The sequence below is a fragment of the Scardovia wiggsiae genome (genome assembly GCF_051045985.1).
Lineage (GTDB): Bacteria > Actinomycetota > Actinomycetes > Actinomycetales > Bifidobacteriaceae > Scardovia > Scardovia wiggsiae.
Genome location: NZ_CP157350.1, coordinates 403,701 through 460,269, shown reverse-complemented (window position 1 = coordinate 460,269; position 56,569 = coordinate 403,701). Strand labels below are relative to the sequence as shown.

At 49.6% G+C, this 56,569-nt stretch carries 66 protein-coding genes, 1 tRNA gene and 1 pseudogene (2 of these 68 only partly in view); 34 read left to right on the top strand and 34 right to left on the bottom strand.

Annotated features, from left to right (window positions below):
• The 10 genes and pseudogenes from mobQ to ABKA16_RS01900 all read right to left on the bottom strand — a co-directional run.
• Positions 1-29, bottom strand: a pseudogene (gene mobQ, locus ABKA16_RS01945) (MobQ family relaxase); it reaches 376 nt to the left of the window's first position.
• Between the two features lie 245 nt (positions 30-274).
• Entirely contained in the window at positions 275-592 is a 318-nt protein-coding gene (locus tag ABKA16_RS01940; protein ID WP_380999384.1) for a DUF3847 domain-containing protein, read from the bottom strand.
• Between the two features lie 149 nt (positions 593-741).
• Positions 742-1,113, bottom strand: a complete 372-nt coding sequence (locus tag ABKA16_RS01935) for an EXLDI protein (RefSeq protein ID WP_006525995.1) — start codon at positions 1,111-1,113, stop codon at positions 742-744.
• Positions 1,114-1,207: 94 nt separating this feature from the next.
• Positions 1,208-1,396: a hypothetical protein gene (locus ABKA16_RS01930; protein WP_380999385.1), complete on the bottom strand. Its 189-nt coding sequence runs from the start codon at positions 1,394-1,396 to the stop codon at positions 1,208-1,210.
• 80 nt (positions 1,397-1,476) lie between these two features.
• Entirely contained in the window at positions 1,477-2,676 is a 1,200-nt protein-coding gene (locus ABKA16_RS01925; protein WP_434156725.1) for a DUF4368 domain-containing protein, read from the bottom strand.
• Positions 2,594-3,316: a recombinase family protein gene (locus tag ABKA16_RS01920; RefSeq protein ID WP_434156698.1), complete on the bottom strand. Its 723-nt coding sequence runs from the start codon at positions 3,314-3,316 to the stop codon at positions 2,594-2,596. Before ABKA16_RS01920 ends, ABKA16_RS01925 begins: the two co-directional genes overlap by 83 nt.
• 66 nt (positions 3,317-3,382) lie before the next feature.
• Positions 3,383-3,631 (bottom strand): hypothetical protein, encoded by a 249-nt coding sequence (locus ABKA16_RS01915; RefSeq protein WP_380999387.1) that lies wholly within the window; start codon positions 3,629-3,631, stop codon positions 3,383-3,385.
• Between the two features lie 73 nt (positions 3,632-3,704).
• A complete protein-coding gene (locus ABKA16_RS01910) occupies positions 3,705-4,916 on the bottom strand; it encodes a hydroxymethylglutaryl-CoA synthase (RefSeq protein WP_380999388.1) in 1,212 nt (403 codons plus the stop codon).
• Positions 4,916-6,667, bottom strand: coding sequence for a hydroxymethylglutaryl-CoA reductase (locus ABKA16_RS01905; protein ID WP_380999389.1), 1,752 nt, complete (start codon positions 6,665-6,667; stop codon positions 4,916-4,918). Before ABKA16_RS01905 ends, ABKA16_RS01910 begins: the two co-directional genes overlap by 1 nt.
• Positions 6,667-8,046, bottom strand: a complete 1,380-nt coding sequence (locus ABKA16_RS01900) for a thiolase family protein (protein ID WP_380999390.1) — start codon at positions 8,044-8,046, stop codon at positions 6,667-6,669. Before ABKA16_RS01900 ends, ABKA16_RS01905 begins: the two co-directional genes overlap by 1 nt.
• 208 nt (positions 8,047-8,254) lie before the next feature.
• Between ABKA16_RS01900 and ABKA16_RS01895 the strand changes: the two genes are divergently transcribed.
• Entirely contained in the window at positions 8,255-9,307 is a 1,053-nt protein-coding gene (locus tag ABKA16_RS01895; RefSeq protein ID WP_380999391.1) for an aldo/keto reductase, read from the top strand.
• Positions 9,308-9,327: 20 nt separating this feature from the next.
• Here ABKA16_RS01895 and ABKA16_RS01890 read toward each other — a convergent pair whose 3' ends face one another.
• The 5 genes from ABKA16_RS01890 to ABKA16_RS01870 form a co-directional block, all read right to left on the bottom strand.
• Positions 9,328-10,638, bottom strand: a complete 1,311-nt coding sequence (locus ABKA16_RS01890) for an NAD(P)H-dependent oxidoreductase (RefSeq protein WP_380999393.1) — start codon at positions 10,636-10,638, stop codon at positions 9,328-9,330.
• 115 nt (positions 10,639-10,753) lie between these two features.
• Complete coding sequence (locus ABKA16_RS01885) at positions 10,754-11,422, bottom strand: NADPH-dependent FMN reductase (protein ID WP_380999395.1); 669 nt, start codon at positions 11,420-11,422, stop codon at positions 10,754-10,756.
• Between the two features lie 102 nt (positions 11,423-11,524).
• Positions 11,525-12,520, bottom strand: coding sequence for an FAD:protein FMN transferase (locus ABKA16_RS01880; protein WP_380999397.1), 996 nt, complete (start codon positions 12,518-12,520; stop codon positions 11,525-11,527).
• A gap of 30 nt (positions 12,521-12,550) precedes the next feature.
• Positions 12,551-12,682: a hypothetical protein gene (locus ABKA16_RS01875; protein WP_380999398.1), complete on the bottom strand. Its 132-nt coding sequence runs from the start codon at positions 12,680-12,682 to the stop codon at positions 12,551-12,553.
• An 891-nt stretch (positions 12,683-13,573) separates the two neighbouring features.
• On the bottom strand, positions 13,574-15,820 hold the full coding sequence (locus ABKA16_RS01870) for a hypothetical protein (RefSeq protein ID WP_380999400.1): 2,247 nt from the start codon (positions 15,818-15,820) through the stop codon (positions 13,574-13,576).
• Between the two features lie 813 nt (positions 15,821-16,633).
• Between ABKA16_RS01870 and ABKA16_RS01865 the strand changes: the two genes are divergently transcribed.
• Positions 16,634-17,755: a GmrSD restriction endonuclease domain-containing protein gene (locus tag ABKA16_RS01865; RefSeq protein WP_380999401.1), complete on the top strand. Its 1,122-nt coding sequence runs from the start codon at positions 16,634-16,636 to the stop codon at positions 17,753-17,755.
• 244 nt (positions 17,756-17,999) lie between these two features.
• On the opposite strand, the gene ABKA16_RS01860 is transcribed toward ABKA16_RS01865, so the two are convergent.
• Complete coding sequence (locus ABKA16_RS01860) at positions 18,000-18,830, bottom strand: alpha/beta fold hydrolase (RefSeq protein WP_434156697.1); 831 nt, start codon at positions 18,828-18,830, stop codon at positions 18,000-18,002.
• Positions 18,831-19,041: 211 nt separating this feature from the next.
• Here ABKA16_RS01860 and serS point away from each other — a divergent pair, with 211 nt between their 5' ends.
• The 3 genes from serS to ABKA16_RS01845 all read left to right on the top strand — a co-directional run bounded on the left by serS (position 19,042) and on the right by ABKA16_RS01845 (position 22,088).
• Positions 19,042-20,328 (top strand): serine--tRNA ligase, encoded by a 1,287-nt coding sequence (gene serS, locus ABKA16_RS01855; protein WP_380999405.1) that lies wholly within the window; start codon positions 19,042-19,044, stop codon positions 20,326-20,328.
• A 114-nt stretch (positions 20,329-20,442) separates the two neighbouring features.
• Positions 20,443-20,525: transfer RNA gene (locus ABKA16_RS01850), tRNA-Ser, on the top strand.
• 204 nt (positions 20,526-20,729) lie between these two features.
• The gene (locus ABKA16_RS01845; RefSeq protein ID WP_380999407.1) at positions 20,730-22,088 is read left to right on the top strand and encodes a tyrosine-type recombinase/integrase; all 1,359 of its coding nucleotides are present in this window, start codon (positions 20,730-20,732) and stop codon (positions 22,086-22,088) included.
• Here ABKA16_RS01845 and ABKA16_RS01840 read toward each other — a convergent pair.
• Both ABKA16_RS01840 and ABKA16_RS01835 read right to left on the bottom strand, forming a co-directional pair.
• Positions 22,077-22,421, bottom strand: coding sequence for a hypothetical protein (locus ABKA16_RS01840; RefSeq protein ID WP_380999409.1), 345 nt, complete (start codon positions 22,419-22,421; stop codon positions 22,077-22,079). The genes ABKA16_RS01845 and ABKA16_RS01840 overlap by 12 nt on opposite strands.
• Before the next feature lie 11 nt (positions 22,422-22,432).
• Positions 22,433-22,795, bottom strand: a complete 363-nt coding sequence (locus ABKA16_RS01835; protein ID WP_434156696.1) for an ImmA/IrrE family metallo-endopeptidase — start codon at positions 22,793-22,795, stop codon at positions 22,433-22,435.
• Positions 22,796-22,993: 198 nt separating this feature from the next.
• Between ABKA16_RS01835 and ABKA16_RS01830 the strand changes: the two genes are divergently transcribed.
• Positions 22,994-23,500: a DUF4236 domain-containing protein gene (locus ABKA16_RS01830; protein WP_380999412.1), complete on the top strand. Its 507-nt coding sequence runs from the start codon at positions 22,994-22,996 to the stop codon at positions 23,498-23,500.
• A 1,027-nt stretch (positions 23,501-24,527) separates the two neighbouring features.
• Here ABKA16_RS01830 and ABKA16_RS01825 read toward each other — a convergent pair.
• The 16 genes from ABKA16_RS01825 to ABKA16_RS01750 form a co-directional block, all read right to left on the bottom strand.
• Positions 24,528-24,773, bottom strand: coding sequence for a hypothetical protein (locus tag ABKA16_RS01825; protein WP_380999413.1), 246 nt, complete (start codon positions 24,771-24,773; stop codon positions 24,528-24,530).
• A gap of 150 nt (positions 24,774-24,923) precedes the next feature.
• A complete protein-coding gene (locus ABKA16_RS01820; RefSeq protein ID WP_380999415.1) occupies positions 24,924-25,172 on the bottom strand; it encodes a hypothetical protein in 249 nt (82 codons plus the stop codon).
• Positions 25,173-25,182: 10 nt separating this feature from the next.
• Entirely contained in the window at positions 25,183-25,440 is a 258-nt protein-coding gene (locus ABKA16_RS01815) for a hypothetical protein (protein ID WP_380999416.1), read from the bottom strand.
• Between the two features lie 34 nt (positions 25,441-25,474).
• Complete coding sequence (locus ABKA16_RS01810; RefSeq protein ID WP_380999418.1) at positions 25,475-25,897, bottom strand: hypothetical protein; 423 nt, start codon at positions 25,895-25,897, stop codon at positions 25,475-25,477.
• A complete protein-coding gene (locus tag ABKA16_RS01805) occupies positions 25,897-28,242 on the bottom strand; it encodes a bifunctional DNA primase/polymerase (RefSeq protein WP_380999419.1) in 2,346 nt (781 codons plus the stop codon). Before ABKA16_RS01805 ends, ABKA16_RS01810 begins: the two co-directional genes overlap by 1 nt.
• A gap of 186 nt (positions 28,243-28,428) precedes the next feature.
• Positions 28,429-29,259, bottom strand: a complete 831-nt coding sequence (locus ABKA16_RS01800) for a hypothetical protein (protein WP_380999421.1) — start codon at positions 29,257-29,259, stop codon at positions 28,429-28,431.
• A 20-nt stretch (positions 29,260-29,279) separates the two neighbouring features.
• Positions 29,280-30,236 (bottom strand): hypothetical protein, encoded by a 957-nt coding sequence (locus ABKA16_RS01795; protein WP_434156695.1) that lies wholly within the window; start codon positions 30,234-30,236, stop codon positions 29,280-29,282.
• Positions 30,233-30,568 (bottom strand): hypothetical protein, encoded by a 336-nt coding sequence (locus ABKA16_RS01790; RefSeq protein ID WP_380999424.1) that lies wholly within the window; start codon positions 30,566-30,568, stop codon positions 30,233-30,235. The genes ABKA16_RS01795 and ABKA16_RS01790 overlap by 4 nt, the downstream gene beginning before the upstream one ends.
• Positions 30,558-30,983, bottom strand: a complete 426-nt coding sequence (locus ABKA16_RS01785) for a hypothetical protein (protein ID WP_380999426.1) — start codon at positions 30,981-30,983, stop codon at positions 30,558-30,560. Before ABKA16_RS01785 ends, ABKA16_RS01790 begins: the two co-directional genes overlap by 11 nt.
• 48 nt (positions 30,984-31,031) lie before the next feature.
• The gene (locus tag ABKA16_RS01780; RefSeq protein WP_380999427.1) at positions 31,032-31,499 is read right to left on the bottom strand and encodes a RusA family crossover junction endodeoxyribonuclease; all 468 of its coding nucleotides are present in this window, start codon (positions 31,497-31,499) and stop codon (positions 31,032-31,034) included.
• A complete protein-coding gene (locus ABKA16_RS01775) occupies positions 31,499-31,723 on the bottom strand; it encodes a hypothetical protein (RefSeq protein WP_380999429.1) in 225 nt (74 codons plus the stop codon). The genes ABKA16_RS01780 and ABKA16_RS01775 overlap by 1 nt, the downstream gene beginning before the upstream one ends.
• Positions 31,720-31,908: a hypothetical protein gene (locus ABKA16_RS01770; RefSeq protein WP_380999430.1), complete on the bottom strand. Its 189-nt coding sequence runs from the start codon at positions 31,906-31,908 to the stop codon at positions 31,720-31,722. Before ABKA16_RS01770 ends, ABKA16_RS01775 begins: the two co-directional genes overlap by 4 nt.
• A 308-nt stretch (positions 31,909-32,216) precedes the next feature.
• Positions 32,217-32,387 carry a hypothetical protein gene (locus ABKA16_RS01765; protein ID WP_380999432.1) on the bottom strand — a complete coding sequence of 57 codons (171 nt, stop codon included), beginning with the start codon at positions 32,385-32,387 and terminating at the stop codon, positions 32,217-32,219.
• Between the two features lie 2 nt (positions 32,388-32,389).
• The gene (locus ABKA16_RS01760; RefSeq protein ID WP_380999434.1) at positions 32,390-32,602 is read right to left on the bottom strand and encodes a hypothetical protein; all 213 of its coding nucleotides are present in this window, start codon (positions 32,600-32,602) and stop codon (positions 32,390-32,392) included.
• Positions 32,602-32,772 carry a helix-turn-helix domain-containing protein gene (locus ABKA16_RS01755; RefSeq protein ID WP_434156723.1) on the bottom strand — a complete coding sequence of 57 codons (171 nt, stop codon included), beginning with the start codon at positions 32,770-32,772 and terminating at the stop codon, positions 32,602-32,604. The genes ABKA16_RS01760 and ABKA16_RS01755 overlap by 1 nt, the downstream gene beginning before the upstream one ends.
• Before the next feature lie 123 nt (positions 32,773-32,895).
• Entirely contained in the window at positions 32,896-33,132 is a 237-nt protein-coding gene (locus ABKA16_RS01750; RefSeq protein ID WP_380999435.1) for a hypothetical protein, read from the bottom strand.
• A 336-nt stretch (positions 33,133-33,468) separates the two neighbouring features.
• Here ABKA16_RS01750 and ABKA16_RS01745 point away from each other — a divergent pair, with 336 nt between their 5' ends.
• From ABKA16_RS01745 to ABKA16_RS01610, 28 genes are all read left to right on the top strand, one after another.
• On the top strand, positions 33,469-33,870 hold the full coding sequence (locus ABKA16_RS01745) for a hypothetical protein (protein WP_380999436.1): 402 nt from the start codon (positions 33,469-33,471) through the stop codon (positions 33,868-33,870).
• A gap of 689 nt (positions 33,871-34,559) precedes the next feature.
• Positions 34,560-34,931 carry an HNH endonuclease gene (locus ABKA16_RS01740; RefSeq protein WP_434156693.1) on the top strand — a complete coding sequence of 124 codons (372 nt, stop codon included), beginning with the start codon at positions 34,560-34,562 and terminating at the stop codon, positions 34,929-34,931.
• 124 nt (positions 34,932-35,055) lie between these two features.
• The gene (locus ABKA16_RS01735) at positions 35,056-35,508 is read left to right on the top strand and encodes a P27 family phage terminase small subunit (protein WP_298592570.1); all 453 of its coding nucleotides are present in this window, start codon (positions 35,056-35,058) and stop codon (positions 35,506-35,508) included.
• Entirely contained in the window at positions 35,465-37,210 is a 1,746-nt protein-coding gene (locus ABKA16_RS01730) for a terminase large subunit (protein ID WP_380999438.1), read from the top strand. The genes ABKA16_RS01735 and ABKA16_RS01730 overlap by 44 nt, the downstream gene beginning before the upstream one ends.
• A gap of 23 nt (positions 37,211-37,233) precedes the next feature.
• A complete protein-coding gene (locus ABKA16_RS01725; protein WP_380999440.1) occupies positions 37,234-37,422 on the top strand; it encodes a hypothetical protein in 189 nt (62 codons plus the stop codon).
• The gene (locus tag ABKA16_RS01720) at positions 37,415-39,412 is read left to right on the top strand and encodes a phage portal protein (RefSeq protein ID WP_380999442.1); all 1,998 of its coding nucleotides are present in this window, start codon (positions 37,415-37,417) and stop codon (positions 39,410-39,412) included. The genes ABKA16_RS01725 and ABKA16_RS01720 overlap by 8 nt, the downstream gene beginning before the upstream one ends.
• A 96-nt stretch (positions 39,413-39,508) precedes the next feature.
• Positions 39,509-40,309, top strand: a complete 801-nt coding sequence (locus ABKA16_RS01715) for an HK97 family phage prohead protease (RefSeq protein WP_298592566.1) — start codon at positions 39,509-39,511, stop codon at positions 40,307-40,309.
• Complete coding sequence (locus ABKA16_RS01710; RefSeq protein WP_380999443.1) at positions 40,309-41,532, top strand: phage major capsid protein; 1,224 nt, start codon at positions 40,309-40,311, stop codon at positions 41,530-41,532. The genes ABKA16_RS01715 and ABKA16_RS01710 overlap by 1 nt, the downstream gene beginning before the upstream one ends.
• Before the next feature lie 18 nt (positions 41,533-41,550).
• Positions 41,551-41,766, top strand: coding sequence for a hypothetical protein (locus ABKA16_RS01705; RefSeq protein WP_380999445.1), 216 nt, complete (start codon positions 41,551-41,553; stop codon positions 41,764-41,766).
• Positions 41,767-41,784: 18 nt separating this feature from the next.
• The gene (locus ABKA16_RS01700; RefSeq protein WP_380999446.1) at positions 41,785-42,330 is read left to right on the top strand and encodes a hypothetical protein; all 546 of its coding nucleotides are present in this window, start codon (positions 41,785-41,787) and stop codon (positions 42,328-42,330) included.
• Entirely contained in the window at positions 42,327-42,665 is a 339-nt protein-coding gene (locus ABKA16_RS01695; RefSeq protein WP_380999447.1) for a hypothetical protein, read from the top strand. The genes ABKA16_RS01700 and ABKA16_RS01695 overlap by 4 nt, the downstream gene beginning before the upstream one ends.
• Positions 42,658-42,921 (top strand): hypothetical protein, encoded by a 264-nt coding sequence (locus tag ABKA16_RS01690; protein WP_380999448.1) that lies wholly within the window; start codon positions 42,658-42,660, stop codon positions 42,919-42,921. Before ABKA16_RS01695 ends, ABKA16_RS01690 begins: the two co-directional genes overlap by 8 nt.
• Positions 42,918-43,331: a hypothetical protein gene (locus ABKA16_RS01685; protein ID WP_380999450.1), complete on the top strand. Its 414-nt coding sequence runs from the start codon at positions 42,918-42,920 to the stop codon at positions 43,329-43,331. The genes ABKA16_RS01690 and ABKA16_RS01685 overlap by 4 nt, the downstream gene beginning before the upstream one ends.
• A gap of 57 nt (positions 43,332-43,388) precedes the next feature.
• Complete coding sequence (locus ABKA16_RS01680; RefSeq protein ID WP_380999452.1) at positions 43,389-43,967, top strand: hypothetical protein; 579 nt, start codon at positions 43,389-43,391, stop codon at positions 43,965-43,967.
• Positions 43,968-44,081: 114 nt separating this feature from the next.
• Positions 44,082-44,426: a hypothetical protein gene (locus ABKA16_RS01675; RefSeq protein ID WP_380999454.1), complete on the top strand. Its 345-nt coding sequence runs from the start codon at positions 44,082-44,084 to the stop codon at positions 44,424-44,426.
• Positions 44,427-44,515: 89 nt separating this feature from the next.
• Positions 44,516-44,761: a hypothetical protein gene (locus ABKA16_RS01670; protein ID WP_380999455.1), complete on the top strand. Its 246-nt coding sequence runs from the start codon at positions 44,516-44,518 to the stop codon at positions 44,759-44,761.
• Positions 44,762-44,790: 29 nt separating this feature from the next.
• Positions 44,791-46,695, top strand: coding sequence for a phage tail protein (locus ABKA16_RS01665; RefSeq protein ID WP_380999457.1), 1,905 nt, complete (start codon positions 44,791-44,793; stop codon positions 46,693-46,695).
• A gap of 11 nt (positions 46,696-46,706) precedes the next feature.
• Positions 46,707-47,579, top strand: coding sequence for a phage distal tail protein (locus ABKA16_RS01660; protein WP_380999459.1), 873 nt, complete (start codon positions 46,707-46,709; stop codon positions 47,577-47,579).
• Entirely contained in the window at positions 47,576-48,664 is a 1,089-nt protein-coding gene (locus ABKA16_RS01655; RefSeq protein WP_380999460.1) for a hypothetical protein, read from the top strand. The genes ABKA16_RS01660 and ABKA16_RS01655 overlap by 4 nt, the downstream gene beginning before the upstream one ends.
• A gap of 209 nt (positions 48,665-48,873) precedes the next feature.
• Positions 48,874-49,179 (top strand): hypothetical protein, encoded by a 306-nt coding sequence (locus tag ABKA16_RS01650; RefSeq protein ID WP_434156692.1) that lies wholly within the window; start codon positions 48,874-48,876, stop codon positions 49,177-49,179.
• A 12-nt stretch (positions 49,180-49,191) separates the two neighbouring features.
• A complete protein-coding gene (locus ABKA16_RS01645; protein WP_380999465.1) occupies positions 49,192-50,136 on the top strand; it encodes a hypothetical protein in 945 nt (314 codons plus the stop codon).
• Between the two features lie 12 nt (positions 50,137-50,148).
• Complete coding sequence (locus ABKA16_RS01640) at positions 50,149-50,649, top strand: hypothetical protein (RefSeq protein WP_380999467.1); 501 nt, start codon at positions 50,149-50,151, stop codon at positions 50,647-50,649.
• Positions 50,646-51,569 carry a peptidoglycan recognition protein family protein gene (locus ABKA16_RS01635; protein ID WP_380999468.1) on the top strand — a complete coding sequence of 308 codons (924 nt, stop codon included), beginning with the start codon at positions 50,646-50,648 and terminating at the stop codon, positions 51,567-51,569. Before ABKA16_RS01640 ends, ABKA16_RS01635 begins: the two co-directional genes overlap by 4 nt.
• A gap of 19 nt (positions 51,570-51,588) precedes the next feature.
• On the top strand, positions 51,589-51,891 hold the full coding sequence (locus ABKA16_RS01630; protein ID WP_380999470.1) for a hypothetical protein: 303 nt from the start codon (positions 51,589-51,591) through the stop codon (positions 51,889-51,891).
• Positions 51,892-52,496: 605 nt separating this feature from the next.
• Entirely contained in the window at positions 52,497-53,786 is a 1,290-nt protein-coding gene (locus ABKA16_RS01625; RefSeq protein ID WP_380999472.1) for a diacylglycerol/lipid kinase family protein, read from the top strand.
• A gap of 73 nt (positions 53,787-53,859) precedes the next feature.
• On the top strand, positions 53,860-55,536 hold the full coding sequence (gene pgm / locus ABKA16_RS01620; protein WP_380999474.1) for a phosphoglucomutase (alpha-D-glucose-1,6-bisphosphate-dependent): 1,677 nt from the start codon (positions 53,860-53,862) through the stop codon (positions 55,534-55,536).
• Positions 55,537-55,737: 201 nt separating this feature from the next.
• Complete coding sequence (locus ABKA16_RS01615; protein WP_029246359.1) at positions 55,738-56,307, top strand: NAD-dependent epimerase/dehydratase family protein; 570 nt, start codon at positions 55,738-55,740, stop codon at positions 56,305-56,307.
• A 4-nt stretch (positions 56,308-56,311) separates the two neighbouring features.
• Positions 56,312-56,569, top strand: partial view of an SRPBCC family protein gene (locus tag ABKA16_RS01610; protein ID WP_007147545.1) — the 5' portion only. It continues 195 nt past the right edge of the window; the window shows 258 of its 453 coding nt (coding positions 1-258); it begins with the start codon at positions 56,312-56,314; its stop codon lies beyond the right edge, outside the window.

Genomic DNA, 56,569 nt, shown 5'->3' with positions numbered 1-56,569 from the left:
ATCTTTATGCTAAGATGATATATCGCCATAAGAGAAAACCTCCTTTCCACTTTTCGATATGGTTATGGTGGCGATAGATAAGACTTCCTAAAAAAATCGGATAGCTTTTTATCCGATTTCTTTTGGGAAGTACACAAGGGGTAGGAAATTTATTTCCGTAGGGGAATGTAGTTCCCCTGTATCAGCGTAAGCTGATATGCCCTCTGCTAAGAGCCTTCGGAGAACGCACGCACCTGTTAAGGTGTATATGTGCGCCCTTGTAAACAAGGGACTATTACTGTATCTCCGTCTCCTCATATTCTTTTTCTGTATTTTCAACTTCTGTTTCTTCTCTGCTTTCTATGATCTTTTGTATTTTTATATTGGCTTCTTCTTTACGAATTAAAGATGTGATTAGCTGATAAAATTCATCTTTGGTTAAATCCTTGCTTTCTATAAAGATACTTTCAAAGACTGCTCCTTTTTCATATATCCTTTTATCTCTCTTTTTTCTTTCTTCCTGTTTCTGCTGACTGATGAGCTTTTTCCTTTTGTTTTGTAACTGCTTGATTTCTTCATCTGCCATTAAGATTTTTTCTTCTATGTTTTTCATTTTCTCATTTCCTTTCTTTTTATTTTTGAGCAAAGAAAAAACAGTAAACCGATTTGATTTACTGTTTCCATGCCATTCTTTATTTAGTTGTTAGTTATGAAAATTAGGAATTTCATGTACTTGAGAATGATTCAATCTTCATAACATAATCAAATATCTAATATCTCAATAATTTCTCCATTCTGCTGTTTTAATTCAATTTTCCGAATGATTTCTTCTCCCAAATATTTAATAAAGTCACTTAATTCTGATGAAACTTCAAATATAATATTGTGTTTACTATCATTCTCTGGATTAAATGTTGAATTATAATTTCCTCCACTTGACCAATAATTCCAATTTACATCCGTTCTTTCGTAATAAACATAATTCTGTTTTTTTGTAACATATACCCTTTTGTTAATCAATATCTTTTCATCTTCAGACCTAAAAATATCAGAATATAATTTTAACCCCTCAAATTGCTTATATTCTTTAATTTTATTATTTGAAACATTAAGCTTTATTTCTTTATAATCCATAATCTTTCCTCTTTAAACTTGCTGCCTATACTGGAGAATATTATAGCATTTTTAAGGCATTTTTTCTACTGCCTGATTTCCTACTCACTCACTACTATTTCCCCTTAGAATTTATTACCTTAAACAGTTTATCTTGAAAAGTTTCCTTGCTCTTTTTGTCAAAATATATCTCTATTACAAATGTCTTTCCATTTATCTTTTTACTAAGAATACCATCAGGCTTTTGATGTTGTTGTTCTTCTGCCTGTATTTCTTTAATATCCGTGTTTTCATTTTCTGCCATTTAGTTCCTCCTTTCGACTTGCACAAAAAAAGATTTCCTGTGATTAGGAAACCTCTTTTGCGATTGGTTGATATTTCGTATTAGGTCATTGCTTGTAGTTTCTTTTTTGCTCTGTATTCTCTTGCTTTTAATTTTTCATACTCTCGGCACTTTTCAAGATTTTTGGCTCTGTATTTTTTAGAATACTCTCTATGATAGGCTCGTGATTTTTCTTTCTTTGCTTCTTCTATTTCTTCCCTCATCTGTAGCATTTCCTGTTCTGTCGGCTCTATCTGTTTTGTAAGTTCATTTTCAAATTTTCCGATATAATTAAAATAAACCTCTATTCTTTGAACAACATATTTTGCTCTTTTTACATCTCTTTCATGGACTACGATTTTACTGATAAACTCATTGATAATGGTAGGAGTAAGTTCTTCAAAGTTGGAATAGCTTTCTGCAAGTCTGATAAATCTCTTTGCCCTTTGGTTTGCATTTTCACATTCAGATAAGCGTTCTTTGATTTCTTCTTTTTCTGCTTTTAAGGTGTAATATTCTTCTGCATACTTTCTTGATAACTGTTCATAGCGTTCTGTATCCATATTTCCAAGTGCATTATCTTCATAGAGCTTATTCATCACTCTTTCTATCTGTTCCATTCGGTCTGTGATTTGTGGCATACGCTTTTGGTTCTTCTTGACTTCTTCGGTTTGCTCTTTATACAGACTATCTTTCACGAGTTTTTCAAACTCTACTTTATTTTCTAAAGAATACTGTGCTATCTTTCGTAATACTTCGGCGATATTTTCCATAACCTCATCAACATCAATACGATGTGGGGAGTTACATTTGGGGTGCTTTGCTTTCCCTTTGGCATATTCACTGCAATAGGTTACATTCTGTACTCTTCCATTTTTGTGTATGGTGCGAATGTGCATTTTTGTTCCGCAATCTTTACAGTACATCAAGCCTGAAAGTGCGTGAATTTCTCCATCTCCATTTGGTCTTTTTACAGGTGCATTTTTTAACATACGCTCTACATTTTCAAAGGTAATTCTATCTATAATCGGCTCATGAACATTTTCTGTTATTTGCCATTTGCTTTTATCTACATAGTAGTTTCTCTTATCCCTGTAATGCTTTTCGGTCTTGAAATTGACTACATCGCCACAATACTCTTGTCTTTTCAGTATGCGTGTGAGGGTTGCTTTGTTCCAGTTATATCTGTTTTCTTCGTTTAGGGGTCTGCTTTTGGCTGTTCCTCTGTCTTGCTGTTTCATATAAAAGGTTGGGGTTAGTATCTCTTTTTCTTTCAGATAAACAGCTATCTGATTTCTGTTTTTCCCCCTCCATAAATAACCTAAAAATGAGTTTTACAACTTCGGCAGCTTCTTTATCGACTATCCAATAATCTTTGTTCTCAGGGTCTTTTATATAGCCGTATGGGGCTTCTGTTGCGACAGGCTTTCCGTTTGCTCCTTTGGTCTTAATTCCTGTCTTTACTTTCTTGCTGATGTCTCTTGCATACCACTCTGACATGATGTTGATAAAGGGAGCAAATTCCAATGTGTTTTGGTCAATGCTGTCTATTCCGTTATTGATAGCGATAAAGCGTACATTGTTTCTTCTAAATATCTCCATCGCATTTCCTACTTGGAGATAATCTCTTCCCCATCTTGTCATATCTTTCATGATGACAATTCCGATTTTACCTTGTTCTACATCGTTTATCATTTGTGTGTAAGCGGATCGGTCAAAGAACCTACCGCTTTCGTCATCGTCGATATAGTGGCGAATGTTTATCAGCTTTTTTTCTCTTGCATACCTTTCTAAAAAGGCTTTTTGATTTACAATACTATTACTCTCGCCACCGTCTCTATCTTCATCACCAACTGAAAGGCGGGAGTATAGTGCTGTGATTTTATTGTGATATTCTATCATGGCATTATCCTCCTTTTCTCGTGTCTATATATCACTCCTGTTCAGTTAATATTATGCAACCCAACCTTAAAGAAATTCTTTACCGCCATGTCTGGCCCTCTCTTCCTGAACGGTGCGCAATAAAATCCCAATTAGTGTATGTGCTATCTTAAAGTGTTTTTGGACAGCATCATACGCTTTGCCCTGCAGCCCTTTATCGGCAAGGTCCATTGACAGCTGAGACGCCTGTTTCTGTGCAAGTTCTATCTCAGTTTTAACTTTTGCAGCTTTATCATTAAGATCACTGATAAGCCGGTCCCTGTATACTCGCGCCATAATCTTCCTCTTAACAGCTCAGTAGCCGAATACTTACAGGCTACCACTGCGATTGGGGAGAAACGCCGTATACTTATTGCCTTCCATAAATCCGTTCCTGATCCTTGACCTCTTTCAGGATAAAAGGGTTCCGAGGATCAGCATGCTTTATGTCCGCTGTGGAGTCTTCACTGCTGTACGGGATTTGGTTTGCAAATATTTGTTCATATTCATTAATATCCAACTTATGCCGCTGGTCCAGAAGCTTTTTATTATGCCGGGCATGCAGCCTGGCCTCAAACCCCGGCTGCAGGATCCCTGTGAACAGTTCCCCGACAGCCCCGGAACCATACGAAAAGAAACCGATCCTGTCTCCCGGATCCAACGACTGGTCGTTATCCAGCAAAGAGAGAAGGCCCAGATAAAGCGATCCTGAATATATATTTCCAACTCGGCGCGAATATACGATGCTGCTGTGATACCTCTGCTCCAGCTGCTCACGGGCTTCGCTGCCAACCGTACCGAGGATGGAGGAGAACGCCTTCATACCCATCTTTGTATAGGGCAGATGGAAGCACATGGCGGCAAAATCATCAAGCGTCAGGCCGGTCTCCGCACTGAAACGATCCCATACCTTACGGAAAAAACCTATATACTGTTCCGTAGAATACCTGCCGCGGGCAATTGCGGAACCTGCATAGACCGGCCTCCAGAAATCGCTGATACTATGCGAATAAGCTGTAGTATACGGTTCCACCGCAAGTATATGCGGATCCTCAGAAACGACCATGGCAACCGCCCCTGCCCCCTGGGTCACCTCACCGGGCGTTCCAAGCCCATACCGGGCGATATCCGATGCTATCACAAGTGCGCGTTTCCCCGGATGGGTACGCACATAGTCGCACGCAGACATCAGGCCTGCGGTGCCGCCAAAACAGGCTTCTTTGATCTCAATACAGCGGCACCAGGGGGACAATCCTATAAGGCCATGGATAAATAACGCTGAAGCCTTGCTCGCATCAACACCTGATTCCGTGCCAACGATAACAAGCCCGATATCATCCGGCTGTGATTGCCGGGGCGGCTGTGAGGAACGGTACTGCGCAGAATAGTACAGGGCTTTCACAGCTGACGCCGCACCCATCGTCACTATATCCTGATTAGAGGGTGCGACCGCCTGTTCATCCTGCCCTATCCCGATACTGTACTTATCAGGATCCACACCGCGTACCTCAGCAAGCTCCCTGAGGTCAATATAAAAACCGGGCGTATAGAACCCGATCGAATCAATGCCTACGGATGCCATTAGTGGGTACCGCCCTTCTCAGGTTTCTCAGATTCCTCAGGCCTTCTGCTGCCGCGGATATCTGCCAGTATTTCTGCCGCAGCTTCAAGATTTTTATCACGCCCCTGAAGAATGCGGCTTACCTGTTCGATCTCACTCCCCTGCGCGCCTGCAGCCATAGCGAGTGCATTCGCATGCAACGCCATATGGCCCTGCTGAATACCCGGCCCGACAAGGGCACGCAAAGCCGCAAGGTTCTGTACCAGGCCCAGGGAAGCAAGGACACACTGGAACTCCTGCACGGATGGATAGCCGCCGATTTTTTTAGCCAGACGTGCCATCGGAAGGGCGCCGGCGGCACCGCCGATAATGCCGACCTGCAGCGGGATACGGATCTCGCCGCACAAATTGCCCCTGCTGTTCAGAACCCATTCGCTCAAAGGCATATAACGCCCTGTCCTCGCAGCGAATGCGTGGGCGCCAGCCTCAACTGCGCGCGTATCATTACCGGAAGCAAGCACGGCGGATGAAATGCCGTTCATGATCCCCTTATTGTGGGTCACCGCACGGTCAGCGTCAATCCGGGCAAGCGCAGACAGCTCCGCAATGCGCCGGGCAATAAGCTCACCGCCGCATGACCGGGTTGCCAGCGTATGCGGCTGTACTTCTACGCGCGCAGTTGCGGCCGAAGCTGCGGCCACGTTATTGCTGAGTATTGCGGTGAGTGCCCTGCAGCCCGTCCAGCCTTCCGCTGCAGCGGCAACAACTTCGCATATTGTATTCACAATATTGGCGCCCATCGCATCGCACGGGTCAATAATCAGGGAAAGCTTAACAAATCCCTCCGGCCCGCAGCTATTGCGATCATACGGCTTGCAGCTATTGCAATCACTCGGCCTGCAGCCGCTGCCCGGCCTGCTGCCATTCAGGCTGCCATCCGGATCCTCTCTGCCCGCTAAGCCTTCTCTGCCGGCCGATTCCCCTTCCTTAGGCATTGGGCTGCTGCTGCCCGCCGGTACACCACCGCCAAGTATCTCAACCTTATGGCTGAGCAGGCCTCCTCCGTATCCGACTATCGAAGGGTGGGCAGCATTGGCCACAGTACGGATATCATCACTATGTGTTTCAAGTATGCGGGCGATCCGCGCAGCCTCAATGCCGCCGCGAGCATCACCGGCAGCCCCGCAGCTATTGGCGCCGCTGCCGGCATAACCCTCACCAGCGTCAATAACGCCAGCATCACCGGAACTGCTGCCGCAGCTGAAAATTATCTCTCCTGTTACGCAATGTGAACCGGCCTGCGCCGCTACTCCCCCATTCGCACGGGCGATCCGCGCCCCGTTGCTGGCCGCAGCAACTACGGACGGTTCCTCCGTCACTACAGGCACCTGGTATATTTTGCCGTTAACTTCAAGGTTCCGGACTATACCCATCGGAAGGGCAAACTGCCCTATCTGGTTTTCTATAAGGTTCCGGGCGGCATCAGCATCCAGCCCTGTAAATCCGGCAATCTCCCGCATATCTTCCGCAGTAATGACGCCTTCCTGCATCAGAACCTGCAGGCGGCCCTGAGAGGATAACCGGTAGAATTTAGATCCGCGCATCTCACGCAACTCACGTACTGCGCACCCGCTGCCCGTCTCGCCATCCCCGTGCACCTCACGTACTTCGCGCTCCTCGGATCCTCCACGAAACACCAGCTCCCTGCGCTCCCTGCGCACAGCCTGTTCCCCGTGCTGTGCCTGATTATCCGGCTGTTCCTGCCTGCACATCAGCGGTCTGTCCCGTCAGCCATCTGGACCTGCATTGCCACACCGATACCGCCGCCGACACATAAAGCGGCAACACCTGTCGCCTTTTTACGCGCGCGCAGCGCATACAGCAGAGTCACCAGGATACGCGCCCCGGATGCGCCCAAAGGATGCCCCAGGGCAATAGCCCCTCCGTTAACATTCAGCTTATTTTCAGGGATCTCCAGCTGATCCATGACTGCAATACTCTGTGACGCGAATGCTTCATTTATTTCAAACAGGTCGATATCCTCAATAGCTGAATGCGTATTACGGAGCATCCTTTCAATCACGCGCTTAGGCGCATAACCCATAAAATCAGGGTCGATACCGCCTTCCGCGTAGCCTGATATCTCAGCCAGATAACTGATGCCGCGCTCTATGGCAAGGTCTTTGCGCATAAGCACCAGCGCGGCGGCACCGTCATTGATGCCGCTGGCATTGCCGGCAGTTACCGTACCCCGGTCCTGTACAGTATCAGTGGGACCTGCAGTATCAGTATTCTGCGCTGTACCCGCGTTATCCGGAAAACCAGAATCCCCACGTCCATGCTCCCTACGTCCGGGCTCACCGCGTCCATTCTTGCCATGCCCGAGTTCACCGCAGCCGGAACCGCCGCATCCTGCTGCCGCACAGTCAGGCTTCACGAAAACCGTCCGCAGGCGACCAAGCTTCTCCATATCAGTATCATCACGCGGGCCGTCATCCTTGTCAACAAGAATGCTGTGATCGCCGGCATGTCCGGCGGGAACAGGGACAGGGGCTATCTCTTTATCAAAAGCGCCGCTGAGCTGGGCATTCACAGCTTTGATGTGGGACCCCAGAGCAAATTCATCCTGCTGCCGGCGTGTTATCCCGAAAGTTTTCGCTACATTCTCAGCAGTCATCCCCATAGGCTGGCCTGTGAAAGCATCAGAAAGCCCATCCCGGAATATCCCGTCAACGAACTCCACACTCCCATATTTATGCCCGGACCGCATATCCGGGGCATAGTAAGGGGTATTGCTCATGCTTTCCGTACCGCCGACAAGGACGGTATCGGCATCGCCCAGCAGGATCGCAGCCTGCCCCATACGCACAGCTTTAAGCCCTGACCCGCATACTTCATTCACCGTCATAGCAGTGCTGGAAGTGTCCATACCGGCACGCAGCGCAATCTGCCGTGCTATATTCTGCCCATTATTCGCCTGGAGCACATTGCCGAAAATCGACTGTCCAATATCAGAGGCGCTGATCCCCGAACGCCGGATCGCTGCCTTTGCCGCTATCGTGCCCAGTTCCACAGCCGTGACCGATGATAACGATCCGTTAAGGGTACCGATCGGCGTGCGCGCGGCACTGACAATCACAACTTCAGCCATACTTCACCTAAAAACTGTCACAGGTCAAAATCCATAATACTTGATACGGGATATCAAGTTTATCTGGATTTATATAATACTCTCAGCCATTTAATTTTTCAGCACAATAGTTTTACGCTGCAGGCAGGTACATCCTTACGGCAGTATAATAAGGACATATCTGATACCAGGACGGTATCAGCACCGGCAGCCATCTAAAGGAGCACACATGGACCTGACCCCACGCTATAACGCAGACGATAACCGCTATGATGGCCGCATGCTTTACTCCCGCTGCGGGAAGACCGGGCTGAAAATGCCGCAGGTCTCTCTTGGTTTATGGCATAATTTCGGTGATATCTCTGATTTTGCTGTTATGCGTCAGATGTGCCGGACGGCATTTGATGCAGGGATCACCCAGTTTGACCTTGCCAATAATTACGGTCCGGAGTACGGGGCGGCCGAACGCAATTTCGGGAAGATCATGGCAATGGACCTTAAACCTTACCGTGACGAGATGCTGGTCACTACAAAGGCCGGTTTTGATATGTGGCCGGGACCGTATGGCGACTGCGGGTCACGCAAATACCTGCTGGCAAGCCTTGACCAGTCCCTCAGCCGTTTAGGCCTGGACTACGTTGATATCTTTTACAGCCACCGTATGGATCCCGATACTCCCCTTGAGGAAACGATGGGCGCACTCGCGCAGGCTGTCAGCTCAGGCAAAGCACTATATGCAGGCATATCCAATTACGATGCTGCACATACCAGGGAGGCAGCAGCACTGCTGCAGAGGATGCACACGCCGTTCGTCATCAACCAGGTGAGGTATAACATTTTCGACAGGCATATCGAGAATGACGGCACTGAAGAAGATATCCGCCGAGGCGGGCTCAAGGCTGCGGCACAGGAAGCAGGGATCGGCCTGGCTGTGTATTCCCCGCTGGCGCAGGGGCTGCTTACCGAGCGCTATCTGGATGGTATCCCTGCTGATAGCCGGGCAGGTCATGATCCGAGGTTCCTGCATGAAAGCGATATCCGGCTGCGCCATAGCCAGATACTCCAGCTTAATGATATAGCGCGCAGTCGCGGGCAGAGCCTGGCGCAGATGGCATTGTCATGGGTGCTGCGAGATGGACCGGAGGGCCCCGTGAGCACGGTGATCATTGGCGCGTCCAGGTCGTCACAGATACTTGACTGTGCCAAGGCAGTTTCACAGACGGCTTTCAGCGATGATGAACTGGCAGCGATAGACAGAATAGCGCCAAAATCTGCCAGTTAGGCATCAGTCTGGATACTTAATCAACTGACAGATGCACTGCTTCCCGCATCAGCACTGCCGTCAGCACCGCTGATAACTCCGCTTCCAGGTTCGCTGCCAGCAGCAGAAGATACATCAGATACAGAAGCCGATGATACCGCTTCCGCACTGCTATCCTGTGTACCGGGACCGCTTACAGAAGCACTTGACGCAGCATCAGCTTTACCGGCGTTCCCATCCGGGACCAGCTTCTGCCCTGTCCTCTTTATATACGCTTCGACAACAGGCCACACGTCAAGCACCCATTCGTTGACACCGCGGTAACGCCCGTCAGTATCATGCATCGCTTTATAATAATGCATTATATACTTAGAATTTACCTTATTCCCGGGTACAGGCATCGATACCAGGTCTGTTTTGCCTGTACGGAGTGCATGGATCACACGTTTGACTCCGGGGATGGCACGCTCCGGATGCACAACGGACATAGGGTCGCCCGCCTGCTCCGGTTCGCGCGGGGCAAGCATTTTATCCGACGGCAGGTTATGGTTATAGTAGATGAACTGATTATTATCGTCAGCGTACGTCAGCTCCATCGGCATAGTGTTGAGGAACCAGTTAAGCTGGTCAACGGTAAGGATACCTCTGTCAAGAACAACGTAATCGCTGCCGCGTGCAGCGCCGGTCTTCTCAGCCGCCTGCTCTACCCAGTCATCAGCAGTCATATCAATATCTTCAACTGTCGTATCAATTGCCGAGCTTGCAGTAAGGTCCTCATCATCAGCCTCACTGCGTGCGTCACCGCTCATAGCCCTCATGACCTTCACCCAGGTAACAAATTTCTGCATAACGCTTGTCAGGAATGCGACGGTGCCTTCATCTTTCAGATTGCCGTTCTCATTAAAAGCAGTAAGGGCATTGCCAAGCAGGAATTCATCGCTGGGCATCACAACAGCATTCACCCCAGGGGATTCGAGTATCTGGCGGACATCCAGCTGCGCGCGCGAAGACCCCTGATCCGTCCATGAAGCGCCAACAAGAAGGACCGGCTTGCCCTCAAACGGATGTATCTTATATGACATCCATTCAATAATGCTTTTAAGCGCAGCAGTCGTAGTGTGGTCATGCTCGGGGGTCGCGATAATAACGCCGTCGGAATTGCTGATCTTTGCTGCCAGATACTGGATTATCTCGCTGTCCGTCTGATCATCGGACTCATTGAACATGGGTACCTGCGAAATATCAAGGATATCAATGTCAGCCATGTTCCTGAACCGGTTTGCCATGAACATCAGCAGTTTCGTATTATACGAACCCTTATCTATGGATCCGCTGATCGCCGCAAATTTCATATAAACTCCTTTGTGTAATCCAGATATCCTGGGATACCTGCTTTCTCTTATTTTTCCCTTATTTCTTATTTCCAAAACTTATTACGCCAGGTACACGACACTTCGCATATGGACCCTATGCTGCATCCTCCGCAGAAGATCCGTGTTGTGCAGAACGCCATTCATCATAGACCGGTGAATCCGGGGATGAAACATACGCATACCGTTTTATATCTTCCTGCTCATACTGCCGCGGCGAAACACCGCCTGCAGCAGAAGCAAACTCTATAAAAGAATCAACCATAGAATCCAGCTTGGCCGCCAGTTTTCCATCCTTAAGCTGGCCGTTATCATCAAAAGCCTGCAGCGAATGGTCAACCAGGAATTCCGAACTTGGCAGGACAAAAGCATGAAGCTCAGGGGCATCCAGCATACGGCGCAGATGCAGCTGCGCGCGCGAAGTCCCAAGGGTGCCGAAAGAAGCCCCCACTATAAGGACCGGCTTGTTATAAAACGGATGGATGCCGTAAGACAGCCATTCCAGCGCATTCATAAGCACAGCAGGGACTGAATGGTCATACTCCGGCGTTGAAATAATAACGCCGTCACTGCTGGAGATCGCCTGCGCCAGATCCAGGACACACTGAGGGACCTCCGGTTCCGGCACCTTTGAATACACAGGGAGCCCTGATATATCAAGTACCTCTATATCAGCTTTATACGAGTACCGGCTCCGGATAAACTCAATTAACATGCGGTTCGTAGAGCCGATCTTATTCGTTCCCGCAATCGCAACAAACTTCAAACTATACCTCCGTAAACGCCGTTGTATGGTACCGCACCAGGGTACTGTACACTGATATCACACTGCGATTCTACTAAAGACCTCTGGAAATGCGGGCGGCTGTTATCGCTGCCCATATCTTTTGACCGTGCCATACCGGTCAACGGTAATAACTGAGATCCCGCTCAGCTCATCGGCAATACGCCTTATCACGCTCGCGGAAGCACCGAAAAGGACGGTAGTCCACAGTTCGCAGGTCACAGAGCGCCCGGCCAGCACGGTTATTGATGCCATATCAGACGTGACGGGATATCCCGTAACAGGGCTGATAATATGGTGATACGTTCTGCCTCCCGCTGCGAGTTTCCTCTGGTAAATGCCCGAAGTCACTGCAGACCCGTCCGCAACGTGTACAATACGGCAATAATTGCCGAGGCTTCCGGCCGGATCCTGGATGCCGATATTCCATGCCCTGCCTTCCGGGTTCTTCCCGACTGTAATAATATTCCCGCCAAAATCCAGCAGTGCAGATGATACGCCGCATCCCCTCAGCCTGTCGGCAATAATATCCCCTATATACCCTTTTGCCAGAGACCCCAAGTCGATCTCCATGCCTTCATGCGCAAGGAAAACAGTATGCCGGGCATCATCCAGGATGATATCGGAAGGGTCCGTGAGGCTCAGGCGTTCCCTGACAGCACGGCCATCCGGCACGGCGGCGTCGGAGAACCCGATATGCCATAGCTTCACTACCGGCCCTATTGCAATATTGAGATTGCTTCCGGGGATCCTGCTATACGTTTTCCCCAGGGAGATAAGGCTGTAAAGTTCAGGCTGCACTTCAACAGCTGCGCGGCCGGCATTCTTATTGACGCGCATAAGGTCTGAGCTGCCGCTGTTTGCGCTGAACATGTGCTCATAGTGGCGGATCATCCGTTCAGAACCATCAAGGAGTTCATCTGCGCGATCCTGGGTTTCAGCCGCTATCTGCATACGGACAGTTGTCCCCATTGCGCGGAAAGCCCGGGACCGGACAGACGCGAGCCCAGCGGGGCCAGAGGATCCCGCTGGATCCGTTGCATCCGATAACCGGACTGGATGCGATGGACCTATACCCATAACCGTTAACTGTACTATATGTGATAAAGGTTATCCAAATATTGAGCTGTTCATTCCCTTATCTTCATCAGCATTGTGTGCTGCATTATCCGTATCCGGGACCACAACAAACTCTTCCGGCCTAGTAAGGCCGCTGTATATCTGCTCACTGAACTGCTTCATTGATGCCTTCTCCCCGGCAATAATCATAACTGGGCATGGGACAACATCTTCGATTCCTGCTGAACCATCCGGTTCGCATAAATACCGAGATACCGGGGCCCTGCTCCTTCACACCGCTGCAGGAAGAGCCGATCACAATAGCCGGATTCTCCTGCCTATCCATACCCGTAAGCGTATACAGGCCGGCCGCAATAGTTATGCCAAAACAGTTCTTATAGAAAACGCGATCCCTTTCCACATCGCTGCTCAAATTATATATTGCTCATTCGCCATATATGTCCTTTGATCAGTAATGTACACTTCTTTTATTTAATCTATATTTATCGGCTACCTGCAAAACCTTTCGGCATGAACCCTCAACAGACAGTAATACCCATTAAGATCCCTATCCAGGGCTCCCAATGGGTACCACTAATAATAGTATAAACAACCCTGCTGACTGAACGGGCATTCCAAGGGAATAAACGAATCGTTTCTGTAAAAACATAAATAAGTGCTTACAGAAATTCACCCTTCGGTCGGGACGGCTCAATATCTGACATGGATATCATAGGTTCGTAAGAGAAAACAAAGGTTGATCCTGTACACAGATAGCTATCTTTTACGGTTATTTATCCCTAACTATCTATCTCTGGTGGTAAAACGCGCAGATACAAAATCCATCCTGGTGGTTTTCCACATTTTTTATTTTTGTATCTGCGTGTTTTACCACCATCGTCAAGTCTTATTACGTTCTGCAGATATACAAGATATACAAAAGCGCCCCATCATCCAAAGACGACAGGGCACTTTTCATATTCTGCTAGTTTCGGCCTTCAGTAGATTGCATGGGACTTACAGGTACAAACCTGGCCGTCAAATCCCCGCTGAATCTGCCTTACCACAGTTCCCTTACTGCAATGGGCTGCGCCTCCTGCCTGTAAGGGTTATACCAGCACCGGCAAGCGCTGTAGCTGCAAACACAAGAGCCATAATCCCGGAACCTGTCCGTGCAAGCCGGCCATCCTGTTTCTTACTGGAAGGGGTTGCAGGGGTATTCTTCTTAGGTTCTGGCTTAGGCTGCGGCCGCGGCTTTACCTCCGGCCTGTATTTCACCGTAAAATTGATACCTTCCGGAGCCGCTGCATCAGCCTCATCTGGCTGCTGCACACCGGTCCACTCGAATGCGAACGGGATAGTGCGTCCAGAAAGTGTAGCCCTGGCGCTGAAGGCGCCCGATACAGTACCCCTGATCGTGTAATTCGTATTCTCCTTGGAACCCTTGGCGAATCTTACTCCAGGCACATTGACGTACAGGGTATCCTGGAGCTGTTTGATGGTGTCGCTGAGCTGCCTGTAATTCACTATTTTAGATTTGAGCGAGAAGTGCACAGTTACAGTGCGCCCCTTGTAGAATGTCTGTGCAGGGTCCTGGCTGATTTCAAACCCGGGGGCACCCTCAAGAGTGATCTTGGAGATATCCGTATCACTATACTCCATGCCTTCAGGAAGGGTAAGCGTAGCGGTGAAACCATAATCTACATTGCTCAGGCCGATCTTTTCAAAACCGCCGGAAGCCTGGCCGTACTTTTCTTCGATTTCTTTCATCTGCTTCTTTACAATGTCGCGCACATGCAATGCGCCGGACATGGTCAGGACAGACTTCCTGCTGGAAGCGGTATAAACTTCATCATGTTCAGTAACACGGGTTTTGCCGGTTTCTGCACCGAGCAGATCAGATGGGAGGTCCATAGGGACAGCCTTCACATAATTCACAGTCAGGGCAAGTGCGTTCGGCTTTACGGAATCAGCCTCATCCGGCTTCTGCGCTGCAGTATACGAGTATGCAAACTCGTGTGTGACGCCGTTCTGCGTAGCGGAAGCGCTGAACTTGCCGCCCGCAGCACCTTCAATAGTGTAGTCAGTATCCGGTTTTGCACCATCAGTGAAGGTGATGCCGCCAACCGTAACGGACAGATCTTTATCAAGGCTATCAATAAGGCTCTTGAGCTGGGCGAAATCCGTTATGCCTTCCGGATTTTTCAAACCGATAGTGATATTTACCGTCTTGCCGTCTGCAGACACAGTACTGCTCTTTACCTCAAACCCGGGGGCACCCTCAAGCGCGGCTGCAACGCGGGACTGGGCATCTGCCGTGGTGAATTTGAGCTCTTGAGGGAGGGTGAGCTTAGCATCGAAACTAAACTTCACCTTGCTGAGCGCAATATCCGAGAAGAGCTCAGGAGTTTCATTGTACTTTTTGATAACCTCGCCCATCTGGCCTTTAACCAGGTCATTGACGTGCAGCGTACCGGTCACTGAGAATACGGACTTCTTGCTTTGTGCTGAGAGCACGTAGTTATGCGCAGTGTCACGGGCAGAACCGTCTACGCTGCCGAGAAGATCGGCAGTCAGGTCTGTAGTAGTTTCGCCTTCCGGAAGCGGAGCAGGCTTCGACGGGCAGCCTGCCCGGGTGAAATCAGCAGCTTCAACCTTCATAGGCGAAGCTTCATCTACACCTACATGGGTCTTGACGCTGAAGAAACTCCTGCCCGTCCAAAAATCAAGCTTGCCCGAACCGGTGATGTACTGCTTTTCAGATGTAGCGGAAGTAGAATGGTAGCGAATGTTGACGCTTACCGTTTTTGCACCCGCGTCCTCCTTAGCCTTGTCAGCAGCATAATTGCGTTTGATAGTAGGCCAGTCTTCATTCATCTGGAGTGCAAAAGTATAAGAGTTCCCATTCTGTACAGGGGCTTTAACGTTCTTCTTGATCAGATTAGACGTGACTGACACATCCGTACTGTCAACTACTACGTTGCTGGGGAACGTAAGCGTATAGTAAATGTAAGCATCAGTAGTTTTAGTTTCGTCCCAGGGGAATCCCATCGATGGAAACTTGTCAGAAAAATCTGACATAGCAGTAGCCAGCGGGATATCAGCTTTCAATGTACCGCTGTATGGCTGCGCAGACGATTTATCCTGGCTGCACTCAGCCTTGGCATCTGTGCTGAAATACTTGGCGAGCTTAACTTCCGGTTTGCCCGTTCCTTCATTTTCTGCGTGTGCTACCTGCGGAGCAGTCGCCGCTGTCATACCCGCAAAAAGCATCGCAGCAACAACAAGTATGCTGCCAAATATCTTACTTTTAGTTTTCATTTTTTGTTTTCCTCTCAAAAAACAACCCTTTTCTGTTTTGCCTATAATAAGATTATTTTTTACTATACAGACAATATGTTTATTATATGCTGACTATAGGAACCCGCAGCGTTGCCGATTCCGCCGGCGTGTTGCTGGGAGCCTTGTATCTGAGCGGTTCAGCGCGATCCTGAGTTAAGGGAACCTCAGATCAAGGGCAGTATTTGTTTCTATTTCTAATGCTTCTATTTTTTATAGACAAAGCTGAGATCGGCCTTCAGATACTGCATCGCGCGTTCTCCGCGGTTCTCCTCCAATAATCCAATAATAAAGATTACGAATAAACCATGTATCACAAGAACCTCCGTGTGTGAATAACGCTTACCCAGGTTCCCACTATGCCCCTCTGATAAGCGTTACTGACCAGATGCATATCCAAGCACCAGCTTAAGGCACTCTTAATTGCCCATTAATACACGTTTCTGCGCTCATATTCTGCCCTCATATGTAATAAAAGAGATCCGGTAAAAGTCCCCATACGGGACGATCACTGGATCTTATTTGTCATTATAGCACACAGGGGAAAGGAAACTAACCTCTAATACATGTCCTCTGTATATCCCTTAATACATTCTTACCTTGATTCCTGGTGGTAAAACACGCAAAAATAAAATGTGGAAAACCGCCGAAAGTAACTTTGTATCTGCGTGTTTTACCACCAACAGCTGCATAAGAGTATCCAGGATAACTACGAATCGCCGTTATACCTTTATTTTCAGCAACAAGCACTATACTTTAAGCGTCCACTTATTGGTGAGAACAAAGGGAATCAGAATGATAAAACAAACTGAAAAAAATAATACAAAAATTAAAAACTCGCGCCCTATGGGAAAATACATCGGTATTTTTACCGCTCTGTGCTTAAGCACCGCACTTATTGCGTCCGGATGCTCAGAAAGCTCGTCATCATCGGCAACGTCTTCCGGCTCCCCGGCCAGCACTCAGTCTGCTACTGCCAGTACCCCTGAAACAACAGATGAGAACGCTACGGATGCCCTTGCAAAGCTTGCGGTCAAAGGTCGCGCGCCCAAGACCGGATATTCACGCGACCAGTTCTCCCACGGCTGGGAGGACGTTGACCATAATGGATGCGATACCAGAAATGATATTCTCAACAGGGATCTGACCAATAAAACTTACCGCAAAGGCACGCATGATTGTGTCGTCCTTACCGGTACGCTGAACGACCCCTATACCGGGACAACGATAGATTTCCAGCGCGGGAACGATACAAGCACTAAAGTGCAGATCGACCATGTCGTAGCCCTTTCTGATGCCTGGCAGACCGGTGCGCAGCAGCTTACCGAAGACCAGCGCAAAAACTTCGCGAATGATCCCTATAATCTTCTGGCTGTACAGGGCGAGGCCAATACTCAGAAATCAGACGGGGATGCTGCCACATGGCTGCCCGGAAACAAAAGCTACCGCTGCCAGTACGTGGCACGCCAGATCGGCGTAAAGTACAAGTACAACCTATGGGTAACACAGGCTGAGAAAGATGCGATGTCACAGGTGCTGGAGACCTGCCCTGCACAGAAGATGCCCAAGGACCCCGGTACTGTATCAGATTCCGTCCCGTATACGCAGCAGAGCACACAGGAGGAAAGCACCCCATCTCAGGAGAACCCGGATACTTCCAATCCTGAAAATAATAATTCGTCCGAGGCCCCTTCCTCACCTGCAGCCCCTGCTCCGGCACCGGCACCTTCAGCCCCGGCTGCACCGAGGAAGCGCACACAGCGGCGTACCGCACCTTCTGCTCCGCAGCGGTCGAACGTTTACTATAGGAACTGTGCAGCAGCAAGGGCAGCAGGGGCAGCGCCGCTATACAGAGGCCAGCCCGGATACCGTCCGCAACTTGACCGCGATGGAGACGGCATCGCGTGCGAGAAGTAACCCACTGTAGCCATCAGTCCCGCCTGTCGGCAGCAGCTGCATCCATTGGATCGTGCTGCTGCCAGCGGGATTTGGCAACCTTCCCTGTTACTGTACGCAAGCCGCGGCTGACAGATGACATTGACCTGCTCGGCGAGGCAATAGCAGTGCTCCGATGAAGCTTATCCAATATGTAGGCCTACCGGCATCATATATGTATATATGCAGATGCTATATAAATCCTCACAGCACAGGATTTACTTTTTTAAAACTCCAAAATCCTGTAATTGAAATCTTTTGCTTCTATATAGGCGGCATGGCCGAGATCCTTGTACTCATAATACTCAGCATCAGCAATCCCTTCTTTCAATGCCCTGGCACCGCTGACTCCCAGCACTTTATCCCCTGCGGCACCAATAACTAAAACAGGGCATGTGATCTGACGCAGCTTATCAGTGCAGTTAAAGTTTTCAATAGCCTTAGCCTGGATAATAAAACGCGGAAGATCAGCATTGCGGCTAAGCATGCTCATCAGGCCGGCTAATATCTTCAGCCATATTTTATAGCGGCGCACATAACGTTCGGAGTAAGCTCTGTCCAAAGAATCGTAAGCCAGCGGATACAAAGCATTGCGTTCCGCCAACCTGATCCATTTGTCCATCGTACTTTTGCTGGTCTCAGTATTCCTGCCTAAAGTTACCGCTAAAACCAGCCTGCTGACCATCTCAGGACGCTCAACAGTTAAAACCTGTGCAATCATACCGCCCTGTGAAACCCCGACTATATCTGCCTTACGGACACCTAACTGGCATAACGCCTGATAAATATCCTGAGCCATTTGTCTGATAGTATAGTTATCCGGCAATTTTTCTTTGCGCTCAAACAGCAGCACTTTATATTCTTTCCCAAATTGCCGATAAAAATACGACATCTGCTGCGCCTTGCCTTTGATACCCTGCAAACTTAAACCGGCAATCAGCACAAGCCATCTGCTCCCCTTCCCGAATGTTATGTAATCCATTGTACTGCCGCTGATCAGTAATGTTTTATTTTTAGCGTTATACATAGTCCCGCACCGCCCTTTCCCCATTGCCATTGTGCTTATTTGATAATCTGCGTCGCACAGTAACGGACCATCGGGGATATTCTAGCACGTACAGATACCGCCAATTTAAAGGATAGAGTTCTGTTTCGAAACTTCTCAATGCAGCCTACTTCTGCACAACAGCAGCCGGAACCGCACTCCCCCCCCTCCCCGTCCGCTTTACATCGGCTTCACGTCTGCAATAACGGCTATCCTTTAAACCATGCTTGATATTCAATTTGTCCGTGAAAACCCTGACGTGGTAAAGGAATCCCAGCGCAAGCGCGGGGAGTCCGTGGAGCTGGTCGATGACGTGCTCCGGTACGATAAGATCCGGCGCGATTCCCTGTCTGATTATGAAAATACCCGTGCCGAACAGAAACGCATCGGCAAAACGGTAGCTGCTGCATCCGCCGAAGAACGGCCTGCCATTATTGCCAGGACTAAAGAGCTTGCCGGAAAAGTCTCAGAATATAAAGAAGCTGCGGATAAGGCAACGGAAGAATACACTGCAGCTATGTGGAAACTGTCCAATATAGTTGAGCCGGAAGCCCCTGAAGGCGGGGAAGATGATTATATAGTCGTTAAAAAGGTTGGGGATCTGCGTGATTTCAAGGCAGAAGGCTTTGAGCCGAAAAACCATCTGGAGCTTGGTGAAGGTGTTGCCGGGATAGATATGAAACGCGGAGTGAAAGTTTCCGGGTCGCGTTTCTACTTCCTGCGCGGGGTTATAGCTCGGCTTGAGCTCGCCATGCTGACTATGGGCATCGATCAGGCGGAAAAGCACGGTTTCATCATGGCGACTGCCCCTACCCTCGTGCGCCCGGAGATCATGGCCGGCACAGGCTTCCTGAACTCGCATGCCGATGAGATATACAGGCTGCGGGAACCTGATGACCAGTATCTTGTAGGCACATCGGAAGTTGCACTCGCCGGGATGCATGAAGATGAGATCCTTGATCTGAGCAATGGCCCGCTGCGGTATGCCGGCTGGTCAAGCTGCTACCGCCGCGAAGCAGGGTCGGCAGGCAAAGACACAATGGGCATTATCCGCGTACACCAGTTCAACAAAGTAGAGATGTTCGTATACTGCAGGCAGGAAGATTCCCGTGCTGAGCACCAGCATCTGCTGGAGATGGAACAGGAGATGCTGGCGAAAGTAGAGGTCCCGTACCGCATCATCGACACGGCTGCGGGCGATCTGGGAGCCTCTGCTGCCAGGAAGTTCGACTGTGAGGCATGGGTGCCGACACAGGGACGCTACCGTGAGCTTACCAGCACATCAAACTGCACCGAATACCAGGCACGCCGCCTGAATATCCGCGAGCGTATGGAAGAAGGCGGCACCCGTGCCGTTGCCACGCTGAATGGGACGCTGGCAACAACACGCTGGCTGGTAGCTATCCTGGAGAACCATCAGCAGAAAGACGGCTCTGTCGAGATCCCTGAAGCCCTACGGCCATATATGGGCGGAAAAGAAGCTATTGAACCGACGGCATGGGAGTCATAAACGGTTTCAGGCCTCCAGCGTGTTGCGCCTATTTTCTGACCAATACGTGCAGTATTATTAAAGCCTGTGCATCGGGAATGGACGAAAGAGCCTCCTGATGCACATGAAAACAGAGGACAGGTGTCCGAGCGGTCGAAGGAAACGGTCTTGAAAACCGTCGAACGAAAGTTCCGTGGGTTCGAATCCCACCCTGTCCGCCCCAGCCCTCACAGTACATCTGCTGTGAGGGCTTATTTTATGCCAAAAACCCTTAGAATAAGCCCCCTTACATAAGGCTTCTCCCCCTACGCTCTTATAATATGAATCCAGCAGAATCGAGCTGAATAAGGCTGGATATAACCCCCAAAAAGACACCCAAAAATAAGCCTCGCTATTTTGGGGGACATTTTAAAAGGAGTATTATGACGCGGCGTAAGTTCGGTAGTATAGAGAAGCACACCACTGCGGGATTAATTTATTGGCGTGCAAGCTACCCCACTCCTGATGAGTATATGGCTGTTCAAAAGCGTATCCGTAAAATTTTCCCTTACACTGCAGAAGGAAAGAGGCAGGCAGAAAATTGGTTAGATACTGCCCATTTCCAGATCCTTGCCGGCTCATGGCAGCCGCCCACGCAAAGGAAGGCACGTAATAAGGTTAAACATATCACATTTGATACTTACTGGCCTGACTGGGTAGAAAACAGGCATAAAGCTGATGGGAGCCGAATCAAAGAAAGCAGCAGAAACAAGCATTTAACCACGATACGCTGCCACTTGTCTCCCTATTTTGGGCGCATGCCTTTAACCGATATCACACCTCGTGACGTCCAGGACTGGTATGATGCGCAGCCTGTTACAGCGGACGGCAGGGGTATCCACGCCCGATATAGGGCGTATACTATCCTGCACGCAATCATGGAGACGGCAGCTACCAGCCCGATAGACGCACAAGGAGACACAGTAATCCCTCAAAACCCGTGCCATTTAAAGCTGCAGAAACCGGGGACGAAGCATCATGCGGTTATTGCTGAGATAAGTGATTTAGATAAGCTGGCTGCGGGATTGCCGGAGTCTTTGCAGCTTACTGTGTATATTGCTGGGCTGGTTGGTTTGCGTATCGGTGAAGTGTGTGCGTTGCAGAGGCAGGATATTGATTTGAATACACACATTATCCAGATAAACTATAATATGGTTGAAGTGTACAGGAACGGCCATAGACATGTTGAACTGTCTACCCCTAAGACTTCTACAAGTAAGCGTATTGCGGTATTTCCTGAGGCCTTAACAGGCCTTTTAGAGGCACATTTAAGCAGGTTTGTCAACCCAGAGCCAGATGCACAACTGTTTACCAACCCCCATGGAAGCCTGCTGGCCCCGCAATCATTGAAAAACGCGTGGAATAAAGCCAAAACACGTGCAGGAATGGAAAATATGTGGTTTCACGACTTGAGGAAAACCGCGTTAACACGCATGGTAGAAGCCGGAGCTACCGTGGGTGAGGTTATGGCACAAGCCGGACACGCCAGCATCGATGTAGCATCAAAATATCAAAAACAATCCCAATCACATCAACATAGAGTGATGCAGAACTTGGATAATCTGATAGCCAGTGAACACAAAAAGCCTCAAAAAACTGTAAAAGAACCAGAAAACAATGACAGTGAGGTAGATCCATTAATAAGGTTACTGAAAGCCTTGCCGGCTGATAGGCAGGAGCAGGTTATAGCAGCCCTACCTGCTGACAAGCAGGTTACCGTACTCTCCCAGCTACTCACCTGATCCTCGCATTTTCGATTTATTGATTTCCTGCTTGCATCTGATGGCTGCAAACATGAACAAGCCTGTGATAGCAGCAGAAACAAGAAATGCCCCTAACCCGATTCCATCAAAATGCTGAATCATCTTTATCAAGCCCACTATAGTGACAAGACTGAAAAATACTCCCGCAAGGATAAAAACCCACATAAGTATTGTTAGGATAACAAATTTAATATTCACATGATGACGTGGCATGGTATGCTTTGTAGACTGCTGTGGATCTTCTGCAGGTGCAGACTGTGTGACAGGCATAGTAGTATCCTCATTTCTCTTGTAGGTTGTACTGGTGATCATAAGTGTTCCTTTTATGAATGATTCCAGACAGTATCTATGATAATCTGCCTGTAGTCATTGAGGACTTGTTGTGTCACATCTAGATATGCAGCCATTGCGAAAAGATTACCTTCGTACATGTTTTCGGCTGTTATATAGTCCAGCGGGTCGATGAGCTGTATGGCTGTCTGTTTACAGGCTCTATGCTCCGTTTTAGGGTCCCTGCCAGTATCATGATGTGTAGCATGGTTGAGCTCGTGAGCGAGAGTGCACCGTTTTTGCCGGCTATTCAAACCGGTAGAGAGAATTATGGTACGAGTTTTCTCATCGTATAGCCCGCTTGTCGTGCCTGGTAAGGGTAGGTCAATAATAGTGATGTGCTGCTGTTCTGCCATACGGTAAAGGTCTGGTAATTGTGTGCTCACCTTGTCCTCCTTCACATGTGTGAGGTAAGCATTTCAGGATATTTCCCCTTATAGACAGATGCAAATGTGAAACTCTGCAGCAGACACTGTTGAAAACCAGTATCTGGACGAGTCGGAACAGTTTATCATTGCATAGTGGCAGAATGAGAGTGAAAGGACAGTTGTAAGATGAAAAGCAGATACCATAAAACTATTAAAATAGCCGGGCTCCGAGTCAATATCGGTAAAAAAGGCATAACATCAGTCAGTAAGAAAATAGGGCCAGTCACTTTCAACAGTAAAGGCAAAATCACTACCCATGTGGCCCCAGGATTGTCTTTCACCGAAGATCTGAACAAGACCAGACAGCCGGCAAGAGCCCCGCAAACACCTCCAATCGCCCCGCAAGGCCAATACCCGATACCGCCCAGGAAGCAGAGGGCGAAATGGATTAAAAACCGTGAGCAGGCAGAAAAAACACGTAAATACACGCTTCCCACCATGATAGCCTGTTTCATACTGTTTGTTATCTGTGGTACTTTCTACCACGGGACTGAAGACAGTCTTGCTTTCCTGGGCGGCCTGGGTATTATCGGCGCTATCGTATGCCTGGTCATGTTTATCCAGGCTGGACACTGGCTCGACGACCACCAGAACACAGAAAACAATACGATAACCCTAGTAGAACCACAGTAAATTTCTTCCTTTCGTATACAATTATCCCCCACATCTACAGATGCGGGGGATAATTCTTTATTACCAGGATCCGGCTACCGGGAAGTCTTCAACAGATAAACCTCACTCACCTTGTATCCTTGTTTTGTGGCCGGGCTTATCCTGCCCTCATGTGCCCAGCTGCGTATTGTACTGGCTGTCACTCTAAAACCCCATTCAGACAGTAGTTTAGACAGGTCTGTAGCGTTAAGCCGTTTCTCACTGTGCAGGATACTATCATTCCTGGTTTTTTCTAACACTGTACGAGTCCAGGTACTGCCGCATTTGGGGCATTTCCCTTCTTTCTGTCCGGATAACAGTCTTACTGTCCCCCTGCATGCTGGGTTAAGGCAATTGTATGCTTGGCCTTGCGGGGTGGAAAGTTTTTCCTGGCATTCCCGGGCCAGACGGGACAGGAGCCCACTATACGCGGCTGTCATAGGGTTATCCGATAACAGGTCTGATGCCAGGAGCATACTACAGGTCTGTTTTACGCCTCCGGCGGGCTTAATGCCTACCATGTGCGCGAACTCGTACACGGTATCTTTTATCTCTTTTACTAGGTCCATGATATCCATGCGCACGAGAGGATTGGATACTGTACTGTTTTTGCTGGTGTGTGGCCCTGTGGGCGTGTATGTACTGTTGTTAATGCTAATAATGTATGTGAGGATATGGTAGTCCTCCCGGATTACGGATAGGGCTTTTACCGTGCTTGCCAGACAGTACGGGCAATGGTCACCTGTTTTATAGGCTTTTCTGCAGTATGGGCAGGTTTGAAATACGCTACTCATTGTCTACACCTTCCGATGCTCCTGCTTCCAACATTTTACCAAGCTTACAATGCAGCCAGACGGCCGAATCATAGTCTAGATCAACATAATTATGTTTTATCCCATTGCGGGGCCCTATTTCCGTGTACTCTATATAAGCTTTATCCAAGTGATCTAAGCTTACGCACACGCTTAAATGTGATTCACGTCTAGTAGCTAGAATAGGGACAAAATGTTTACTCGTACTCATTTAGTACCTCCGGAGGGATAGCTTTAAGGGCTTTTTTTAACTGTTTTCGCAGCCATTTAGCGGTTTCCCAATCTATTGATATAGCTGTTTTCTCATAATCGTGGAAATCGCCGGCATTAACATATTGTGTTATTTTAAGCAGCGTCGCGCCTCTTTCAGAAGTTAAGATGTAGCTGATTTGCGGGTGAGGCTCATACTCCTCATGCATAACCGTAAAAATCTTATTACTCATTACCGGTCCTTCTCGAGAATATACCTCGGCTCCGATAGGTCAGCGCCGGTAACACTTTCAGTGATGATGGCTTTACTAGTGTCTGCCTTAACTTCTAAGAAGCTGCAAGAATTTCTATCGTAGTGTGATATATGTTTCCGCATATTACCTCTACTCCTTTCCTTCAGTAAGTTTAGCTGCCCATTTATCAAAAAGGTCCTGCATCAGCTTAGTATCCACGTCTATTTGTGCGATGAACATGATATGAGCCGGATTAGTATTATTACCAAACTCACAGTCAACCCCATTCAGGGTACTCCATGCTGATATTTCAGGGTCGATAAGCTCATGTAATTGCTTGTAGAACTGGTCATATTCCGGATCACAGTAGTTAAGTTTACTGGTGTCTAAAGTTTTCATAGTTTATCTCCTATTCTTCTTTTCCTGCATCATATTCAGTTTTCCACTTATTAATAAGCTCCTCAGCTCTATTTCTATTAACAAATGTGGCAATGTTGAATACTATTAAGCTGCTGCTTGAATCAAATGCTGTAGGGCTAATCTGTATACTGGCATCTACCATGCCGTGAGGAGGTATTCCTTCACACAGGAAGCGTATAACGTCCTGTACTGCAGCATCATCTAATACTGCTTTCATAATATTTTTCCTTTCACTAGTTTTTCTCATATTTTTATAAGAGGATTGCTTTTATTTATGTGTATCACTCTCCTTCCTGCCATTTTTGGGTGAATTGGGAAAACTCACTATCGGTGAGAACAGGTTTCTTCCACATGCTCCCGGCGGGTTTACGCGGGATAGGTAATTCTGCCGTACCTATGGGCTGGTGAAAGCACCGGTGTGCCTGCAGGAAATATTCTCCTGGATCTAATCGTGGTTCTGCGTGTAATGTCAGCATGCTGAACGGGTTCACCCTAATACGGGTGAGCATCACCTGGAGAATAACCGCGACAAGCAACTGGTCTGCTCCATGCAGTAGGGGGATATCATACGCTTCTATTATTGTGTCTGCCTGTTCGAGGATTGGCTGCCCACAACCGCAATACCTGTAAGACATACGGTTTCCTTTCATTCTGCAGACTTTCACAACCCACAGGGGGACAGTAGGCTTTTTCTTGCGTGCCATTATCTGCCCCCTCTGCCAGGGATCGTGATATGCAGGCTACGGACGACACTACGCAGGATACTGGTCAGCTCTTTTTCCAGCAGTCCACTATTAATGCCTCTTGTGTAGAAATCCTGGACGATTTGAGTTAGGTTTTCCGGGTGGTTGGACAGGCGCCCGTACAGCCAGTCGTGGAGAGTATTGTTGCGTTCTCCTTCAGGGATTGGGGTGAGATCCGGCTGGTAGGAGCCTTCCGGGTCCGGACTGTTCAACAAGCGTTCTATAGGTGTACTCCCCGTGGTGGGTGTTTGTGGGATAGCAATAACCGGGCTTTTCCGGGTGTCCAAACCTTTGACGCAGCCGGATTGGACAAGCCACGCACACAATGAGTCAGACAGTATAGGGATAGTCTTGTCGGGCAGGTCTACTATCTGGTATTCGCCTGCATCAGTGTGCGAGCCCGCGCCTATCACGTATCCTTTGCCTTCTACACGCAGATCTACAGGTATTCCGCCGGCTTTCACCCGGTTCAACAGTTTACCCTGCAAGTGCGCGGGTATCCGATAGTAGGCGTGCACACCCCCTGATGGGGTTTGCACGAGATACGTGCGGGGGAAGTGGGTGGACCCGTATTGTCCAACTGTTTCCTGTAATGCTTGCCAGCCGGACTGGTCCTCACTGTTTTTAGCAGTGTCCATGTCCAGGACCATGAAACCAGGTTTGGGGACCACGCCATAAACTTCACTGTCCGGCCGTTGTGTAGTGTCTACGGTCGGGTCGGTGACATGCTTCTGCCAGTTATAAGCCGTTTTATCCTTTTCTGCGGGCACGTAATCACAGTCAAAACCTATCTGCTGTAAACTGGGTAGGCTGTCAGACTGTATGGGTTGGGGTATGTCTACTGGTTGTGTTTCTTGGCTGATTTTGTCTTGGTCTTTTTGCCATGCTTGACGGTAGGGGCTGAACCTCAGCTCGTCCTTCACCGTCAAAATACGAGTACGTGCATCATCAATATATTTGCGCGATGTTTGTAATCCTAATTTGATGACACTGTTAATATGCTCAGCGTGCGAGCTTTTGAAAGGATTCTGGGCGCTAATCGCATACCCTTTATCACAAATCTGATCTACCAGCCACTGCTCAGCCTCGCTCAAATCATCAATACTGCCTATAGCAATATCACGATACGGTTCATCGCCTCTTTTCTGCCATAGTATGCAGCTGCTCATAATAAACGGGTAAACATTATACTCTCGTATGAAATCCAGGAGGCTTGTGAATTCTTCTGCCTGCCGGTTATCCCGCATACGCACATACACGAAACGGCGTGAAGACGCTACTGTCATTGTTGTCACTACCGGATTGTTAGTCGCGATAATGAAGGTTGCGTGGGGTTTGACTGTTACCGCGTTTTCCTGGATACGGCGGGCGACAAGCGTATCACCTGTAGAAATCTTCTTCAACAGGGTCATCTGCTCCAGACTGATAATATCCGCGTCCTCATCGAACGCCCATAAAGCGGATATCAGTTTCAACGCTTCCTGGTCAGAACTGAATCCGCCGGCCCCTCGACGGCCGCCTAAAAGTTTCTGCGAATCCACGGACACAGCCAGATCTGTGAAAGACCGGTGGATAGCATTCAACAGAATACCCTTACCGTTACCACCATCACCATACATGATATATGTCAAATGTTTGTAAGGTTCGAGCAGTGGTGTGGCAAAAATCCGACCCAAATTTTCTGCGGAATGCTCATCTACAGTCACGTCACGCAAATAGTTAGTTGCATCTACTGCCAGCTGTTTATCATATTTGACGGGGATTGACAGTTCAAACGGTTGGGCAAGTATTTCTGGATCTTTGCTGCAGACTACTACCCCGTTTTCCCGGTAGAATGCCCTATCTAAAAATTTGATACCATGTTTTACACGTAATGGTAGCTTCCTTGCCTCTACTTTCAGTTGTGTGTTCCATGGCTGGTAGGCGTTCGCTTTTTTAATATGGTATTCTGTTTCCAGGCTGCTTATCGCATGCCAGGAATCTAAGGTTAGGTTTTGTCCGGACATGTCCAAGTCCCGGACGAACAGTGTTTCATCGTCTTCGCCGAGTACGAGGCTATCGTTTCTAAAATCCCATAATGCTTTGGCATACCCGTCGTCAAAATAGGGTTTACCCTTTTCCCCACGGGGGATCTGGATACTCTGGCCTCGACGATCGTAGAAGGCATGCTGGTTCTCGAATGTGGTGATACGCATGCCGTTGAGCACGTGCTGCACGTGATTAGGGCCGTCGGGGATAATTGAGCATTGATGCCTGTATGTTTCCCCTACCGGCTCTCCTGCCAGGAGCGTATCCATATCGTTCATAACCCACCGTCTGTTAAAAAGTTTTATGCATGTTCTTACTCAAGTTTTTTGGTGGGCGTGCTGAGGGCTTTGTTTTGCCTGTTATCTGAAGTTTGAGAGCATAATAGAAGGATTCTAAGGTTATGTTCTCGATGCCTCAGCACGCCCTGTATTTTCACTTATTTTTCAGTTATGCCCAACATTTGTTTAATCGAATGTTGGGCTGGCAGACCAGTCACCAACAACGTTGGCAACGTCCTGCACGCTTATATTCAGGAAACCAGCTATTTCTTCGTTTGTTTTGCCGAGCTGGGCAAGCTGCTGGATCTGCTGTACGGGAAGATTCTGTTTCCACGGGTTAGGCTGAACCGGCTGCGACTGCTGTACAGGTGCCTGCTGTGCGGGCTGCTGAGAGGCCTGTGCTTGTACTGGAGGCTGAGACTGCACTGTGACCGTCTGCGCCTGCTGAACAGGCTGTACAGGCGTATTCTGAGCCTGAGAGACCGGCTGTCCGGACAGCATTGTATCTACTCCAGCCTGCTGGGCCGGCTGGATCGCATATTCATACAGTTTGGGAGCCTGTGGTGCGTTACCGCGCTGCCCCAAACCCGCAAATTTCGCAGTCATAATATCCCCTTTGGACGGTGATTTCACACCGGCCTTATGGCAGGCATCACGCAGAGCTTTCACCTGTACGCCCCAGCCTTTAATCCACAGTGAGCGGCGCCCATCATCGTCCTCATCTTCCGGCGGCAGGCTTGTCTGCAGAACAATATGGATCTGCTGTTTGGGCTGTCCGGACGGCCAGAAAGCCGGCTGTTTTGACTGGAAATCAGTCACCTGAGTCACCTCAGTACTCACTACCTCGCCGGTCACTGTAGCACCCGGCTGACTGTCCGCGTTGAAAAACGCTTTAGCCCCGCCACCGTTCATGAGACTGTCGAGACTGTCGAGTTTCACTTCAGGCACGTTCTGTGACTGCTGGACATACCCAGTATTGTTGTAATTATTATAGTTGTTAGTGTTCTGAGCGAACATAATAGATTCCTTTCATATGGTTATTTGGTTGGTTTATAGGTTGGTTCGATAAGCGCGGCCAGCTTCTTATACTTAGCAGGGAGTTTTATCTCGCTGTCGGTGAATTCTTCGGCCAGGCCACTGTCTTTGTAAATGTTGCAGTTGAAGCAGTGGTCACGGTCCCTGGGGAGGCTGCTGATCCACTGGTCGCGCATCTGAACACCCGCTTCGCGTTCGATCATGTCCAGGAAGGTGACCAACAGTTGGGCTCGTTGGAGAGCCCACATGCCCAGGTCACGGTCATACGCATATTCAACCGGATACGCGGAGTCCAGGGTTTGACTGTTGCGGGGAAGGAAGTAGATGCACGATTTAACGACCTCTACATTCTCATTCTCAAGCCCTATCCCATAAAGGGAAGCTTGCACTTTGTACTGTTGGCTGGCCCCTTCGGCTTTCACGCTGGTAATAGTGTTCGATCCGGTTATTTTCCAATCACAGGTTGCATGCGTCTTGTAATCCACCAGGTCGATACTCCCGTTAACGTCGTACCCACCCATGGAGCCCTGTAGACGGCCTACATGCACACGGTATTCAGTTACGAACCGAGGAGTAGCTTTTCCTTGGTCGGTAATCATGTAATCCATGTGATATTTGTCTATGTTGGAAAGGCTGGTGAATAGTTTTTCCAACTGGGCGTGTACTGAGGTACCGATGTAGGGTAGCCATGCGGGGTTAGCCTGTTTCGTCCAACCTGCCAGGCGGGCAGCCAAACAGTGCACACAACTGGTGCCGAGCTCACTGGGACCGGGAGCCTTCTGCAAACTCCGTGGACTGCTCATCATATGCTGGTTGATAATTGCATGGATTTCGTCCCACAGCAGGGGTTCAGACTGTCCTGCAGTCTTCTGTGCCTGTTGTGTACTGTTCTGCGTGTTGTCTTGCATTTGGCTGGCGATAACTGCCTGCACATCAGCAGTATCCGTTGGGCTTATCATGAGACTGTCACCGAGCTTTCCCCGAACTTCTGGAACTTCTTCAAATCGTCCGGAGCAATAGCCTTTTTAATTGCCGTACTGTTCGGGACGATACGGTACAGGGCAGCATACTGTGCAGCCGGGTAGGCTTCTTTGAACTTGGTTTCGTCCAACCGTCCGGCCGGCTGGCGGACAGTCACTTTCAGATCACCAGCCTCGTACACGCCAGGCGCAAACAAGGTTTTTACTTCGTCTTTCAGTATGGTGCACCGATCCTGCCGGCTTTTGATCTCCAGCTGGAGCACAGCTATCTCTTTAGCCAGCTCAACCAGACGAGTATTCTTATCTACCATTGCTACCTCCTGCTACTGAAGCACTGTTAAATGCGTCGATCAGGTCATCTTCACTCATTTGACCGGTAGACACTGTCTGCTCACCGTCCGAAGCGGACAGTTCCACAGTCATCTTCTGCTGCCTGCCAGCTTCCAAACTGTTATTGGACATGTTCGGTGCTCTAAATAGCTGGTTTATTGCTGCAGCTTCTTTCACTATCTGCTGGGCAATTCCCACCGCATCATTACATATTTCTGCGCCAAGACCATAAATTGCGGTCTTCTCGTCAGACTGTTTCTTTCCTACTGCGCTGATGAACAGTGCTGCAGCATCGAGGATCTTCGACGCTTTAGGGACCAGTTCAGCGAAATCATCGCGCATCGGCTCATCATCAATAAGCGTCTGCACGACAAACTCAGGAGTTCGTTTTACCATAATATTTTTCCTTTCACTAGTTGATTTATTCGAAAACTCATGTTTTGTTTAGAAAATAAGGTGTTCCTCGTTTAGGTCACGTATCTGGTAGAGACGTATCAGCGTATGCGGGTCATACGGGTCACCTTCACAGGTGGTCCGCGGGTCGCCTGTTTTACGTCTGCGCGGCCGGTTATTCCTGCCAGGCACAAGCAGACTGGGCAGCCATTTAGTGACGATAGCGGTGACGATCTGCCGGTCATCAGCATACGCAATACCATTAAGCGCGTCCGTAACCAATTTCGCCAGATTATCCCAATCTTTCACATGCCTGTCGGGCATGTAAAAATCAATACTGATATGGATATCACCAGTCAACGGCTGCATACCGGGAAACTGGCTTATCCACCTGCGGCGAATATTGTTCTCGGCTTCCATCGTGCGTTTGGGGGTTATTCCATGCCCGTTATAGACTCTCGGCCTGCCTTTAGGGACCGGCTCGCCAGGCACGCTAAGCATGTAAATCCGGCTTGACATCAGCAGGAGCCTTCCATGTACCGCTCAGCCAGTTCGGCACGCTTGTCTATCAGGTAACTGATGTAATCCAAACGGCTGATGCTGGTATCATCAGACTCGCGAATATCGTAACTATAATAATCACGTCCGATACGCCATTTCTGTTTGAACGCTGCGTACGGCAGTTTCAGATCGTCAGCGTAATATTTTTTCATATCATTATATGAATGGTTTTCAGGCATCATGCTACCGCCTTCCTTTTAGCAGCCACGTATTCAGCAACCGGGATCTCCAGAGCACGCAGTGACGCTTCCACGTAGTCGAGGAAATCGTCTACCTGATCACCGTCATACATGATTTTCCCAGTAAACGGGTTACGTTTATGATGGAACGTAATGTCCCGTATATCTTTTGGTGTTGCAATCCTCATAATCTTATTCCTTTCATTAGTGGTTGATTGCATTGTCAAAATTTGTGAAAATATTGTTATCGATCTGTGCAGCGTCCATCAGGCGAACAGGGGATACAGTATGCCGATGCCTGCGTTTTCGGGCTTTCTCTTTTTCACGGCGGGCTATGATTTCATCATGGCAGTCCAGCCAGTGCTCACAAGCGGCGGGGCAGGCTGTCCTACCACACCATGGGCAGGGGCGACGGGCCCGATCAAGCTTATTGTTCCGACACCAATCACACTGGCAGCCAGCCAAAAGTTTCAGCTTCCTATGCCGCGCCAAACTCCTAGAAAATCGTGGTATCACTGTCAGCCTCCTGCCTCCTGCCCGCTGTCTGGCGTTTATAGTTTTTGACAGCCTCACATGTAGCTACGATGAGAAGCGTGATGAACAGGCCGAAAATAACAACCAGGCCAAGCCCTAGGAGGACGATAAGCAGGTATCCAACGAAAGCCACTGCTACTCTCCTTCCCTATCGCCGTCATGCCAGAGCAGCCAGCCGACAGGCAGACTCAGGAGAGTGAGTATGAGCATGAGCATCGTACACAGGACCGTAAACCAGTCTGCGTACTGTTGGAATCGGCGGACCATGTCAACCTGACCCAACATGCTGGTGAGCATGAACAGGACCAGGCTTACTGCACTGACGCGGTAGATAATTTTTCGTGCCATTATTTGTCTCCTAAAAACTCGTGGATACTTTGGACGCTGATGTGGTAGGTGCCGCGCCGGGCAACACGTTTAGCTCTCAACCGGCCGCGTATGATCAGCTGGTCAATAGTGTGCGGGCTCATGCCCAATAGGCGGGCTGCTTCAGCTTTGGACACGGCGAGTGGTTGCATGGGTTGTATTTCTATTTGTGTTGGTAGTGTTGTGGTGGGCATGATAATTTTTCCTTTCACTGCCTGGTGTGTGGCTGGCGGCAAGTCTTCTAACTAAACCCAGCCAGCCACACACCGACCTATTTATTTCTCTGCCTTCGAGATACGGAGCGCGGCCAGTTCACACAGCTGATACCAGGACATTTTGAGAAAATCAGCGATTTCTTCGATTTGGCCGGTATCCCAGTTATGGGATCCATTGAAACGGGATTGAAGTATGTACCATGGCCAGCCCAGATGGTGGGCTAAGTCAAGTTTTGTTTCTCCAAGCTTTTCAAGTTCTATTTCGATTGTTTTGCTCAATGCGGTCTGCATATTCACTTTGCTTTTCCTTTCCTATTCAAATACGTCAGATAAAAGCCGAATTGGATCATCTCCGACAGCACGCGAATATGCGCAAAAATCAGACAAAGACATATCCGTTTTCTTTAACTTTTTACTAACCGTATGTCGATCCTGCTTAACTTTCTTCGCGATGTCACTAATGTCAATATCGCGAAGAAATGCTCTTACTCGAAGAGTTTCAATAGCCTTACCAATCTTGTTGAGGTCGCTTGACATCATGAATACTATGATTGCACTTGACCTCAACTAAATCAAATTCCACGGCGTGTTGCCAAGTGGCACAATAAAGTTCAATAAGGTAAAATGCAAACTATGGTAAATAAAAAGTACGAATGGACAAATGTAGATATCGTGACATCTCAAGTAATTCAAGAATTACTTGAGCAAAAACATATATCACTACGCCAAATTGAGAAACTCACCGATGGCAAAGTCGCATATTCAAGAATGCGAGATATTATAACAAAACGTCGCGCACCGGTAAGATTAAGCGAATTTTTCGCAATCTGCATAGCGATTCATGCTGATCCTATAAAAACGTTCAATCGTATTCTACACACAGCTGACAGTCTTGATGCTGAGCAGGAGCACGAACAGCAGATAAACAAGCTTACCAGCCGAACACCGGAAGACCTGTCCACCGACATGACCCTCGCCGCAAACACAGACACGAACAAGAAAGAAGAATCAGAATACGAAGACTGGGGAGCCTGACCCCATCATGCAAATACAAGCAGTATTCTTCACATTCTCATCACAATATACTTCAAACACAGTTTCTTCACAAAAACTTCACAACTATTTTTGTACTACCCATCTTCACACTCTCATCACACTCTAAACACATTTCCATCACAAACAAGAAAGATTATGGGACAGATGGGACAGTATGGGACAGTCTATACTGTCCCATAAAAAAACGTTGAAATTCCGACCCTTAACACCCCTATAAACCCCCTATGGGACAGATGGGACAGTATATAGTAAGAAAAAAATAAAAATGTTTTTATAGGGGGTACAACATGAGACTGTCCCACAACCCTACCTACACCCTCTCAACCCCTGAAAAATAAAGGCAAACCAACGGGACAGTATAGACTGTCCCATACTGTCCCATCTGTCCCATCTGTCCCATACTGTCCCCCTGCTCGCCCCCACCCCAACTTGACAAAACCCCACACAACACCTACAGTGATAGAGTTGGAAGAAAATTGAAAACAGAGAACAAACATCTTGCACGCAATCCGCAAGATGTTTTTTCATATTAGCCAACAAAACACAACTCTCCCCCTACGTGCTCGCAGACAGGAACACACAAACACACACGCTTATCTTTAACTTTCCTTTCAATAAGCCCTGTTTCCCTGCTTGCGGGCACCACCCCCCCCCTCTAAGAAAACATCATGCCATACATGCCACCAACCAGATGCACCACCCCCCAATGCGGAAAACTAGCCACCCACCACGGCCACTGCCCCCAACACCAACCACCCCCCTGGCAAACCCCCTCCCCCCACACAAAAAACCTCAACCGCAACCAAGAAAAAAAATGGCGCAACACCGTCCGCACCAACGCCAACAACACCTGCCAACACTGCGGACAATACACACCACACGGCCAAGCAGACCACATCACACCAATCGCAGACGGCGGAGCATACTACGACCCCAACAACGGCCAATGGCTCTGCACAAAATGCCACCAACAAAAAACAAAAAAAGAAAACAAACAACGACAACAACAACACAAACACAAAAACAACCAACCACACTAAAAAAATAACGAGGCAGGGGAGTAAAAATTTCAAAAAACCCCGCCAAAAACAGCGGCATGGTCAGCTCTGAAGACGTCAGCCTAAGTTTTAGGTTTTTTGGAGAGATACAGGGAGGCGTATAAAAATGGGTGCTCGTGGTCCTTTGAAGCTTGCCCCTGTGGGTGAGAATCAGGTTGACAGATCTTCAGCAGCGGCCATGGTTGCCCCTCAGCAGCCAGACAAACCTACCGGCCTACCTATTGAGGTGTCTGAATTGTGGGACGAGATTGTCCCGGTGCTTGCTGAGGCGGGTTTGCTTTCTGAGGCGGATAGTATGACGGTGGAGATGGCTTTGCGGCATTTTAGTTTGGCTCGCCGTGTGTCGAATGAGCTTATTGAGCAGGGTGTCGTGGTGGAGGATAAGCGGCATGGCGGCCAGGAGGCGAAGAGTCCGAAGGCTCAGATTTTGAAGGATAATTCTTCAGCGTTTTTGGAGTATGCGAAGCAGTTGGGTTTGTCTTTTGCTGCTCGTAGCCGTATGCGAGGTGATGAGCGTGGTAGCCAAGAAGAGGAAGATAACCCGTTCGCGCTCCACTGACCGGCCGTATGCTGCGCCACTGTCTCCTGAGGTGAAATGGTATTTACGGGAGCGTGGTTATGTGTTGGAGAAGTGGCAGAAACCGTTGTGGAGGACTGCTGAGCCGCGTGATGCGCCTGGCGCTTTTTTTGATCCGTCGCGTGTGGATAGTGTGATTAATACGTTGAAGCATTTGCGGCACACTCAGGGTAAGTGGGCTGGCCGGCCTATGCGTCCTGATGCGTGGCAGGTAGCTTATGTGATTGCTCCGGTATTTGGCTGGGTGCACCCGTCGGCTGACGATGGCAGTATCGTGCGTATTATTCGCAAGGTGTGGGTTGAGGTTCCGCGCAAGAATGGTAAGACGACGCTGTGTGCTGGTCTTGCGTTGGATTTGGCTTTCGCTGATGGTGAGTATGGTGCGCAGGTTTTAGCGGCGGCCGGGTCTAAGGATCAGGCGCTGTTGGCGTATCGTCCTGCTCAGCTGGTTGCGGATAATAGCCCGGATTTTAAGGCTGCTGGTATTCAGGCGATGAAGAAAGAGATTGTCCGCCCGGTAGACCAATCCTTTTTCAAGGCTGTCGCGTCTGTTGGCGATCTGCTTCAGGGGACGAACCCGAACGGGTATATTGTTGATGAGATGCACGTGCACAAGGATCTGAGTGTGATTGATGCTTTGGAGTCTGGTACGGGCGCACGGTCTCAACCGTTGGGGTTGACGATTACGACTGCTGATGATGGGAGGCGTAACAGTCCGTATTCGAAGAAGCGGGACCGTATGGAGAAGCTGTGTAAGGGTATTTACACGAATGCGAATGAGTATGCGGTGATTTTTGCTGCTCCGAAGTCTGCGGATCCTTTTAAGGAGGAGACGTGGCGTCGGGCGAATCCCGGGTATGGGGTTAGTCCGACGAAAGAGTTTATGATGGCTGAAGCCCAGGCAGCAAAAGATAGCCCTCTGCAGCTTGCCCGTTTCCTCCGGCTGAATTTGAATGTGAGGACGAAGCAGACAACGAAGTTTATCAGTCAGCGTGCGTGGAATGCGAACCAGCATGAGTTTACTGAAGCGTCGCTTGCCGGTAAACCGTGTTTCGGTGGTTTAGATTTGGCTTCAGTGTCTGATTTGTCAGCTTTATGTTGGCTGTTTCCTGTGGAGAAGGACGATTATAAGGCTATTTGGCGTTTCTGGACACCTGAAGATAATCTTGAGGCTTTGGATCAGCGGACCGCAGGCACTGCATCGGTATGGCATGAACAAGGATATTTGCAGACTACGCCAGGCAATGTGCAGGACTATGATTTTATCCGTGCTGCTATTAAACAGGACGCGGAAAAATTCGATATACGTACTCTTGGTTATGATCCTTACAATTCGTCTCAGCTGGTGAATGATTTGATGGCTGACGGTATCAGTATGGTGAAGGTACGTCAGGGGTATTTGACATTGTCAAGCCCGTTGAAGCAGGTACAGCGCTTGTGCTTAGCCGGCCTGAAGGGTAAAAGTGGGCTGGCGCATTGTAATCCGGTGATGGATTGGTGTATGGATAATCTCGCGGTGACTACTGACCCGGCGGGGAATGTGAAGCCGGATAAGAATAAGAGCGGTGAAAAGATTGATGGCGTGTCTGCCTTGGTGACGGCTATGAGCGAAGCTATGGCTGACCAGATGGAACACGCGCACAGCGCTTACGAGGCAAGCGAACACGCGCTCATCATTGCCTAGTTCGTATGGGAAGGAGACATTTTATGTGGCTTCCAGGACGGAAACTTGTTGTGAACCTGGTTGACGGGTCCAGCCTGTCTGGTGTGACCCGTTTTAGTTGGCCGGGCCGTATCCGGTTGCGTGATGTGCAGGCGGACGGCCAGCAGATACCGGGCACGGTTATCATATTCAGACGTTCAATTCTCGTACTGCAGGTGGTGGCAGATGGTTAATTTTATTTCTTCGACCGGTGAGACTGTCACGATCGGTGACAGCAGTCTGCCGGGCGTGAACACAAAAACCACTTGGGGGCTGCCAGTCAGAGACCCCGGTACGCCATTGATGAGCTACTCTAATAGCGGGTTTATCAATGCTCAAAGGATTTGGAAAACCCAGCCGGCTGTACGCACAGTAGTTAGTTTTGCTGCTAAACACGTGGCTGCGTTGCCGTGGAAGATCTACGAGCGTGTAGCTGATGATGACCGTGTTCGCGCCCACGATTCCCTGGCCGAACAGCTGTTAAGATACCCGCATCGTGAAGCACGTGTCACCAGCTTTAACCTGCTGAACCGTATCACCACAGACCTGATGCTCTACGACATCTTTTGCGTTGCTTTGCTGGTGAATGAGGATAACGAGTATTACTTGCAGCGCATACCGCCACGACTGCTGACGATTAAAAGCGACGCTTTAGGCAATATTACGCGCGTGCTGGTGAATCTGGCTCAGGGGCCGGTAGACTTGTCAGCGGAAAAGCTCGCTATTTCTACTGGGTGGAGCGCAAACACAGGCAATGGTGTGAGCCCGTTGACGACTTTGCGCCAGATCCTGGAAGAGCAGGCGCATGCTGTCCAGTGGCGTAACGCCCAATGGGACAGGAGCCCAAAGTTCAACGGGTATATTAAACGCCCTCCCGAGGCTACGTCTGGACGGTGGGAGCCAGTCAAACGCGAACAGTTCGTCCAATCGTGGCGCGATTTCCGTATGTCGGCCGCCGGCGGCACTCCAATCCTGGAAGATGGTATGGAATACGTGTCCTTGAACGATACGATTAAGCCTGCCGACGCCCAGGATATCGAAGGCCGGCGTTTATCTACCGTCGAGGTTTGCGGGGCATTCCACATACCTCCAGAGTTGGTGGGCGCGCGCCAGGGTACGTTCAGCAATATAGCGGCTTTCCGCCAAATGCTGTATGGTCCGACGTTGGGGCCGGTGATTGATGAGATCCGTCAGGCATTCAATGCGGAAATAATCTCCGCCCTGGCTGACGAAGGCCATCAAATCTATGGTGAGCTTGACCGCAACAGTGCCATGAATGGCAGTTTCCTTGAGCAGGCGTCCTATCTGCAGACTGCTGTAGGCGGACCATACTTGACTCGCGCGGAAGCACGAGCTGCTTTGGACTATCCTAAGCTTAAGGGTACTGACCAGCTGATTACCCCCTTGAATGTGACTGAAGGCGGGCTTGCCTCCCCCACTGATACAGGCAAACAGAATATTCAACATCAACAGATGAAGACTCTTTCTCCTGGGCAGCATCTTGTCCGCCAGCAAGCATTAAGCGAACTGAATACGGTGAAGAAGAAGCAGGAGAAAAGCCTCGTTGAAGCTCTGCGCAGTATCTATGTGAAGATGATGCAATCTCATGATGATATCGAGGATCCGGAAGACTTCCATGACCAGTGGGACACGATCCTGATGGAAGCAATCAACCCGTCTACATGGGCGTCAGCCCTCGCCGGGGCGCGTAGCGTGCTCGCTGAGTATAATCCGGAGCAATCCGGCTGGGCAGCCAGCGTCATGAAACCTTACGTGACCAAGATAGGACAAAACGCCGCCAGCAAAATAGCCGACGGCATGCTCACCAGCTTCGCCAACCTAGACGAAATGGAAACCAATCCTGATGACGATGAGGATAGCGACGTCGATCCGCGTACGAGTTTGCTTGACCGGTTGAAAGACAGTACGGCTGTTGCTTGGGCGGCCAGCCTTATCGCTAACGCGGCTGGCTTTGGCCGTCAGGATGCCGCGAAGGCCTCCGGGCTGGTTACTAAACGCTGGCAGGTTACTAGTGCTCACCCGAGGCCTTCCCACGCTCAAATGGATGGGGAAGCAACAGGCATCGATGATGAGTTTTCCAATGGTGCCCGCTGGCCAGGTGACGGTGGGCTGGACGTAGACGAAGTCGCAGGCTGCACCTGCGTCCTCGAATACGAATGGTAAACCCATCGCCTATTCTCAAATTTTCCCAGGGATAACACTCCACATAGTGTTATCCCTTTTTTTATGCCGTGGAGTGAGCAGAAAGGACAAAATACTGTGAACAGACACTCCCCTAAGCGCGTCTTTAAGCGCGTATCTTATAAAGCTGATGTTGATACAACGGACGGCGAGGGCAGCTTTACCGCTATCGTCAGTACCTTCGGCACCAAAGATTCACAAGGCCAAATCATCGAGAAAGGCGCTTTTGAAGAAAGCCTCAAAACCTTCACCGATGATTCTCCTCTGCCTGTCCTGTGGGATCACGAGTGGGAAGACATCTGGTCCCATCTCGGAGCAGCACAAGGCCAAGAAACTGATACCGGTTTGCAGATAGACGCCCAACTGGACATGGACAATCCTAACGCGGTTCAGGCATACCGGTTGATGAAAACTGGCAGGGTCCATGAATTCAGCATCGGCGGGTTCGTCAACGAAAACGACATCGAATACGACGACGACAATAATGCGCACATCAGCCGCTTCCAGCTTGCTGAAGTATCCCTCACTCTTAAAGGTGCGAATCCGGATACGCAGCTTATCTCAGTGAAAGCTGATGAACCGGACCCGCAGGATACTGCAGACCCGCAAGAAGATCCAGAAGAAGGAGATGATGATATGGATCTTACCGACCTCAAAGACACGCTCGATCTGCTCAACCAGGCAGTAGACAAACTCTCACAATTCATAGATGAGAACGACACGAGCGACGACGATGATACTTCCACAGACACTCCCGGAGGAAACGCTGGCGATGAAGAAACACCAGACGATTCGGAAGGGAAGTCAGCGAAGAAAAAGCGGCAGGCCTTAGCCGCACAGTTGATAAAGGCTCTCGTAGCCGGAAAGGAGACGATCTGATGAATCGTCAGGAAACACTCAAGGCACTGGTGGCTGAGGCGGAAAACCTCGAAAAGAAAGGCACCAACCTTACCGAAAAGGAAATCAGCCGCGCAGAAGAAATCAGCCGGCAGATCCAGCAGCTAAAAACAGCAATGAGCTCAGCCAAGAAAACCGCTGCCACACTCCGCGCAGCAACCCATAACGAAGGAGAAACATCAACCATGCTCGAAGGGAAGTTCACCATCGGCGAAAAGTTCGTCAAGTCCGACGAAGTACGCGGCTTCCGCGAAGACCACCCTCACGGATTCGAATCCAAAAACGGTGTCGTCAACTTCGCCGTCAAGGACGTTGCTTCTGGCCAGCGCGTACTGAAAGCCGATCCGCTCAACACCGGAATCCCCGGCGCCTCCCGCCCAGAATATGTTGAAGGTATCGATGATCTGACATACCGTAAACCGCGCACGATCCTCGACCTGATCTACCAGGGCACAACCAACAGCCCATGGCTGCAGTACCGTCAGCTCCAGGCAGTCACTAACAATGCCAGCATCACCGGCGAGGCAAAAACAACCACTGGTACGGACGCTAAAGGCGGGCTTAAGCCACTGAGTACCCTTACCACAGCTACGGCAGACGCTAAAGCGTTTACCTATGCAGATGGCTTGGAAATCACGAACCAGGAACTCTCCGACGACGGTGCACTCGTCGGCATCATCGACGGGGAGCTTGAAGCTAACCTGCTTGACGTAATCGAGAAAACGCTGATTAACGGGTCCGGATCTGCAGACGAACCTGCAGGTATCCTGCACACTACCGGCGTCCTCAACCAGGCATTTGACACAGATATCGCTACTACCCTGCGTAAGGCAAAGACCCTCCTGTCTACCACGTCCGGTACAACTCCACAGGCAGTTGTCATGAATCCTGAGGATAACGAGGCTCTCGACCTCCTGCAGGATAAGAACGGCCGGTATCTGGGAGCAGGCCCCTTCGCCTCCGGCGACCCAACCGTATGGTCAATCCCCCGCCTGGAATCCTCCTACCTCGAAAAAGGAACCGCCATCATCGGCGATTTCAGCGTAATTCAGCTGCTCGTCTACGAAGCACTCAATATCGCCGTATTCAATCAGCACAAGGATTACGCGCAGCGCAACCTGTCCTACATCAGGGCAGAAATGCGCGCATTGCAAATGATCCGCAAGCCGGCCCAACTGTGCGTTGCTAAGCTCGCCCAGGGCTAAAACGTAGAGGACGGTAATGTGATGGAAGAAGAGATGCTCATCATTGATAGCGTTCGCTACACGCGGCCAGACGCTTACCGTGCCAGGCTGATAGACGAGGACGGTAACCTGCTGATCACGAAGCAGGTACCGTCCACCACGGCTATACGCAAAGATACGGGTAAGGAAACTCTCGTAACGGAAGATAACCCGTATATTGTGAAACCGTCGGCCGGTAAGAAAACCAAAGATTAATCGGTAAGGAGGCTTGTTATGTCTGAAAACCAGTATTGCGCAAGCCTGTCAGACCTCCAAACCCTTATAGGGGATAGTGAGCAGGATCCGAAGCTTGCCCTTGCCCTGCGGCGGGCTTCGGACCGGCTTATCGGTCTTATCGGCTGGGACCCCCATTATGTGGAGAATGACACGGTTACTCTTAATGGGGCCGGACGCGAAACACTCCTCCTACCCTACATGCACATCATGGGGGCGGTCACAGTCCAGGTTGACGGTAAACCGGTAACCGATTTCATGGTAGATCCAAGAGCAGGGATCCTCAGACGCACAAACTACAGGACGTGGCCGGACAGCCTCAGCAACATTACTGTCACTTGTTCGCACGGGTACAAGGATCTTCCTGGAGATATGCAGGACGCTGTACTGGAGCAAGCAGAAGCCCAATATAGGACGCTTACCGGTATCAGTAACTACAGTGTAGGCGGCAGGAGCATCACTTTCGGTGCGGCAAGCACGGTGGGCGTCACCCAGAAATGGACAGACACTATACACAAATACAGTCTGACAGGGGGCCGGGCGTGAACAGTCTCGGTATCTTTGGACATCTCACTATAGACTACAAAAACCCAGTTTACGGTGAAGATCATGGTTCCCCTGTCCTCCAGTGGCCGGACGAATGGCAGCAGGTTACAGGTTGTGACATGCAATCCCCACAAACCGGCAGCAGTAACGATAACCGGCTGGGTGTCGAATACCAGTACACTCTGTACATGCCATTCAACAGTCCTTTGCAGGATAACGCGAGAATCCGCTATATGGGGCAGGAGCTACAGGTTGTAGGGGCAGTCCAACATGTGGCCGACCCGCTGGGTTTAATCCCCTACGATATGGCTTTAGTGAAGGAGTGGAATGGGTAAAGCACGGCTTGAATTCGATTACGCGGCATTCGGCGAACTACGTAACGACCCGGAGGTTAACGCAGCCCTACGCCGTCTGGCCCAGGGTATCGCAGATAGAGCCAATAGTGCTGCTGGCCTGTCTGACGGGTACAGGATACAAGACGTTTCCAACGGCTCCAGAGCCCGCTATGTGGTGAACACGTATACTCGTGACGCCCAGAAGGCGGAAGCCCGTGATAGGTGCCTTACACGCGCTCTGGAGGCAGAAGAATGACTCAACTGTCCGTCCCCCGTGATGTTGAACAGCAGGCCATTGACCTGCTTACCGGAATCATGCATCGGGACACAGATCTACAGACGGTAAAAGTGGGAACAAAAATCCCCCGCAGTTCTAACGGTAAGCCGACCGGAGAATTTATCCGCATCATGGCTACCACACCCACACGGGAAACCATAAAAACCACATCGTGGCTGTTGACCGTGGAAGGTTGGGCGGCCACAGAATCTAGAGCACAATACTTGCTTGCTATCGCAACAAGTATCCTCCTGGATTCCCGCGGTCTTCTCTTCTACGGAGAACAGACTGGAGGCAGCGGCAATGATCCCCACCCGGACTACCCGCTATACGCCCGATACTCTACAACAATACACATACGTTCACGCAACAAAATCATTGAAATCTAAAAAAGATTACTGCCCTACCATCTGGTAGGGCTTTTTTAATGAAGAAAGGCCTATCACATGGTTAATAAAAGCAATATCCTCGTCGCCTCAGACACCGTCACCGGCGGCGTAGCTCTCGCCCCGCTCGGTGCCACCGAGCCCACGGACGTAGCAACCGCCCTGCCAGAAGCATTTCAGCGTGCCGGATACGTCTCCTCAGACGGAGTAGAACGCAACGAAAGCGTAGACACCGACACCATCAAAGCATGGGGCGGTAACACTGTACGCATAGTCAAGAAAAGCACTGAAGTCACCATCAACTTTGCTTTCCTCGAATATCTGAATCCAGTTGTGCAGAAAGCAATCTACGGTGACGGGCATGTCAAAAGCACCAAAGCCACTACCGAGCATGGCAATCAGATTGAGCTTGATGGTGTTATCGAAATGGGGCCGCACAGGATCCTGGTCATTGAAATGGTTGATGGGGATATTCGCGGACGTCTCGTCTTCCATGACGTACAGATCTCCAGCCGTGAAAAATACACAGCCAAAGATGCAGAGACCATGGTCCGCAAGGTCACATTCACTGCTTTCCCCGACGAAAACGGATCATACTTCCACGAGTATTGGGACGACGGCAGGAAAACCGCCGCCTAATTGCAGTTCTTCCTCGCTCTGGTTGTGCTGGTAGCGTCTCCCAGCACAACCAGAGCGAGGAACTATTAAACATATTTAAGAGACGCATTCACTAGATTTTAGGAGACGTAAAATATGACGGTATACAAAATTCCCGCATCAAAAGCAACCCGTAAAGAAAACCGGTTCTACTTTGCTTTCCCCGGCAGTAGTAAACAGTATTCAGTCCCCCTGCTCAGCTATCTGCCGCCCTCGCTTATCCGCATTGTGGAGACAGTAGACGACGATAATATTTCTACTGTTATCACGTTCCTGGATAAATTTCTTACTGCGGTTGCTCCGGACGCGCATCTGATAGACAAATTCCAGGACACCAACCAAATGCTGGACTGGTTTGCAGCTTGGCAGGAGGCTTCAGGGATTGATATGGGGGAATCGTCGGCCTCTGTAAAATCATCAGAGACTACAGAGGCCCACTAAACCACGACCTGCTCCATGCCGGCTACCACCTCAAAAACTTGGGAACAAGCGAGCTAGATTGGGTAGAATTACGCGATTTTATCACCTACATGCCCGTTGACAGCGCTTTGATGAGCGCTATGGCCGGCTGGAGCAATAATATCCGGTTCTCCCACGTGCTCTCAGCACAGCAAATTAACGAAATACGGTTATTTTCCGCCGGTTTTTCCGGACAAAAACCCGACCTTTTAGACCTTACAGACAGTAAAAACAGTAAAAACAGCCTGATAGATCTCCAGCATAAGCCCGAACGGCTGTCTATCGCAGAGCTGAATAAGCGTATCGGCTGGAAATAACAGGATAAAAGTAGAGAGTGGAGGGTGTGATGGGTGCTGGGAAGAAGCTGGCTACCGCATATTATGAGCTTATCGCGGCCACTCCGAACGCGGAAAGCCAGATTAGCAAGCAGATTGTGCCAGCCGCACAAAAATCCGGTGAGAAAGCCGGCAGCAGTATGGGCGGCGGGCTTGGCCAGAAGATGCTGGGAGCAGTGAAAAAGTTCGCCGCCCCGGTTACCGCTGCCCTGTCTGTGGCTGGTATCACTAAATTCGCTAAATCCTCCGTAGACGCTTTCAATAATACGGCCGCCAGTGTCAACAGTCTGAAAAGGATTATCGGTGGCAGTGCGGCTGAAGTGAGTGAACTGTCTGGTGCTATGCGCCTGGCAGGCATGGATACCAGTAAAGCTGGGGCAAGCCTGACAATCTTTTCGAAGAAACTGTCTGCGACGAACGGTGATGCGAAGGCTACTGCATCGATGCAGAAACTGTTAGGTACAACTATTAAAGACACTCACGGGAATATGAAGAGCATGAGTGTCCTGCTGCCTCAGGTTGCTGACAAGTTTAAGAACATGGCTGACGGTCCGCAGAAAACCGCTTTAGCTATCCAACTGTTTGGCAAATCTGGTACGGCCATGCTCCCCTTCCTTAATAAGGGCAGTGCAGGTATCAGTGAGCTGGAGAAGAAAGCTAAAAGTCTGGGCATTACTCTGGACGATAATAGTATCAAGAAGTGGGGTAATTATAGGGCTGCGCTCCGCGGCACCCAGGTAGCTTTCGATGGGCTGAAAATCCAGTTGGGGCAGGCTCTTATCCCTATCTTCACTGGGCTGTCAAACTTTATTACGAATACGGTTTCGCCCGCGTTCAGCCAGTTTATCAAATGGCTGCAGAATCCTGCTGTTGGGGAGTTTACCGAACAGGTGGGCAAAATGATTGCCGATATGGGGACCCAGTTGGGCGGGTTTATCGAACAGGCGATGCCTATACTCCAGCAGCTCGGTCAGTATCTGGTGAAACTGTTTCAACAGGTGTGGCCTCCCTTGCAGCAGATGGCTAAGGAGATTATTCCTCCGCTTATGGCTGCGATTAAAGCTCTACTGCCGGTAGTGATGAGTATCGCCCAAGCCGTATTGACTGCGGTCGTGCCTATCGTGATGGATCTTGTAGGCTTGTTTAAGGGGTTTATTACTACGTTGACGGGGATAATTAATTTTATCCGCGGCGTATTTACGGGAGATTGGAAGCTTGCTTGGGAGGGTATCAAACAGATCTTCACCGGTATCTGGGACGCAGTCAAAAGCACGATTATTGCCTTCTGGCATGCAGTCCAAGGTATCTTTAATACCGCTGTTACTGCTATTAAAGGCATTTTCGGCAACATGTGGAATAGTCTCGGGCGCACACTGGGACCGTTCTTCAATAATATTGGTAACGGTATTAGGCATGGGTGGGATAATATTATTAATTTCTTCCGCTCTCTGCCCGGTAATATTGCGCGCGCGTTCGGTGATGCTGGGAAAATCCTGTACAACATTGGTAAAAGTATCATTACCGGATTGTGGAATGGTATGAAATGGTTGTGGGATAACGGTCCTGGCAAGTGGATTAACGGTTTGGCCGGTTGGATCCAGGGGCATAAGGGCCCTATCGAATACGATAGGACGCTGCTCGTGAAGAACGGTCAGGCTATTATTGGCGGCCTGGATACGGGTATGGAGGATACGTTCGACCAGCAGGTCAAACCTCATGTCCTGTCTTATGCGGGTAAGATCCAAACACTGTTTGACTCTCCCGCCTTGTCTGCTCCCTCTTACCAGGCTGGGAGCATGCTAGGAGCTCGTATAGCGCCCGCTAACAGCCCAGTATCGGTAACACAGAACATTAGTACCCAGGACCCGCGTTTGGCTGCTGAAGCGGCTATGCGGCGTCTCACTTTCAGCCTGTAAAGGGGGATAATATGGCCGGCTACGACAGCAACCTGCACGTCACCATCAACGATACTCCCCTTTACGGGGTGGACAGTTTAGGCTGCACGTGGCTGGTTAACGAAGTTAATGGGGTGTTTGACGGGGCAGCAAGCACCCTCTCCACAACACAGCACGTATGGGCAGACGGCTATTACACCAACCGTCCCTTCTATAAAGGCCGCTCCTTCACTGTTACCGGGAACATTTATGGAGATGATACGGTCACCGTATATAAGGCGTGGGAGAGATTCAAAGGCAGCCTCCTACTGGGCGACCAGACATTCCTCGTAGATTTCAAAGGTATTCAACGTTTAGCCACGGTACGGCAGGCTGATGCAGCTCTTGTAGACGCAGTCGGCGACAGTGCACTCAAATTCAGCCTCCAATTCGTCTCTACCGAATCAGTCATGTACGGTGGAGGTAACCCCCTTACAGGGAGTACTGGGCTACCTCAATCGTCAGGAGGGCTCACCTACCCGTACCAGTTCCAAGGTGACGGAACACCGAACAACTGGATATTCACGGAGAAAACAGAATCCGGCAGTATCGAAATCACCAGTAATGGGACCGCTGATTCAAACCTGATACTCCGTATCGATGGGTATGTTACCCGCCCGCAGGTCGAACACGTCCAAACTGGTAGGGTCCTAGCATTGGACTTCACTGTAGGCGACGGCCATTACGTGACATTCAATACCGCGAAACAGGAAGTCATGGTAGATGGTACTCTTCCCGCCGCGCCGATTGTCAGCCGACGTGAATGGTTCAAAATCCAGCCGGGACGTAACGTACTACGATTCAGTAGCGCGGATAATACTCAGTTGGGCCGTCTGTCAATCCAATTCCGGGAGGCATACAAGTGACCTCAACCCTCCAAACCTACGATAATCTATCCTGGCTGGCCGTGAGCATGGTCAGCGGCAAAGTCATAGCCGAACTACCCTATCTACAGTGTTCGAATATCGAGATGCGCATGATGGAAGGCACCTCCCTATCCGCAACCCTACCATTTGACGGCCTACCAGTTAACTGGGTAGCCGCCACAGAACCCATGAAAATCTCCCTCCTGCTCGTCCAGGAAGGAAACGAATACCCCTTATGGGGTGCGAACATTGTCCAGCGCGACCGGGAACTCGGTGGAAACGCTATCACCCTGAAACTGGCCACCTACGAGGATTACCTGGACAGGCAAATAGTAGGAAACGACGCTTACACTCAAGTTCTCCAGACTCAGATTGTAGGCAGCCTGGTCCAAAAGTGGGCTATCGACGGGAAAAATAACGCCCTCCAACTTGATATCGCCCCCTCGGATATTAGAAGGGACGATACAGACCATAAATTGGACGATAAGAAAAGCGTCCTGTCCTGTATACAAGCGTTGTCAAAACTGCGCAACGGCCCAGAATGGTATATTAACTGGCAGAAAAAAGGCATGGAATACTATCCTGTACTTCATGTAGATGACCATATCGGCAGCCAAACCCCTATCACAACCTTTAAAGTAGACAATCTCAGCAGTTTTAAAATTATAGAATCGTGGAATAGTGGAGATGGGGCTACCCGCGTGAAGGCAATGAGCAGTGCGGACGGGGATACTACTCCGCAATCCTCCTGGCATGACTCGTACGATAACAGTAGGCCTGTTATCGACTATGTGTATACGCCTTCAACATCAATTACGAACGTGGCCACACTCGAATCCCATGCTGCAGCAAAACTTGAAGCAATCCGCAACGGGGTTACAACCGTTGAGATGGGATTCAACCTTTTTAATATGCCTCAGTTGGGTGTTGAGTGGAATCTTGGTGATTGTGTGTCCTGGCAGTTGGATTCTCCGGACGTGATGCAAGGCTTTACAGATGGGCAGGCACGGTTTATCGGCTATAAGATAGATTTGATTTCCGCTACGCTCACACCGTATTTACTGTCATCAGGGACAGGGGAATAATCATGGTTAATCGCGGTAAATTCAACTATCCCGCTGGGGAAGATGAGGCAGCGCGTATGATACGTGACCTCACTAGGGACGTTGCAGAAACCCAATCAAGTGTAGCAAACTCCCTCATACCCACAATCCCTCATTTTGAGCACCTATCCGATATCAGGGACAGTTTCACATTCAGTTCGCCTACTATTTGGCTATCTAACAGTATTACTGTGCCTCGCATATCCAGGTATTCGAATGTTATGGCTATGGTCACGCTCCGGTATAAGCAGAATGCGGCCAACAGTAGTGCGGCAGACGGGTGTATTACTTTGAACGGGCAGGTGGCACAGATATGCTTCTACCAGATGACCGGACCCCTAATCCCCGACAGTGATGTGTCTACCGGCTCGTACTCCGCTTTCTGCCTGCCCGACGACCAGTTCCAAGCCCGCCTGGCCGTCAGTAATGGGGATAACGGGACAGCAGTAACAATCACCGACCTAAGGCTTGAATGCATGTTCGTCTACTACAATTAAGGAGAAATTTTTATGGTAACAAGCGATAATATGGTTGCACACCCGCTGACCGCGCAAAATAGTAAACCAGAATATACTGCAGACAACTTCCGTAGACTTGTCAATAGTTTTCTGGGGCCGGCTAACGGTACGCCTTTCGGGGTTATCGGCGGGGTGAGGTACGGTGCGGAGCAGCCTCTCGTCACAGTTGACTCAAGCACGGTTACAGTAGCACCGCATGCGGGTGTTTGCAGGCCTTTCGAAGCTACAGGTGCATACACCTACAGTATCCCTGAAGCAGTATCACTCACCTTAGACTCCCCATCTGGGGATTATAAGATAGCCGTAGTCATTAATGACCCGTCTATGGGACATGGAGACATTCCAAGCTTAGAGGTTAAAACATTTCCGGGGACAACTAGTGATGCGAATATTCCCGGTCTGGTACTCGCCCGCATTACGAGCGGGGTCAGCAATATGCTCATCCCGCTCATTACGAGCACTGGGACCGTGGTGTGCCCGTCTACCGATGTGATGAATAATCTTACTGTATCTGACGGGCAGATAGTACAACTTTCGAGTGGTATGGAGTACATGTATTCTGATGGCGAGTGGAAGCTGTATTCCGGTGACGTAACTAATCTCATCAAACTGTCTAATGGCACGTTTTGGCATGTGGACCATTTGACTGCCCGCCTGCAGGACGGGCATACTGTTACTGTGACTGGTATCCTTAACAGGATTACAGCTGCTTTAGATACACGTAACGCTTGGTTTATCGAGGACGTGTTTACTTTGGACGAGCGGCTGAAAACCCCACACGAAATTCACGTCCAGGCGGTTAGCAACGCTTCCAACACGAACGCTATCTACGTGTATCTGAACGGTACCCGCTTCGGACTGCGTAAGATTGACGGGAATCAAACCCTACAGTTGAATGGTTGGGTGCAGTTCTCTGTCTCCTGGAATATCAACTAGAGGAGAAGGAATGTGTTTAATCCGGCACAGTTGGATACTACTATCATTGTTGCTCTTATAACCGGTGCGATAAGCCTGCTTATCAGCATTATCACCGTGATGGTGAATAAACGTAACAGGGATAGCGAGTCGTATAAGAGTATGCAAGAAACAATAGAAGGCTTGCATAGGGATATTACAGCCCAGGATAAACGTATCGGTTTTCTGTCGAATCTGGTGGTGTCTGAGGAGGAAAAGCGCAGGAATGCGGAAACCGAGCTTCTGCAGAGTCGTCAGAAAGATTTAGAGTTTACTGCTTACCTGCGGGCTATTGGGCATTGGATAGGCCAGTTGTGTGATGTGTTAGATCCGAAGTGGAGTAAAACCCACCCTAAGCCCCGTTTGCCGGATAGTATCCGCAGTGAGGTTGAGCAGGCTACAACACAATTAGGTTTAGATGCAACCGTAGCTCCTACTGGGCTGTCTGAGTCTAAACATAAAAAACGTAAGAAACATAGGAAGGAGATTCTGTGAGGAATTGGGAGTCTTTGGAGCCGGACGAGTATAAGCTCCTGTCCAGGCATTACACGAAAGGCCGTGCAGGCCATAGAATAGATAAGGTTATTCTGCATCATAATGCGGCGAATCTGAGTGTGCAGGGCTGTTGGCAGACATGGCAGAACCGTGCTGCTTCAGCCCAATATCAGGTTGATGCGAAAGGGTGGATTGGCCAGCTGGTCCATGACGCGGATACGAGTTGGAATGCGGCTAACAGCCTGGCAAACATGACCAGTATTGCTATCGAACATGCGGACATCACATCAAACCCATGGACAATATCGGAAGCGACATTGGATAATGGGGCTCACCTGGTAGCCGCACTGTGTAAGGCGTATAGGTTGGGGCGGCCAACTTGGTTGCGTAATGTGTTTCCGCATTCGTATTTTGCTCCTACGCAGTGTCCGGGGAGTATTAATGGGTCTCAGCATGAGGCGTATATGCGGCGTGCGCAGAAATATTATGATGAGATGACCGGCGGCAAAGTGGAAACTGTTGTTATCCCGGCAGTGAACCGGATTATCAATAAGGTAGTGAACGCAGCCGCTCATGGGATCCCTCAGATTGATGTTGATGGGCTGTGGGGTGCGGGCACTATTAAAAGGGTCCAGCAGCTAGTGGGTACGCCTGACGATGGGCAGTTCGATCACCAGCTTAACACGAACCGGTGGCGGGTGCCCAGGGCTACGACAGGCTGGCAGTGGGGTACTAATCCGGCCGGCAGTAAAGCCGTACGCAGCCTCCAGGCAAAGCTGGGTGTAGCTCCTGATGGTCTTATTGGCTACAACACTATCCGTGCCTGGCAAGCCCGGCTGGGCGTGGATACTGATGGTATCGCCGGTAATAAGACTGTGCGGGCAATACAGACAGCCCTCAACAATAACAAACTCTGGTAAAAATAAGGAAGGTAATATTATGACAGATACGAATACTACACTGCAGGTTGATGCAACAATCCCCACAAGCACGGAAACAGGATCGGGTAAGCCGGTTAGCCATGTAGATTCTGAGCAGGAGGCGGCCAAGGGTTATACGCCTGTTTTTAATGACATGGTAAGGACCATAATTTACGTTGTGGGCCTGGTAGCGTCTGTGGTCGGGCTCGGTTTCATGACGTTTGGCCTGGCTGATATCGGTGGTTTCATCTCGACTGCTGCCGGTTTTATTGCGGCTAGCTGCGGTGTTGCATATAACCCATTGCGGCTTTCTTCTATGTAACTGCCCCTTTTTTGGTATGGTTTTGCCCCTCTCCCCCGGTTTTATGCTGGGGTGGGAGGGGCAAATTTTTTTATTGTTTTGCTTTGGGTCTGCCTCCATGTCCTGGACGTTGCGTGTCCCATTGTTCGATGGTTGTGCGTTTCCACCCTCGTGTCCGCCCGATTAAAGCATCGGGTGGGGGGGGTATTTTTCATGCCATACCCCCCCCCATAATACACCCCAAAAATCAAGGATATTCTCTAAATACTATTCAAAATAAAGGCATATGGCCAGTGCATATGGATCCCACCCTGTCCGCCCCAGCCCTCACGGTACATCTGCTGTGAGGGCTTATTTTATGCCAAAAACCCTTAGAATAGGCTGTTACGTAAGGCTTCTCCCCTTGCGCTCTTATAATAGGAATCTGGCAGAATCAAGCACAATAAAGCAGGATTTAAACAACAAAAAACACAACAAAAACAAGCGCACAAACCGTGACGGCTTAGTTAATCACAATTAATTATTCCTCCAAGACATTCCCTGTTCCTGCCTTGCGTTCGTGCAGAATCAGGGGATTTTTCCTGCAGCACCCGCCCGCGGACAGGATTTGAGGCATACTGATAGTTATGGTCCAAGGACAGATAATAATAGCCCTGTGTATTGTTGCAGCGCTTATTACGGTTGCTACAACAGCAGGCCTTATTGTGCTGCTGCGCCGCCGCCACGAGATCACCCAGGCAGGGCAGCGCTACGGCGATAAGGTCAGCTACGCCTTTATTATCAATCCTTCAAAACCACAGGCCCGGGCAACCAGGGCATATATAGAACGGTATTGTGAAAGCCATGGCATAACCAACGAAATTTTTATTGATACGAAACTCGATAAAGACGGCTATGTCTGTGCAAAGGAAGCCCTCGAACGCTATAATGCAGATGTTGTTATTGCATGCGGCGGCGACGGCACGGTACGCACCGCTGCAAGCGCGATGTCGGGGACAACACACGCATTCGGCATCATACCTATCGGCACCGGAAACCTTTTTGCACGCAATATGGGGATCCCTGTAGACAATATAGAAGCTGCAATGACGATTGCCACGTCGCATGGATCACGCAGAGTCGATATGGGACGCATGGCCCTTCTGGACTCGGATGACCCTGGGCATAAACACGGCTTCCTTATTATTGCCGGCGTCGGTTTTGATGCCCAGATGATTGACGACACCGATCCGAACCTGAAAAAATCAATCAGCTGGTTTGCTTACTTCTGGGGGGCATTCAAGCATCTGTTCGGGTCCCGGAACTGCGGGACGGTCATCCTCACGGAAGCCGACGGGACAATGCACGAAATGCGCGGGGAAACTTTCCGCACATTCATGGCAGGAAACTGCGGGAGGATACCCGGATTTACGCTTATGCCGGACGCCCGCTACAATGACGGCATACTGGATTTTGAAACGATCGATACTACTCACGGCTTATGGGGATGGTTCAACCTCCTCGTTGATGTTATCCATCAGACACTTACCAGACGTTCTGAGCAAAGCCCGATATCACAAAAATCAAAAGTAAGGCAATATCAGGGCAGCAGTGCAGAGATCATGCTTGATAAACCTGTGCTGGCAGAAGTTGATGGGGATATCCTTGAAAAGACGCAGCATATCCGTTTTACTGTTGACCACAACTCGCTGATAGTCCGGGCACCTCAAACGGGCGGAGCTGTTGACGCAACAGGAGTCCTCTCCCCCATTACCGGCAGCACCGGGGATACTGCTGCGGCGGACGCAAACCCGGTTTCGGCGGATCCCGGGCCGGTGTCAGGGCAGCCCCAGACGGCTGCATCAGAAAACACCAGTACAGCAGTCCGTGCTGATATCCCGGAACAGCCAGGGACCGGCAGCAGCCTGCTTATGTGAAATCCGTATGGACCGCTATAAAAATCCATAATATTTTAAGGTTTGCGTCGGCTTGGCGTGGCACAATAGATATATGGTTGCGAATAATGCGGGAATGCCCGCCACCCCAGAAGATCTGATCAATGTTGACGAGGTCCTAGGCTCATACTATGACCTTATCCCTGATGCTGCTGTACCTGAGCAGAGAGTTGCTTTCGGTACATCCGGGCATCGCGGCTCCAGTTTGAAAACATCCTTCAATGAAGCCCATATCGTTGCGATAACCCAGGCGATTGCCGAATATCGCGCCCAGGCCCATATTGACGGCCCGCTCTATATTGGGCGGGACACCCATGCGCTCAGCCTCCCTGCGTGGAAAACTGCAATTGAAGTACTTACCGCCAATGGTGTGCACGTGCGTATTGATTCACGCGATGACTACACCCCAACGCCAACTGTCTCACAGGCGATTCTGACACATAACCGCGCGACGGACGGCACACAGCGTTTCAGCGGCCCTGACCTTGCTGACGGTATTGTGGTTACCCCATCGCATAACCCGCCAACTGACGGCGGCTTCAAATACGACCCTCCAACAGGGGGCCCTGCACCTGCTGAAACAACGAATGCTATTGCGCAGCGGGCAAACGAGCTCCTCCCCGACTGGAAGAATATAGCCCGTATCCCGTTCAGCCAGGCAATCGCTTCAGACCTTATTGAGCGTTTCGATTACCGGGAACACTATGTTGATGATCTGAAGAATGTTATTGATTTCCAGCTTATTAAAGATTCCGGGGTACGCCTGGGCATTGACCCGCTCGGCGGAGCATCGGTCAATTACTGGGACCTTATCAACGAAAAATACGGGCTTAATATTGGCGTAGTCAACCCCAAAGTTGACCCCCAGTGGTCCTTCATGACGATTGACCATGACGGCAAGATACGCATGGATCCAAGCTCCCCCTACGCTATGAAAGGCCTTGTAGACCGCCTTAATGCAGGGGCCTGGGACCAGTATGACCTTGTAGGCGGGACAGACCCCGACGCCGACCGCCACGGCATCGTATGCCCCGGTACCGGTGTTATGAACCCTAACCATTACATAGCCGTATGTGTGGAATACCTGTTCGGAGGAAACCGCCCGGGATGGCCGGCAGGTGCGGGCGTAGGTAAAACACTTGTATCGTCATCGCTTATTGACCGTGTAGCTGCTTCGATCAACGCCAGGCTTGTAGAAGTCCCCGTAGGCTTCAAATGGTTCGTTGACCCGCTGTTCAACGGCGAAGTAGGTTTCGGCGGAGAGGAAAGTTCCGGCATGAGTTTCCTCCGCTTTGACGGCCATGTATGGACTACCGATAAGGATGGCATCATCCCCGACCTCCTTGCTGCAGAGATCACTGCCGAAACAGGTAAGAACCCAGGGCAGCTCCATGAGGAACAGGTAGCGCGTTTTGGCGAAAGCTGGTACAAGCGTGTAGATACGCCCACGACCCTGGAGCAGAAGCAGAAGTTTGCCGGCCTTACGCCGCAGTCGGTAACAGATACCGTTCTCGGCGGAGAGCCTATTGAACAGAAAATGACCGAGGCTCCCGGCAATAATGCACCGATCGGCGGGATCAAGGTAACGACTAAGGATAACTGGTTCGCTGCCCGTCCATCCGGTACGGAAAATATTTATAAGGTATATGCGGAGTCCTTCGTGTCTGAAGAGGTCCTGGACACAGTGCTTGAAGAAGCCGCATCCGTAGTAGATAAAGCTCTGGAAGGCTGATCTGCTCTAAGTTTTTTCGGGCATATAACTCCATATGCGGGCAGTAATGCGTAATGCACTGCCCGCTTTTTATTGCCGTTTTATTTCCCGGAGATACTTTTATGGGGATGCAGCAAATTTGGTTTCGTAGATCCCAGGATATAAAATAATCCTAGGATACTCAAATATCCTTAGATAAAGGAAAAGATGAAAGGCATAACAATGACAAATATCGTACTGCTCGGAGGGAATGGATACCTTGGCAGGAATGTGACCAGGAAGTGGCTTGAAAAGGATCCTCAGGCAACTTTCTACGTAGTATCACGCTCAGGGAAGAATACGCTTGAAGACAGCAGGATTATCAATATCCAGGCAGATGTAACTGACTATGACGATGTAATCAGCAAATTACCAGATACGATAGATCGCATAGCAGATTTCGTCGGGCGCCCTGAAAGTGATCCGGAAAAGTTCCGTAAAGTTAACGACGAGCCGGCCGAAGTCATGCTCGCCATAGCCAGGAATAAAGAAGTACCGGCAATGGGATTCATCAGTGGGGCTACGGGCCCCAAGCCTTTTGTCCGGGGCAAGGCACGCCTGGCCCGGATGCTTAAAGACAGCGGGATCCCAACAGTAGTCGTAACACCAACGATCGTTTACGGAAATGGCCGCAGTGATACTATAAGCAAATTCGTTCCCCTGCTCAAATTCTTCGGCATCTTCTCAAAAAACCTGAAGCCTGTCCATGTTGACGATGTTGCGGAACAGCTGGTCTCAGGGCTTGCCGGATAATGCTATGGCAAAACGTGTTGAGATCAGCCTGGAGATAGCGGCTCCCAGGGACGATGTATTCGCATGGTTCTACCACTCCGAAAACTTTACGGCCTCCCCTATAGTCTTTACATCTGCATGGAGGCCCGGGAAAAGGTATGATGTAGGATCGCAGCGCGATATCATTATGGTCGCAGGCTGGTACCATGAAGAAATAACTGCCGTCGATAAAGGGCATTATATCCGCTACAGAGTCAGGCAGTCTTTCCCTGCGGTCAGGCAG

Bases quoted from the DNA above. Each gene is read 5' to 3' on its own strand.
- ABKA16_RS01845 (WP_380999407.1), top strand. From the start codon at position 20,730: ATGACGCGGCGTAAGTTCGGTAGTATAGAGAAGCACACCACTGCGGGA.
- ABKA16_RS01810 (WP_380999418.1), bottom strand. From the start codon at position 25,897: ATGGCACGCAAGAAAAAGCCTACTGTCCCCCTGTGGGTTGTGAAAGTC.
- ABKA16_RS01790 (WP_380999424.1), bottom strand. From the start codon at position 30,568: ATGGTAGATAAGAATACTCGTCTGGTTGAGCTGGCTAAAGAGATAGCT.
- ABKA16_RS01865 (WP_380999401.1), top strand. From the start codon at position 16,634: ATGATAAAACAAACTGAAAAAAATAATACAAAAATTAAAAACTCGCGC.
- ABKA16_RS01795 (WP_434156695.1), bottom strand. From the start codon at position 30,236: ATGATAAGCCCAACGGATACTGCTGATGTGCAGGCAGTTATCGCCAGC.
- ABKA16_RS01905 (WP_380999389.1), bottom strand. From the start codon at position 6,667: ATGTGCAGGCAGGAACAGCCGGATAATCAGGCACAGCACGGGGAACAG.
- ABKA16_RS01870 (WP_380999400.1), bottom strand. From the start codon at position 15,820: ATGAAAACTAAAAGTAAGATATTTGGCAGCATACTTGTTGTTGCTGCG.
- ABKA16_RS01785 (WP_380999426.1), bottom strand. From the start codon at position 30,983: ATGGTAAAACGAACTCCTGAGTTTGTCGTGCAGACGCTTATTGATGAT.
- ABKA16_RS01825 (WP_380999413.1), bottom strand. From the start codon at position 24,773: ATGAGTAATAAGATTTTTACGGTTATGCATGAGGAGTATGAGCCTCAC.
- ABKA16_RS01725 (WP_380999440.1), top strand. From the start codon at position 37,234: ATGTGGCTTCCAGGACGGAAACTTGTTGTGAACCTGGTTGACGGGTCC.
- ABKA16_RS01735 (WP_298592570.1), top strand. From the start codon at position 35,056: ATGGGTGCTCGTGGTCCTTTGAAGCTTGCCCCTGTGGGTGAGAATCAG.
- ABKA16_RS01630 (WP_380999470.1), top strand. From the start codon at position 51,589: ATGACAGATACGAATACTACACTGCAGGTTGATGCAACAATCCCCACA.
- ABKA16_RS01740 (WP_434156693.1), top strand. From the start codon at position 34,560: ATGCCATACATGCCACCAACCAGATGCACCACCCCCCAATGCGGAAAA.
- ABKA16_RS01940 (WP_380999384.1), bottom strand. From the start codon at position 592: ATGAAAAACATAGAAGAAAAAATCTTAATGGCAGATGAAGAAATCAAG.
- ABKA16_RS01780 (WP_380999427.1), bottom strand. From the start codon at position 31,499: ATGTCAAGCCGGATTTACATGCTTAGCGTGCCTGGCGAGCCGGTCCCT.
- ABKA16_RS01875 (WP_380999398.1), bottom strand. From the start codon at position 12,682: ATGAAGCAGTTCAGTGAGCAGATATACAGCGGCCTTACTAGGCCGGAA.
- ABKA16_RS01835 (WP_434156696.1), bottom strand. From the start codon at position 22,795: ATGGCAGAACAGCAGCACATCACTATTATTGACCTACCCTTACCAGGC.
- ABKA16_RS01920 (WP_434156698.1), bottom strand. From the start codon at position 3,316: ATGATAGAATATCACAATAAAATCACAGCACTATACTCCCGCCTTTCA.
- ABKA16_RS01680 (WP_380999452.1), top strand. From the start codon at position 43,389: ATGGTTAATAAAAGCAATATCCTCGTCGCCTCAGACACCGTCACCGGC.
- ABKA16_RS01645 (WP_380999465.1), top strand. From the start codon at position 49,192: ATGGTAACAAGCGATAATATGGTTGCACACCCGCTGACCGCGCAAAAT.
- ABKA16_RS01675 (WP_380999454.1), top strand. From the start codon at position 44,082: ATGACGGTATACAAAATTCCCGCATCAAAAGCAACCCGTAAAGAAAAC.
- ABKA16_RS01840 (WP_380999409.1), bottom strand. From the start codon at position 22,421: ATGATCACCAGTACAACCTACAAGAGAAATGAGGATACTACTATGCCT.
- ABKA16_RS01820 (WP_380999415.1), bottom strand. From the start codon at position 25,172: ATGAAAACTTTAGACACCAGTAAACTTAACTACTGTGATCCGGAATAT.
- ABKA16_RS01930 (WP_380999385.1), bottom strand. From the start codon at position 1,396: ATGGCAGAAAATGAAAACACGGATATTAAAGAAATACAGGCAGAAGAA.
- ABKA16_RS01760 (WP_380999434.1), bottom strand. From the start codon at position 32,602: ATGGCACGAAAAATTATCTACCGCGTCAGTGCAGTAAGCCTGGTCCTG.
- ABKA16_RS01805 (WP_380999419.1), bottom strand. From the start codon at position 28,242: ATGAACGATATGGATACGCTCCTGGCAGGAGAGCCGGTAGGGGAAACA.
- ABKA16_RS01775 (WP_380999429.1), bottom strand. From the start codon at position 31,723: ATGATGCCTGAAAACCATTCATATAATGATATGAAAAAATATTACGCT.
- ABKA16_RS01690 (WP_380999448.1), top strand. From the start codon at position 42,658: ATGGGTAAAGCACGGCTTGAATTCGATTACGCGGCATTCGGCGAACTA.
- ABKA16_RS01710 (WP_380999443.1), top strand. From the start codon at position 40,309: ATGAATCGTCAGGAAACACTCAAGGCACTGGTGGCTGAGGCGGAAAAC.
- ABKA16_RS01915 (WP_380999387.1), bottom strand. From the start codon at position 3,631: ATGGCGCGAGTATACAGGGACCGGCTTATCAGTGATCTTAATGATAAA.
- ABKA16_RS01700 (WP_380999446.1), top strand. From the start codon at position 41,785: ATGTCTGAAAACCAGTATTGCGCAAGCCTGTCAGACCTCCAAACCCTT.
- ABKA16_RS01860 (WP_434156697.1), bottom strand. From the start codon at position 18,830: ATGGCAATGGGGAAAGGGCGGTGCGGGACTATGTATAACGCTAAAAAT.
- ABKA16_RS01685 (WP_380999450.1), top strand. From the start codon at position 42,918: ATGACTCAACTGTCCGTCCCCCGTGATGTTGAACAGCAGGCCATTGAC.
- ABKA16_RS01665 (WP_380999457.1), top strand. From the start codon at position 44,791: ATGGGTGCTGGGAAGAAGCTGGCTACCGCATATTATGAGCTTATCGCG.
- ABKA16_RS01895 (WP_380999391.1), top strand. From the start codon at position 8,255: ATGGACCTGACCCCACGCTATAACGCAGACGATAACCGCTATGATGGC.
- ABKA16_RS01910 (WP_380999388.1), bottom strand. From the start codon at position 4,916: ATGGCATCCGTAGGCATTGATTCGATCGGGTTCTATACGCCCGGTTTT.
- ABKA16_RS01900 (WP_380999390.1), bottom strand. From the start codon at position 8,046: ATGGCTGAAGTTGTGATTGTCAGTGCCGCGCGCACGCCGATCGGTACC.
- ABKA16_RS01670 (WP_380999455.1), top strand. From the start codon at position 44,516: ATGCCCGTTGACAGCGCTTTGATGAGCGCTATGGCCGGCTGGAGCAAT.
- ABKA16_RS01815 (WP_380999416.1), bottom strand. From the start codon at position 25,440: ATGAGAAAAACTAGTGAAAGGAAAAATATTATGAAAGCAGTATTAGAT.
- pgm (WP_380999474.1), top strand. From the start codon at position 53,860: ATGGTTGCGAATAATGCGGGAATGCCCGCCACCCCAGAAGATCTGATC.
- ABKA16_RS01935 (WP_006525995.1), bottom strand. From the start codon at position 1,113: ATGGATTATAAAGAAATAAAGCTTAATGTTTCAAATAATAAAATTAAA.
- ABKA16_RS01830 (WP_380999412.1), top strand. From the start codon at position 22,994: ATGAAAAGCAGATACCATAAAACTATTAAAATAGCCGGGCTCCGAGTC.
- ABKA16_RS01800 (WP_380999421.1), bottom strand. From the start codon at position 29,259: ATGTTCGCTCAGAACACTAACAACTATAATAATTACAACAATACTGGG.
- ABKA16_RS01770 (WP_380999430.1), bottom strand. From the start codon at position 31,908: ATGAGGATTGCAACACCAAAAGATATACGGGACATTACGTTCCATCAT.
- ABKA16_RS01755 (WP_434156723.1), bottom strand. From the start codon at position 32,772: ATGCAACCACTCGCCGTGTCCAAAGCTGAAGCAGCCCGCCTATTGGGC.
- ABKA16_RS01720 (WP_380999442.1), top strand. From the start codon at position 37,415: ATGGTTAATTTTATTTCTTCGACCGGTGAGACTGTCACGATCGGTGAC.
- ABKA16_RS01880 (WP_380999397.1), bottom strand. From the start codon at position 12,520: ATGGGTATAGGTCCATCGCATCCAGTCCGGTTATCGGATGCAACGGAT.
- serS (WP_380999405.1), top strand. From the start codon at position 19,042: ATGCTTGATATTCAATTTGTCCGTGAAAACCCTGACGTGGTAAAGGAA.
- ABKA16_RS01745 (WP_380999436.1), top strand. From the start codon at position 33,469: ATGGTAAATAAAAAGTACGAATGGACAAATGTAGATATCGTGACATCT.
- ABKA16_RS01660 (WP_380999459.1), top strand. From the start codon at position 46,707: ATGGCCGGCTACGACAGCAACCTGCACGTCACCATCAACGATACTCCC.
- ABKA16_RS01625 (WP_380999472.1), top strand. From the start codon at position 52,497: ATGGTCCAAGGACAGATAATAATAGCCCTGTGTATTGTTGCAGCGCTT.
- ABKA16_RS01615 (WP_029246359.1), top strand. From the start codon at position 55,738: ATGACAAATATCGTACTGCTCGGAGGGAATGGATACCTTGGCAGGAAT.
- ABKA16_RS01890 (WP_380999393.1), bottom strand. From the start codon at position 10,638: ATGAAATTTGCGGCGATCAGCGGATCCATAGATAAGGGTTCGTATAAT.